Annotated in this window: 45 protein-coding genes and 2 pseudogenes (1 of these 47 running past the window's edge); 15 read left to right on the top strand and 32 right to left on the bottom strand. The window is 71.2% G+C overall.

Annotation, left to right across the window (positions count from 1 at the left end; translation table 11 throughout):
• The 6 genes from OG413_RS37080 to OG413_RS37055 form a co-directional block, all read right to left on the bottom strand.
• Window positions 1-208 carry the 5' portion of an acyl carrier protein gene (locus tag OG413_RS37080; RefSeq protein WP_266813413.1) on the bottom strand. It extends 80 nt beyond the left edge of the window, so only the first 208 of its 288 coding nucleotides appear in the window; its start codon is at window positions 206-208; its stop codon lies off the left edge, out of view.
• 88 nt (window positions 209-296) lie between these two features.
• Window positions 297-2330, bottom strand: coding sequence for an acyl-CoA dehydrogenase (locus tag OG413_RS37075; protein WP_266814248.1), 2034 nt, complete (start codon window positions 2328-2330; stop codon window positions 297-299).
• 73 nt (window positions 2331-2403) lie between these two features.
• A complete protein-coding gene (locus tag OG413_RS37070) occupies window positions 2404-3654 on the bottom strand; it encodes a beta-ketoacyl synthase (RefSeq protein ID WP_266813411.1) in 1251 nt (416 codons plus the stop codon).
• Entirely contained in the window at window positions 3638-4663 is a 1026-nt protein-coding gene (locus OG413_RS37065; protein ID WP_073728793.1) for a beta-ketoacyl-ACP synthase 3, read from the bottom strand. Before OG413_RS37065 ends, OG413_RS37070 begins: the two co-directional genes overlap by 17 nt.
• A 282-nt stretch (window positions 4664-4945) precedes the next feature.
• Window positions 4946-5878, bottom strand: a complete 933-nt coding sequence (locus tag OG413_RS37060) for a carbohydrate kinase (protein ID WP_266814246.1) — start codon at window positions 5876-5878, stop codon at window positions 4946-4948.
• Window positions 5879-6312: 434 nt separating this feature from the next.
• Window positions 6313-7200: an ABC transporter substrate-binding protein gene (locus OG413_RS37055; protein WP_266813407.1), complete on the bottom strand. Its 888-nt coding sequence runs from the start codon at window positions 7198-7200 to the stop codon at window positions 6313-6315.
• Window positions 7201-7731: 531 nt separating this feature from the next.
• On the opposite strand from OG413_RS37055, the gene OG413_RS37050 reads away from it, so the two are divergent.
• On the top strand, window positions 7732-8568 hold the full coding sequence (locus tag OG413_RS37050; RefSeq protein ID WP_266813406.1) for a M12 family metallo-peptidase: 837 nt from the start codon (window positions 7732-7734) through the stop codon (window positions 8566-8568).
• A 129-nt stretch (window positions 8569-8697) separates the two neighbouring features.
• Here the strand turns inward: OG413_RS37050 and OG413_RS37045 are convergent, their stop codons facing one another.
• On the bottom strand, window positions 8698-9600 hold the full coding sequence (locus tag OG413_RS37045; RefSeq protein WP_266813405.1) for a LysR family transcriptional regulator: 903 nt from the start codon (window positions 9598-9600) through the stop codon (window positions 8698-8700).
• An 80-nt stretch (window positions 9601-9680) separates the two neighbouring features.
• Here OG413_RS37045 and OG413_RS37040 point away from each other — a divergent pair, with 80 nt between their 5' ends.
• Entirely contained in the window at window positions 9681-10916 is a 1236-nt protein-coding gene (locus OG413_RS37040) for an MFS transporter (protein WP_266813403.1), read from the top strand.
• Between the two features lie 50 nt (window positions 10917-10966).
• Here the strand turns inward: OG413_RS37040 and OG413_RS37035 are convergent, their stop codons facing one another.
• The 5 genes from OG413_RS37035 to OG413_RS37015 all read right to left on the bottom strand — a co-directional run bounded on the left by OG413_RS37035 (window position 10967) and on the right by OG413_RS37015 (window position 16274).
• Entirely contained in the window at window positions 10967-11857 is an 891-nt protein-coding gene (locus OG413_RS37035; RefSeq protein WP_266814244.1) for a YihY/virulence factor BrkB family protein, read from the bottom strand.
• A gap of 295 nt (window positions 11858-12152) precedes the next feature.
• Window positions 12153-12470, bottom strand: a complete 318-nt coding sequence (locus tag OG413_RS37030) for a cupin (RefSeq protein WP_266813402.1) — start codon at window positions 12468-12470, stop codon at window positions 12153-12155.
• Window positions 12471-12600: 130 nt separating this feature from the next.
• Window positions 12601-13800 (bottom strand): S8 family peptidase, encoded by a 1200-nt coding sequence (locus tag OG413_RS37025; protein WP_266813400.1) that lies wholly within the window; start codon window positions 13798-13800, stop codon window positions 12601-12603.
• A gap of 100 nt (window positions 13801-13900) precedes the next feature.
• The gene (locus tag OG413_RS37020) at window positions 13901-15082 is read right to left on the bottom strand and encodes a type III polyketide synthase (protein WP_266814243.1); all 1182 of its coding nucleotides are present in this window, start codon (window positions 15080-15082) and stop codon (window positions 13901-13903) included.
• On the bottom strand, window positions 15054-16274 hold the full coding sequence (locus OG413_RS37015; RefSeq protein ID WP_266814242.1) for a cytochrome P450: 1221 nt from the start codon (window positions 16272-16274) through the stop codon (window positions 15054-15056). Before OG413_RS37015 ends, OG413_RS37020 begins: the two co-directional genes overlap by 29 nt.
• A gap of 348 nt (window positions 16275-16622) precedes the next feature.
• Between OG413_RS37015 and OG413_RS37010 the strand changes: the two genes are divergently transcribed.
• Window positions 16623-19787, top strand: a complete 3165-nt coding sequence (locus OG413_RS37010) for an alpha-L-rhamnosidase (protein ID WP_266813398.1) — start codon at window positions 16623-16625, stop codon at window positions 19785-19787.
• A 68-nt stretch (window positions 19788-19855) separates the two neighbouring features.
• Here OG413_RS37010 and OG413_RS37005 read toward each other — a convergent pair whose 3' ends face one another.
• The 8 genes from OG413_RS37005 to OG413_RS36970 all read right to left on the bottom strand — a co-directional run bounded on the left by OG413_RS37005 (window position 19856) and on the right by OG413_RS36970 (window position 33071).
• Window positions 19856-21874, bottom strand: coding sequence for a translation factor GTPase family protein (locus OG413_RS37005; RefSeq protein WP_266813396.1), 2019 nt, complete (start codon window positions 21872-21874; stop codon window positions 19856-19858).
• A gap of 130 nt (window positions 21875-22004) precedes the next feature.
• Complete coding sequence (locus OG413_RS37000; RefSeq protein ID WP_266813394.1) at window positions 22005-23153, bottom strand: aldose epimerase family protein; 1149 nt, start codon at window positions 23151-23153, stop codon at window positions 22005-22007.
• Window positions 23154-23192: 39 nt separating this feature from the next.
• Window positions 23193-24227: a LacI family DNA-binding transcriptional regulator gene (locus OG413_RS36995; protein ID WP_266813392.1), complete on the bottom strand. Its 1035-nt coding sequence runs from the start codon at window positions 24225-24227 to the stop codon at window positions 23193-23195.
• A 44-nt stretch (window positions 24228-24271) separates the two neighbouring features.
• Complete coding sequence (locus OG413_RS36990; RefSeq protein ID WP_266813390.1) at window positions 24272-25333, bottom strand: ABC transporter permease; 1062 nt, start codon at window positions 25331-25333, stop codon at window positions 24272-24274.
• Entirely contained in the window at window positions 25330-26316 is a 987-nt protein-coding gene (locus tag OG413_RS36985; protein WP_266813388.1) for an ABC transporter permease, read from the bottom strand. Before OG413_RS36985 ends, OG413_RS36990 begins: the two co-directional genes overlap by 4 nt.
• Window positions 26313-27860 (bottom strand): sugar ABC transporter ATP-binding protein, encoded by a 1548-nt coding sequence (locus tag OG413_RS36980; protein ID WP_266814241.1) that lies wholly within the window; start codon window positions 27858-27860, stop codon window positions 26313-26315. Before OG413_RS36980 ends, OG413_RS36985 begins: the two co-directional genes overlap by 4 nt.
• 296 nt (window positions 27861-28156) lie before the next feature.
• Window positions 28157-29242 (bottom strand): ABC transporter substrate-binding protein, encoded by a 1086-nt coding sequence (locus tag OG413_RS36975; protein ID WP_266813386.1) that lies wholly within the window; start codon window positions 29240-29242, stop codon window positions 28157-28159.
• 460 nt (window positions 29243-29702) lie between these two features.
• Entirely contained in the window at window positions 29703-33071 is a 3369-nt protein-coding gene (locus OG413_RS36970) for a LamG-like jellyroll fold domain-containing protein (RefSeq protein WP_266813384.1), read from the bottom strand.
• Between the two features lie 363 nt (window positions 33072-33434).
• Here OG413_RS36970 and OG413_RS36965 point away from each other — a divergent pair, with 363 nt between their 5' ends.
• The 4 genes and pseudogenes from OG413_RS36965 to OG413_RS36950 all read left to right on the top strand — a co-directional run bounded on the left by OG413_RS36965 (window position 33435) and on the right by OG413_RS36950 (window position 36422).
• Window positions 33435-33563 carry a hypothetical protein gene (locus OG413_RS36965; RefSeq protein ID WP_266813382.1) on the top strand — a complete coding sequence of 43 codons (129 nt, stop codon included), beginning with the start codon at window positions 33435-33437 and terminating at the stop codon, window positions 33561-33563.
• 381 nt (window positions 33564-33944) lie between these two features.
• A complete protein-coding gene (locus tag OG413_RS36960; RefSeq protein WP_266813380.1) occupies window positions 33945-34367 on the top strand; it encodes an ATP-binding protein in 423 nt (140 codons plus the stop codon).
• Between the two features lie 734 nt (window positions 34368-35101).
• A pseudogene (locus tag OG413_RS36955) lies at window positions 35102-35344 on the top strand (IS5/IS1182 family transposase); the annotation flags it as partial.
• 172 nt (window positions 35345-35516) lie between these two features.
• A complete protein-coding gene (locus OG413_RS36950) occupies window positions 35517-36422 on the top strand; it encodes a MerR family transcriptional regulator (RefSeq protein ID WP_266813378.1) in 906 nt (301 codons plus the stop codon).
• A 124-nt stretch (window positions 36423-36546) separates the two neighbouring features.
• Here the strand turns inward: OG413_RS36950 and OG413_RS36945 are convergent, their stop codons facing one another.
• Window positions 36547-36798, bottom strand: a complete 252-nt coding sequence (locus tag OG413_RS36945) for a hypothetical protein (protein ID WP_266813377.1) — start codon at window positions 36796-36798, stop codon at window positions 36547-36549.
• Window positions 36799-36998: 200 nt separating this feature from the next.
• Between OG413_RS36945 and OG413_RS36940 the strand changes: the two genes are divergently transcribed.
• The gene (locus tag OG413_RS36940; RefSeq protein WP_266813375.1) at window positions 36999-37607 is read left to right on the top strand and encodes a hypothetical protein; all 609 of its coding nucleotides are present in this window, start codon (window positions 36999-37001) and stop codon (window positions 37605-37607) included.
• A 442-nt stretch (window positions 37608-38049) separates the two neighbouring features.
• Window positions 38050-38378: pseudogene (locus OG413_RS36935) on the top strand (hypothetical protein); the annotation flags it as partial.
• Window positions 38379-38512: 134 nt separating this feature from the next.
• Here the strand turns inward: OG413_RS36935 and OG413_RS36930 are convergent.
• The 4 genes from OG413_RS36930 to OG413_RS36915 form a co-directional block, all read right to left on the bottom strand.
• Window positions 38513-38833, bottom strand: coding sequence for a YkvA family protein (locus tag OG413_RS36930; protein ID WP_266813373.1), 321 nt, complete (start codon window positions 38831-38833; stop codon window positions 38513-38515).
• A gap of 67 nt (window positions 38834-38900) precedes the next feature.
• Window positions 38901-39155 carry a WhiB family transcriptional regulator gene (locus tag OG413_RS36925; RefSeq protein WP_266813371.1) on the bottom strand — a complete coding sequence of 85 codons (255 nt, stop codon included), beginning with the start codon at window positions 39153-39155 and terminating at the stop codon, window positions 38901-38903.
• Window positions 39156-39305: 150 nt separating this feature from the next.
• Entirely contained in the window at window positions 39306-40397 is a 1092-nt protein-coding gene (locus tag OG413_RS36920) for a PP2C family protein-serine/threonine phosphatase (RefSeq protein ID WP_266814239.1), read from the bottom strand.
• 89 nt (window positions 40398-40486) lie between these two features.
• Window positions 40487-41323 carry a Scr1 family TA system antitoxin-like transcriptional regulator gene (locus OG413_RS36915; RefSeq protein WP_266813369.1) on the bottom strand — a complete coding sequence of 279 codons (837 nt, stop codon included), beginning with the start codon at window positions 41321-41323 and terminating at the stop codon, window positions 40487-40489.
• A gap of 168 nt (window positions 41324-41491) precedes the next feature.
• Here OG413_RS36915 and OG413_RS36910 point away from each other — a divergent pair, with 168 nt between their 5' ends.
• Window positions 41492-41974 carry an ATP-binding protein gene (locus OG413_RS36910; protein WP_266814237.1) on the top strand — a complete coding sequence of 161 codons (483 nt, stop codon included), beginning with the start codon at window positions 41492-41494 and terminating at the stop codon, window positions 41972-41974.
• A 173-nt stretch (window positions 41975-42147) separates the two neighbouring features.
• Here the strand turns inward: OG413_RS36910 and OG413_RS36905 are convergent, their stop codons facing one another.
• On the bottom strand, window positions 42148-42855 hold the full coding sequence (locus OG413_RS36905; protein WP_266813367.1) for an RNase H family protein: 708 nt from the start codon (window positions 42853-42855) through the stop codon (window positions 42148-42150).
• A gap of 73 nt (window positions 42856-42928) precedes the next feature.
• Window positions 42929-43558: a DUF6629 family protein gene (locus OG413_RS36900; protein ID WP_266813365.1), complete on the bottom strand. Its 630-nt coding sequence runs from the start codon at window positions 43556-43558 to the stop codon at window positions 42929-42931.
• A 459-nt stretch (window positions 43559-44017) separates the two neighbouring features.
• On the opposite strand from OG413_RS36900, the gene OG413_RS36895 reads away from it, so the two are divergent.
• On the top strand, window positions 44018-45907 hold the full coding sequence (locus tag OG413_RS36895; RefSeq protein WP_266813363.1) for an ABC transporter ATP-binding protein: 1890 nt from the start codon (window positions 44018-44020) through the stop codon (window positions 45905-45907).
• A gap of 99 nt (window positions 45908-46006) precedes the next feature.
• Here OG413_RS36895 and OG413_RS36890 read toward each other — a convergent pair whose 3' ends face one another.
• Window positions 46007-47230, bottom strand: a complete 1224-nt coding sequence (locus OG413_RS36890; protein WP_266813361.1) for a CdaR family transcriptional regulator — start codon at window positions 47228-47230, stop codon at window positions 46007-46009.
• Window positions 47231-47438: 208 nt separating this feature from the next.
• Between OG413_RS36890 and OG413_RS36885 the strand changes: the two genes are divergently transcribed.
• Window positions 47439-48404: a triacylglycerol lipase gene (locus OG413_RS36885; protein ID WP_266813359.1), complete on the top strand. Its 966-nt coding sequence runs from the start codon at window positions 47439-47441 to the stop codon at window positions 48402-48404.
• Window positions 48405-48454: 50 nt separating this feature from the next.
• A complete protein-coding gene (locus tag OG413_RS36880; RefSeq protein WP_266813357.1) occupies window positions 48455-50092 on the top strand; it encodes a long-chain fatty acid--CoA ligase in 1638 nt (545 codons plus the stop codon).
• Between the two features lie 11 nt (window positions 50093-50103).
• On the opposite strand, the gene OG413_RS36875 is transcribed toward OG413_RS36880, so the two are convergent.
• Together OG413_RS36875 and OG413_RS36870 are read right to left on the bottom strand one after the other, a co-directional pair.
• Window positions 50104-50391: a hypothetical protein gene (locus tag OG413_RS36875; protein WP_266813355.1), complete on the bottom strand. Its 288-nt coding sequence runs from the start codon at window positions 50389-50391 to the stop codon at window positions 50104-50106.
• A 129-nt stretch (window positions 50392-50520) separates the two neighbouring features.
• Window positions 50521-51201 (bottom strand): HNH endonuclease, encoded by a 681-nt coding sequence (locus OG413_RS36870; RefSeq protein ID WP_266813353.1) that lies wholly within the window; start codon window positions 51199-51201, stop codon window positions 50521-50523.
• 205 nt (window positions 51202-51406) lie between these two features.
• Between OG413_RS36870 and OG413_RS36865 the strand changes: the two genes are divergently transcribed.
• Window positions 51407-52066 (top strand): bifunctional 2-polyprenyl-6-hydroxyphenol methylase/3-demethylubiquinol 3-O-methyltransferase UbiG, encoded by a 660-nt coding sequence (locus OG413_RS36865; protein WP_266813351.1) that lies wholly within the window; start codon window positions 51407-51409, stop codon window positions 52064-52066.
• A gap of 57 nt (window positions 52067-52123) precedes the next feature.
• On the opposite strand, the gene OG413_RS36860 is transcribed toward OG413_RS36865, so the two are convergent.
• Window positions 52124-54121 (bottom strand): APC family permease, encoded by a 1998-nt coding sequence (locus OG413_RS36860; RefSeq protein ID WP_266814235.1) that lies wholly within the window; start codon window positions 54119-54121, stop codon window positions 52124-52126.
• A gap of 246 nt (window positions 54122-54367) precedes the next feature.
• Here OG413_RS36860 and OG413_RS36855 point away from each other — a divergent pair, with 246 nt between their 5' ends.
• A complete protein-coding gene (locus tag OG413_RS36855) occupies window positions 54368-54928 on the top strand; it encodes a hypothetical protein (protein WP_266813349.1) in 561 nt (186 codons plus the stop codon).
• A 210-nt stretch (window positions 54929-55138) separates the two neighbouring features.
• Here OG413_RS36855 and OG413_RS36850 read toward each other — a convergent pair.
• Window positions 55139-57671 (bottom strand): sensor histidine kinase KdpD (locus tag OG413_RS36850; protein ID WP_266813348.1); only part of this gene is annotated, 2533 nt, incomplete at its 5' end.

Genomic DNA, 57671 nt, shown 5'->3' with positions numbered 1-57671 from the left:
TGTAGAGCGTGTCCGCGTCGGCGTCGACGCCCAGCGTCTCCTTGATGATGACGGCGAACTCGGCGACGGCCAGGGAGTCCATCTCCAGACTTTCCATCGTCGACTCCGGGAAGATCTCGGAGTCGGGCACCTTGAATGTCCCGGCCAGGACCTCGGTGATCTTCGGGTGAATCGTCCTCGCGGCCGTCACGGTCTTCGCGGTGTTCACTGTCTACCTCTCATCGGCATGTACCTCGAACGGCGGGTAGTTGAACGCATCTACCCACCGCCGAAATAACTGGATGACGACGTTCCGGTTACGCCTTCCGGCGAACCGATTCGTCTACGCTCACCTGCGGCTTCTCCAGCCACCGGGACAACACGGAGGTCGTTCCCCAGTACGCCAGCAGAACGCCGCCGACGCCGGCCGCCCCCACGCTTTCGCGCACCGAACGGCGGCGGATACGGTCCCGGACGCGCATGCGCGCGGACCGTGTCTCCCGCCCGCCCTGGCCGCACTGCGACGCCCGGTCCTCGCCCCGGTGCCAGGCTCCGTCGGGGTCGTCGTAGGCGTCCGCGTAATCGGGCCCCGCGATCGGCCGGTCGGCGAGCAGCGCGTCGGGCAGAGCGAACGAATCGACCAGCGCGGGGGCGTGCTCCGCGACCGCGGCGATCAACCGCTCGATGGCGTCCGGCAGCTCCTTTACCTGATCGGCGGTCACCTGTCCGGCCGCGAGCAGGTCGCCGCTGTTGCGGTCCACCCACTGAAGGGCGAACAGCCGCTCCAGCTCCCCCAGTCGGTCCCTGGCCGGTCCTTCGGGCAGGCCCTCCACGGCGTGTGCGTACGCCTCGGCCGCCTGCCGGTACGCGTACGCCTCGACACCGCGCAGGGCCGGTCCGGAGGCCGCGTTCCAGCGGCCGAGGAAGTCGCCGAACGGTGCCGCGCGCATCCGCTCCCGGGCCCGGGTGAAGCAGATCTCCTCCACCGCCGCGAGAAGCCTGCCGAGGAACCGCGGGTCGGCCAGGTCGCCCGGGGCCGCGGGGGCGGCGGACCCGTCCCGCGGTGCGAAGCCGAACATCATCTCGGCGGCCGCCTTGGCATGGATGGCGAGATTGTCCCCCTCGGCGGTGATCACTCCCTCCACGCCGCTGAACACCTCGGTCATGCCGTTGTTCTCCAGCAGCCCCTGCGCTCCGCACCTCTCCCGGCACTCGACGATGACATCGCGGGCCTGCCAGGTGATCCATCCCTTGGCCACGGCGACCAGGCGCTCCGCGTCGTCCCGGTCGGCGTCGGTGCGCTCCTCCCACCGCTGGAGCGCCCTGCGGTGCAGCAGGCTCATCGCGAAGACCGTGGCCATCGCCCCGGCGAGCGGGCCGTGATGGGTCCGGTGGGCGTACACCGGTACCCGCTGGGAGGCGCGGGAACCGGTGATGAGGCGGTGGCCGCCGTAGCGGACGGCGATGGCCAGGGTCACCCGGGCGGATCCGACCGCGCAGGCACTCATGGAGATCTTGCCGGGGGCGACCCGCTCGATGGAGGCGAGGAACCGGCGCCTGCGGTTGGCCACTTCACTGGTGAACTCCCCGCGGTCGCCGACCGCGCCCTGCTCACCGGCCAGCAGGGCATCGCGCCCCACGAAGTACCGGTCGAAGGAGGTCAGGCAGTGGTCGACCGGGCTGCCCATCCGGGCGGGCAGCCGCCGCACCCGTACGCCGGGCAGGGGGCGCACGTCGTCGGTGAGCGGTGCGAGGAAGAGGAACACGCCGTGGTCGGTGCCGTCGACCCGCAGCCGGGCGGCCACCAGCCCGGCCTTGGGTCCGCCGGCCGGGCCGGTGTTGGGCATGAACTTCTGCGCCCCGCTGTGCGGGGTGTGCAGGACGAAGCCGTCGCGTTCGCGGTCGTACGTCGCCGTGGTCTCGACAGCCGGCGCGTCGTTGCCGTGCGCCACCTCCGTGCACAGGAAGGTTCCGGTGCGCCGCAGTTGGAGGAATTCCGACAGGTCGCGGCGGCAGCCGTTGTCGTGGTCGAGGAGGCTGCCGAGGAAGAGGTTGTAGTGGATGCCCGCGACCGTGGCCAGCGACGGGTCGGCCGGGCTGAGCCATTCGTGCAGGGCGGCGAGGGCACGCGGATCAGCGGCCAGCCGGGCGGCGCTGTCGATCGATTCGTTGAGGATCCGCAGGCGGTCGTAGGAAAGGGCGAGCCGCTCGTCGGGGGTTCCCGAGGCGGGACGGCGGAAAGGTTCCGTGGTGAGCAAACGCCGCCAGAACCCGTGCTCCTGACGGAAGTTCTCACCGTAGAGCACCCGGGTCAGCAGATCTGTGGTCGACGTGGGGGCCGAGCTATTCATCATTACGGTCACGGACGTAGAACGATCAAGGAACGGCGAGGACACCCCTCGCCGTTCCCGGATATAGCGCTGGTCAGACCCTTTGGAATGCGAGTGCGACATTGTGGCCGCCGAAGCCGAAGGAGTGGCTCACCGCGGTCTCGACCCGCTGGTGGCGGGGCTCCTTGGTCACGCAGTCGAGCGGGAAGGCGTCCGGCAGGGAATCCAGGTTGGCGATCGGCGGGATGAGGGACCGCTCCAGGGTCAGCACGGTGGCCACCGCCTCGATCGCGCCCGCCGCCGCCAGGGTGTGTCCGACGACGCCCTTGGGCGCGGTGACCGGGGGCCGGTGCGGGAAGAGCCGGGAGATGAGGATGGTCTCCATGGCGTCGTTGAGCGGGGTGGAGGTGCCGTGGGCGTTGATGTGGTCGACATCTCCCGGCTTCCAGCCCGCCTGCCGCAGGGCCGCCTCGACCGCCCGCTGGGCGCCCCGGCCGCCGGGCTCCGGCGCGGTGGGGTGGTGGGCGTCCGTGCTGGACCCGGCCCCGGTGAGCAGGGCGCGGGGACGTCCGCCCCTGGCCCTGGCCCCGTCCGCGCGTTCCAGGACGAGCATGGCGGCGCCCTCGCCGATCACGAAACCGTCCCGGTCCGCCGCGAACGGCCGGGAGGCGCCCGCCGGATCGTCGGTCCGCGTGGACAGGGCGCCCATCCTGGCGAAGGCGGCGACCACGAGCGGGGTCAGCACGGACTCCGAGCCACCGGCCACCACCACGTCGCACTCGCCGCTGCGCAGCAGATCGCGCGCCACGGCGATGGCGGTGGCCCCCGAGGCGCACGCCGTCACGGGCGCCAGGCTGGGGCCGTGGGCCTTGAGCGCGATGGCGACCTCTCCGGCGGCCGCGTTGGGGATCATCATCGGGACCAGCAGCGGGGACACCGCGTCGGGGCCCCCGGCCGCCAGCCTGGCGGCGTTGTCGACGAGTACGGACACGCCGCCGACCCCGACGCCCAGCACCACGCCCACCCGGCCACCGTCCCAGCGGGCCGGATCGAGCCCGGCGTCCGCGACCGCCTGCCGGGCGGCGACCACGGCAAGCTTCACGAACCGTGCCATCCGCCACACCGAGCGTCCCCCCACCGCCGCGTCCAGGTCCAGGCCGTCGACCGAACAGGCGAAGTCGACGGGCAGGCCCGCGAGTTCGTCGCAGCGCCGGGCCATGGAGTATCCGGAGCACAGCCCTTCCCAGAAGCTGTGCTCGTCCGCACCCGCGGGAGTCACCAGGCCCACTCCCGTCACCGCGACAGCGGTGCCGGTGCCGGTGTCCTTGTCAGCGGACTGCGCCATTCTGTGTTCCTTCCATAGAAATCGTCTGCGGGGCGCCCGGCCAGCGAAGTGCCGCGGAACCCCAGGTCAATCCGCCTCCGAAGGCGGTGATCAGGACCCGGTCGCCGGCCCTGAACCGGCCCCGTCCCTCGGCGTCCGCCAGGGCCAGGGGAATGGAGGCCGCGCCGGTGTTGCCCACCCGTTCCAGATGGGTGACACAGCGCTGCGGCCCGATGCCGACGCGTTCGGCGACCGCGCGCAGGATCCTCGCGTTGGCCTGGTGCGGCACGAAGTGGTCGACCTCCGCGGCGTCCCAGCCCACCCGGGTGAGCAGTTCGCGGCACGATCCGGTCATCCGCTGGACGGCGTGCTGGTACACGGACGGGCCCTGCATACGGAAGAACTCGTCGCCCGCCGCCGCCGGGCGGTCCGTCGACCGGGCCCGCGCACCGCCGCCCGGCACCGTGATCAGGTCGTACCCGGTGCCGTCGCTGCCCAGATCGAACGCGAGCAGCTCGCCGGGCGCTCCGGTGCGCCCGGCCGCCACGAGCGCCGCGCCCGCCCCGTCGCCGAAGACCACGCCCGCCGAGCGGTCCGCCGGGTCCAGCCAGGCCGAGTAGACATCGGCGCCCACGAGCAGCACCCGCTCGTACAGGCCCGAGGCCACCAGCCCGTGGCAGACGGCCAGTCCGTAGACGAAGCCGCTGCACACCGCGGCGATGTCGAGCGCCGGTACGGTACCGAGCCCCAGCCGTGCGGCCAGGGCGGGCGCGGTACCGGGACAGAGGTGGTCGGGGGTGGCGGTGGCGAGGACCAGGGCGTCCACCGGTCCGGGTGCCGGGGACCTGCCGAGCAGCCGGCCGGCCGCCTCGAAGGCGACATCGCCGGTGGCCAGTCCGGGCCCGGCCCGGTGACGGCTGCCGATGCCGGTCCGTGACCGCACCCAGGTGTCGTCCACCCCCCAGGCGGCGGGCAGTTGGTCGTTGCCCACCGGCTCCCCCGGCACCCATCCCGCCACGCTCTCCAGCACCGCCGTGCGTGCGCCGGCCCGTAAGACTCCCCGGCGTGCACCCGGCCCCGTACCGCTGTCGACTGCCTGTCCCCTCGCCACCCACTGCCCCGATTCCGTTGTCGAACGTGCCAACCCGTTGACGAACGGCGGAACGCCGGGCGGGGGTGCGTTCGACTGGGCCGAACGGGTTATAAATGTTTCCCGAAGCCACCGGTGGGCATGGGCCGGCCGGTGAGTCCCGGATCCCGACCTGCCGGTGCCGCCGCTCCCGTACCCGAGGAGCGGCGGCACAGTGGTGTCTCAGATCCGGGCGAGCGCCTCCCGCAGTTCCGCCTCGGCGGGCGGGTTGGCGCCCGCTCGTGCGACGGTCACGGCGGCGGAGGCCACCGCGTGGCGCAGCACGTCCGTGACGGTGTCCCGGTCGAGGGCGTGCAGCCGCTCCCGGGCCTCGGCCCCGAGCAGTCCGTGCCGGGCGAGGGCGTGCAGGGTGCCCGACATGAACGCGTCGCCCGCGCCCACCGTGTCGACGACCTCGCTGGGCGGCGCGGCCATCGTCACCCGGCCTTCGGGGAGTACGGCCAGGGCGCCGTCGCCGCCCCGGGTGACGAGGACGACGGCCGGACCCAGGGCCAGCCAGCGTCTCGCGATCTCCTGCGCGCACTCCCCCGGGTAGAGCCATTCCAGGTCCTCGTCGCTGGCCTTGACGACATCGCTCAGCGCGACGCAGCGTTCGACCCGGCGCACCACACCGTCGTGATCGCCCATCAGCTCCGGCCGCACGTTCGGGTCGTAGCTGACCGTCGCGGTGTTCCGCAGGGCCCCGACGGCGTCCAGCACGGCGGCCGAGCCGGGTTCCATCACGGCGGCGATCGACCCGGTGTGGACATGGTGGGGCGGCCGGTCCTCCACCGCCGGGGCGAGGGTCCAGGTGATCTCGAAGGCGTACGTGGCCCGGCCCTCCGCGTCCAGCGTCACCGAGGCGGACGGGGTGGCTGCGGCCGACCCGTCGGTCCGCACATCCACCCCGGCGGACTCCAGGTGGCGGCGGATCAGCCGGCCGTCGGTGTCCGGGCCGAGCTGGGTGCGCAGGGTGGTGCGGCGGCCGAGCCGGGCCAGGCCGTACGCGACATTCGCCGGGCTGCCGCCCGGGTGCACCTGGTCGGCCGCGCCCGGCAGCCGGACGATGTCGGCCACGCATTCGCCGATGACCAGCAGGTCGGGACTGTCGAGCATGCGAGACATGAGAGGGGCTCCTGGAGTGCCGTGACGAAGGTGTCCTGGCAGGAGGCTCGGCCTCCGGACACATTGAGTCCGATCCTGCCGCGTGTGTGGTGCGTGTCGGCGACATCGATGACCTGCCGGTCGTGGAGGAATACCCCGGCCCGGGTGCCGCGGGCGCGGATCCGCGGCGGCAGTGCCGTCCCGGCACGGTCGAGGTCGACGGCGTGGCCGTCGGCGGTGTCGGCCGAGGCCCGACAGCCGTATGCGCGGGCGGCGTTCACCGTCGACCGTGGTCAGCGGCAGAGTGGAGGTTACGGGGCGGCGGCATGCCGACGCCGAGGAAGCCCCGCACGGCGGGCGCCGGGCACGCACTCGCCCCACCCCGCACGCCTCCTCACCCGCGGCCGGGAACATTCGCGTACCGGGTCAGACGGTACGCAGGTCGTTCACTCTCCGCGCGCGGCCCGGAGCGCGTCCGTCACCAGGTCGAGGAAACGGGCATGGGCAGGAGGGCCGTAGAGCGGCTCCGGGTTCCACGGCACGATGCGCGCGCCCTGCCGCAGCGTGGACCAGTCCGCGTTCTCCCGGAGCTCGTCGAGCGGGGTGGCGTTCGACCGGATGTCGGCGAGGACGACCTGCGGCCGCAGCGACGCCACCGCGTCCCATCCGATGGTGGACCAGTTCGCACCGGGCCCTTCGGCCGGCTCCACCAGGTGTACGCCGAGCTCGGCGAGCACCCGCAGTTCGGGCCACATCCGGGGGCGGGCGACATGAGCCTCCGCCACGCCTGCCGGGGACAGGGCGACCACCCGGACCGCGTCGCCGGACCCCTCGCCCACGACCGCGCGCAGCCGTTCCCGGGCGGCTTCCAGGTCACCGGTCGCCGTCGGCCGGGCCTCGGCACCGAGGGAGCGGGCCAGCTCGGCGAACCGGTCACCGATCTCGGTGAACGTCCGGGCCCGGCCCACATCCAGGACGACGACCGGGACCCGCTCCTCCAGATGCTTGGCGGTGTCCTGGGCCAGCCCGTAGACATGGCCGCCGCCGTAGCTGACGGCCACCACGAGGTCCGGCTCGTCGCGCAGCAGCGTCTCCACGTCCAGCGCGCCGCCCGCGCCGAGGTAGTCGACCTCGTCCAGCGGGAGCGTCCCCGTCTTGGCCCGGTCGGGACCGGCACCATCGTGGTCGGAGCCGAATATCCCCCGCGCCCGTATCCCGTAGTCCCACAGCGTCGCGCCGGCCTGGACGTACGCGAGCACCCGGGAAGGGCGCCGCGCGGCCGTGGACAGCCGGCCCCGGTCGTCGGAGAACCGCCACTCGCTCTGCACTGTCACGCCACACACGCCCCTCTGCCGCCGACCGCCGGCCCACTCGTCCGCACTCGCACAGGTGTACCTGCCCAGCCCGCCGCCACCACACCCCTCGGCCCGCCCTCACGTTCGCGCCCGCCGTCGCACGTCCCCCGGGAATCCGCGACGGTCGCGCGCCACGCGATCGCGCCACTCGACCGCCCCCTCGACCGCCCCCTCGACACACCTTCACAATTCTTTACATTTCATCCGATCCGCGGCCGCGAACGCCCCGTCGGCCGATCTCCGCGCCGCCCCCTTCCACCGCCGGGACAGCTCGTCAACTCGTCGTACATTCAACGCACTTGCGCCCGATCCACCCGGCACCGCGCCACCCCGCTCCCACATCGGGCGCGCACGTGGGAATTCCGTGAAAAAGATGGTGCGCCGAGCGGCCGGACCACCCCCGCGCCGGTCACGCGAGCCGACACAGCAAGCAGGACATGTCACCGGCTGTTAGAAATAAGACACTCCGTGTCATCGCCCGCTCGGCCGCCCGGTTGGAGACAACTCCTCATGAAATCCACCACGTTGAAGGCCACCATGGCCGCCCTCCTCGGTGCGTCGCTCTCCGCGGCCTCCGCCCACGACGCGGTGTCGCAGGGCATCCCGACCCGGCACGCCTCGGCACACTGCCCGGTCGTCGACGTGCTCGCGGTCTACACCCCGAAGGCCGCCGCGCGCGTGGGCGGAGCGCCCCGGGTCCTCGCGTCGGCTCAGCAGATCGCCACCCGGATGAACCGCTCCCTGCACGAGAGCGGCGTCTGCGGAGCCATCAGGATGGTCCGCCCGTACACCGATAGCGCGTACGACGGATCGGAGCAGTTCCACGCCGCCTACCGCGGCCTCAAGGACCACAACGGCTCGCGCCTGGGCCGGGAGGTCCACGAGCGGCGCGCCAGGTACGGGGCCGATCTGGTCACCCTCGTGGTGGACCAGCCGGAGCGCGGCGGTGGCACCGCCGACTACACGCCGACGCTCGACAGCGCCTCGGACGAGTACGCCTATTCGGTCGTCGATGTCGACGGCATCGACCTGGATTCGGTGAGCCACGAGATCGGGCACAATCTGGGCCTGGCCCATGACCGGGGCACCATCGAGGGCAATGCGGACGGCTCGATGGACGTGAGCCCTGTCCGCCCCTACAACACCGGCTGGGTCACCGAGGACCGCAAGTACTACACGATCATGGCGTACCGGTCCTCGTGCGGTGACCACTGCAAACGGATCAGCCGGTTCTCCAGCGCGGACGGCAGCTGGCGGGGCCGCAGCCTGGGCGACGCGTCCAACGACAGCGCCCGCGCCCTGCGCGAGACCCTGCCCGTCGTCGCCGGATACCGCGGCCGGAGCTGATCCGCGGCGCGGACGGGTCGGCACCGAGACGGGGCGACACCGGGATGGTCCGACGCCGCCCGGCACCAGCAACCGTCCAAGGCCCGTGACCGTCGCCGACGGCACCCCGTTCAGCCATCCGCGTCCTGTTCAGCCGCCCGCGTCCGTGGCATCCGCGCTCCACGGCCCGACGCCCAGGCCGGCCAGGAACGCCGAGGCGGCCGGGGTCGGGCGGAACCGGCTCCAGACGAGCCGCTCCACCCGCCCCGGAGCGTTGCGCACCCGCACCACCCGCACCCCCGGCACCTCATCGGCGAACGCGGTGGGCAGGAGCGCCACCCCGAGCCCCTTGCGGACCAGCCGGGCGACGAAGTCGGCACCGGTGACCTCGTAGGCGACGTCACGGACGAGTCCCATCGCGGTGAACGCCTCCTCCGACTGCGCCCGCGCCGCCGTGCCGTCGGGGAAGTCGACGAACGTCTCCCGTGCCAGCCGCTCCAGATCCACCTCCTCCTCGTCCGCCAGCGGGTGATCGACGGCCGTGATCGCGGCCAGTTCGCCCCGGGCCAGCTCGTGGTCGCTGACGCCCTTGGGCCGGTAGTCCGGCAGAACCCCGAGGAAGGCCAGGTCGAGCGCGCCCGTCCGGACCCCCTCCACCAGGTCCTTGCTCGCCCCGTCGCGCAACACGATCCGTACCTTCGGATGGCGGCGGTGGAACTCCCCCAGCGCTCCCGGGACGTCGACCGCGGTGACCGTGGGAATGGCCCCGATCGCGAGACGCCCGCTGACCTCACCGGCCGCGGCGGCCACCTCGGAGCGGGCCCGCTCCGCCGCGTCCAGGGCCTGCCGGGCGGCGGGCAGGAACGCCTCCCCCGCCGCGGTGAGCCGCACATGGCGGCTGGACCGGTCGAAGAGCCGGGCGCCGAGCTCCTTCTCCAGCCGGGCGACCTGGTGGCTGAGCGCGGACTGGACGACCAGGCACTGTTTCGCGGCCCGGGTGAAGTTCCTCGTCTCCGCCACCGCGACGACGTAGCGCATCTGCTGCAGTTCCATCCAGCCATCGTGAATCACGATCGCTGGAATGAAAAACATGTGTTGGACTGATCGATGGGTGCGGCGCGACGCTGATGCGCATGGCTCACTCCTCGCACACCACCCGCGCACCGCACCAGGGCTCGGCGCCCCCCGCCGCCCCGTCGGCCTCCCTGGGACGCGGTCCGATCCTGTTGATGGCGCTGGCGGCCGGGCTGTCGGCCGCGGGCAACTACTTCGCGCAGCCCCTCCTGGACCTGATCACCCAGGACCTGCACATCGGCGTCACCCTGGCCGGACTGATCGTGGCGGCCGCCCAGGCCGGCTACGCGCTGGGCCTGATCCTGCTGGTGCCGCTCGGCGACATCACCGAGCGCAGGCGCCTGGCGGTGGGGCTGTTCGCCGCGACGGCGCTGTTCCTGCTGCTGACGGCCGCCGCCCCCTCCGGTCCGCTCCTCCTCGCGGGGACGGCCCTCGTCGCCCTCACCTCGGTCGGCGCCCAGGTCATCGTCCCCTTCGCGGCCACCCTGGCCGCCCCGGAGGCCCGGGGGCGGGTCGTCGGCGTCGTCATGTCCGGGGTGCTGCTCGGCGGCCTGGTGGGGCGCATGGCCGCGGGTGCCCTGTCCGAACTCGGCGGCTGGCGGACCGTCTACTGGGTGAACGCCCTGCTCATGGCGGTCATGGCCGTTCTGCTCCACCGCAAGCTGCCCCGGCTGCCCGTGGCGAACGGTGCGGCGCCGACCACGTACGGCGCGCTGCTCCGCTCCACGCTCGCCCTGCTGCGCGAGGAACCCCTGCTGCGCTCACGGGCCGCCATCGGCGCCTTCTCCATGGCTTCGTACAGCGTGCAGCTGACCGCGCTGACCTTTCTGCTCACCCGGCAGCCCTACGACTGGACCGCGGCCGCCATCGGGCTCTTCGGGCTGCTGGGCGTCATCGGCGTGGTGGGCATGAACTTCGCGGCCCGGCTGGGCGACCGCGGCCATGTCCAGGCGGTGTCGGGCGCCGCGGGAGTCCTCCTGACACTCGCCTGGCTGCCACTGCTCGCGGGCGAGACCTCTCTGTGGTGGCTGGGGGCCGGGGTGATCCTGCTCAACATCGCCCAGCAGGCGGGCCTGAACAGCAGCCAGAACGTGATCTACGCCCTGCGCCCGGAGGCCCGCAACCGGATCAACTCCGCCTTCATGACGCTGTTCTTCGTCGGCGGCGCGGTGGGCGCGTCCCTGGCCGCGGTGGTGTGGGCCGGTGCGGGCTGGTCGGGCGTGTGCGTCCTGGGCGCCTCGCTGGCCGCCGTGAGCACGGCGCTGTGGGTCCTGGAGCGGGTCCGGACCCGTTGAACGTTCCTGGCCGGGCCTGCTGTCCGGGGGCGGGCCAGGCGCGCGGCGCTTCAGTCCGAGGCGGACGAGCCGGAGGCTTCGCGGGCGGGCCTGGCCAGTTCCACGTTGAACTGTGCCCCGGCCAGCAGGGCGAGATTGGTGAACCAGACCCAGATCAGGAAGACGACCAGGCCCGCGAGCGAACCGTACAGCCGGCTGTAGCTGCCGATGTGGGTCGCGTACAGCGCGAATCCCGCCGAGGCGACGAGCCAGAGGAACGCGGCCAGGATGCCGCCGGGCAGCCCCTGGCTCCTCCCCCGGGCCGATCGCGGACCGGTGCGGAAGAGGACCAGGATCAGGCAGGCGACGAGGCAGAGCAGCACGGGCCATTTGAGGACCGCCCACAGGGTCTCGCTGGCGTGGGCCAGCCCCATCCGGTGTCCGAGCCAGCGGGCCAGCGGCCCGGTGAGGACGAGAGCGAAGGCGCTGGCCATCAGCAGCACCAGAAGCCCGACGGCCGATACGACGATGATGTGGGCCTTGCGCAGCGCCGGCCGGGTGTCCTGGACGTGGTGCATGGCGTGCAGCGCCCTGCGGAAGACGGCCAGGTAGCTGGACGCGGACCATACGGCGCTGACGGTCCCGGTCGCGACGAGCAGCCAGACGGCGGTGCGCTCATGGGTGGCCGCCTCCAGCGGCTGGCGGAGCGCGGCGCCGGATTCCGCGGGCGCGAAGGCGGTGATGTCGGCGATCAGCGCGTTCGTGGCCCCGGGATTCGCCAGACCGATCACGGAGACGGTGACGAGCAGGGCCGGGAGCAGGGCGAGGATGGCGTAGTACGTCAGGGCGGCTGCCCAGTCGGAGATGTCATCGTTCCACAGCGCGACGGGCGTGCGGCGCAGGGCGCTGAACCAGCGGCGCCGCACCCCGGTGTGCCCGGTGTGCCCGGTGGTGCGGGGCATGCGTTCGACGGCGGGTGTGGCGGTCCGGCTGGACAAGCTCGTACTCCGGGGACGTGGGCAGGTGCGGCGGGCCGGGATCCTTCGCCCGTTCCTCGGACGCCCCCGGCTGCACCTTTCTCTCATGCCTCGTCCGGGCCGATGCACACCGGTCCCGCTGTCCGGCCGCAGTCGCTCGGTGAGGTCCGTCTGCCGCGGCCCCCCTTTCGGCCGTCGGCATCGGCCGGTCAGTGACCCCCGCCGCCCGCCGCCGTCCGCCGACGCGGCTCTCGACTGACTCCGCCGCCCGCCGCCGCCGTCAGTCGTTGACCGCTGTCAGCAGGACCACCGCGTCCGTCAGGGCCAGCAGGCCGTGCCGCTCCCGCGGAATCGGGTGCAGCTCCCCGGTGGTCAGTTCCACGTCGCCGGAGCCCGCCGTCAGCCGGACCGAGCCCCGCAGCACCTGGAGGGAGGCGGCGGGGGGCGCGTTGTGCTCGTCCAGCGCCGTCCCGGAGGTCAAGGCGATCACCGTCTGGCGCAGCGGAGGCTGCTGGAGCAGGAGGTGGGCGCTGCGTCCGTGCGCGGCGTCGCGGGCGGCGGCCAGGTGCTCGTCGGCGAGGGCGTTGAGGTCATCCATACGCCCCACTGTGCCGCAGCCCCCGCTGCCCCGCGATCCTGCGGTACGCCGCCCGGGTCGGGCTTCGACCCGGACATCCGCCCGCAGGACCCGTGGCGGATCCGCAGGACCCGCGGCGCGGACCGGACGGTCAGAGTCCGCCGGTGTACAGCAGCCGGTCGGGCGAGCCGGGACTCAGATAGGACAGCGCGTCCGGGGTCGACTCGTCGGCCAGCCGGTTCGCGAGGGTCGTGGGACCCGCCGCCGGGTCCGCCTCCCTGTGCAGGGCGGCAACACCGGCCACGTGCGGGCTGGCCATGGAGGTGCCGTCGAGGGCGACGGAGCCGCCGCCGAGCTTGGCGGAGACGATGCCCTCGCCGGGGGCGTACAGGGAGAGGCATTCGCCCCAGTTACTGAACGAGGTCTCCCGGTCGAGGTTGTCGCTCGCCCCCACGGTGACCACGCGTTCGGCACCGGCCGGGGAGATGCCGCACGCGTCGATGTCGTCGTTGCCGGCCGCGACGACGGGCAGCACGCCCGCGTCCGCGACGGCGTTGATCCCGTCGTCGACGGCCTGCGACTTCGCGCCGCCGAGCGAGGAGTTCAGCACGGCGGGACGGCCGGAGTTCCTGGCGTCTTCGACCACCCAGTCGAATCCGGCGAGGATGCCGGCCCAGGTGCCCCTGCCCTCGCAGTCGAGCACCTTCACGTTGACGAGCGAGACGGACTTGGCCACGCCGTACGTCGCCCCGCCGACCGTGCCCGCCACATGGGTGCCGTGGCCGTTGCAGTCCTGACCGTTGCGGCCGTCCTTGATGGCGTCGAATCCGTTGACCACCCGGCCGCCGAACTCGCTGTGCCCGGCGTCGATCCCGGTGTCGACGACGTACACCGTCACGCCCTTGCCCGTGGCGGTCGTGGTGAAGGTCCTGTCCAGCGGCAACTGTCGCTGGTCGATCCGGTCCTGCCCCCAGGACGCGGCCACGGCCCGGAGCCCGGTCGTTCGCGTCTTCGATGCCGTGGGTACGACGGCGACCTCGCCGTTCTCCTCGACGGACCGGACGCCGGGGAAGGCCCGAACCTGGCTGAGCTGAGTGGGAGTGAGCGTGGCGGCGAAGCCGCGCGCGACGCGTCCGTAGGTGTACATCGCGCGGAGCCCGAACTGCCGCAGGACGGTGTCCGGCGACACTTCGGGCCGAAGGGTGACGATGTACTGGTCGGGGACGGCGCGGGCGGACTGCCGCACCACGACACCGCTCGATCCGGTGTCGGCCGTGGCCTGGGGGCTGCTGCCGATCAGGGGGACGACCAGCAGCAGAGCGGCTGGTGCCCAGCGGGCGCGCAGGCGCATACGTTCTCCTCGGGGTGGGGGGATCGTGCGGGGAAGAGGCAGATCCGCGAAGTGCGAACACCAGTTCCTTCGTCCCCACCCCGGGGATGCCTTAGCGGGATCAGCCGGACAGCGCAACGCTCTCTCTGAGCCCCCGGTCGGTACGGTCGCCGCGCTCCCGGGCCTGTTCCCCGTGGACGGCCCAGCGGCCGACCGCCACCTCTGCCGTGATGCCGGGTCCGAATCCGGCGATCAACCCCTGCGCGGATTCCGCCGGACAACCGTCCTCGAACAGCCGCGCGAGCGCGTCGAAGACGACCGAGCTGGCGATATTGCCTCGTTCGGTGAGCGTGGCCCTGCTGAAGCGGAACATCTCCGGCGGCAGGTTCAGATAGTGGCAGAGGTCATCGAGAATGCGCGGACCGCCCGCGTGCACGATGAAGAAGTCCATGGCCGGAACGGTCCAGCCATGCCGGTCGACCAGATCCTTGAGGACCGGCGCGAGCATCTCCATGGTGCCGGGCACCCGCTTGTCGAGCAGGAAGTGGAATCCCGTGTCGCGTACCGCGTAGGAGATCCAGTCCTCGGTGTCGGGCACCAGATGGGAACCGTTGCGTTCCAGGTACATGCCGGTGCCGCCCTGCCCACGGACCACGGCTGCCGAAACCGCGTCCCCGAACAGTCCGTTGGAGAGCAGTGAGCCGACCCCGATATCGGTCGGCTGGTAGCACAGCGAGCAGAACTCGCAGGACACGATGAGCACATTGGCCCGCGGGTAGGCGAGACAGAAGTCGTGCGCCCGGTTGATGGCCGCACCGCCCGCGGCGCAGCCGAGCTGGGCGATGGGGAGCTGCCGGGTCTCGGAGCGGAAGCCCATCGAGTTGATCAGCCATGCGGTCAGCGAGGGCATCATGAAGCCCGTGCAGGACACATAGACGATCAGGTCGATCTCCGCGGCCTCCAGTTCGGCGTTCGCCAGTGCCTGCCGGACGACTTCGGGGACGCGGGTCTTCGCCTCCGCCTCGTACAGCTTGTTGCGCACCTCGAATCCGGGGTGCCTCAGGGTCTCCTCGATCGGCTGGACGAGGTGCCGGGTCTGCACCCCGGTGTTCTGGATGAGCCGCAGGACGAGGCCGCGCTGGGGGTGGTCGGCGTGTGTCTCCCGGGCCAGGTCCAGGGTCTGCTGCATCGTGATGACGTGTTCGGGCACAGCGATGGCCGGTCGGCACAGAGTCGCCATGGGTTCTCCTCGTTCTCTGGAGCGGAGGCTCTCGTCACCACGTGACGGGCAGGGCGAGCGGATAACGCCAGATGGAGGTCGTGTTCCATTGGACTTCCTCGGGCGGTACGTCGAGGCTCAGGGCCGGGAAACGGGTCAGCAGCGACGAGAAGGCCACTTCCAGTTCCATCGTGGCGAGCGGCGCGCCCAGGCAGTGGTGCGCGCCCCAGCCGAACGTCATGTGCGGGATGGACGGCCGGTCCGGGTCCAGTTCGTCGGGGCGTTCGAACTTCCTGGCGTCCCGGTTGGCCGTCAGATAGGAGACGTGGACCACGTCACCGGCCCGGATGGCGACGCCGCCGAGCTCCACGTCCTCGGTGGCGATCCGAGGAATGCCGACGCCCTTGCGGAACGGGATGTACCGCAGCAGCTCCTCCAGGGTCCGGGGCAGCTGCTCGGGGGCCGCCCGCAGCGATTCCAGGAGCGCGGGCCTGGTGAGCAGCGTGTAGGCGATATTGCCGAGTTGGTACGTCGTGGTGTCCTGGCCCGTGATGAGCAGCACCATGGCCATGACAGCCAGTTCGTTGTCGTCGAGCAGTTCGGCGCCGTCCCTGGCCGTGGCGAGCGTGCTGATGAGGTCCTCGCCGGGCGAGCGGCGCCGGTCGGCCGTCAGTTCGGTGAAGTACGCGCGCAGTTCGGCCTTGGCACGTACCGCGGCTTCCTTGCCCGCGGCGCCGGTGTTCATCATGGTCAGGGCGTGGGCGCGGAGCCAGGGGCGGTCCGCTTCGGGAATGTCGAGCGCCTCGCAGATGGTGATCAGCGGCAGCGGAGCGGACACCCGGGCCACGAAGTCGGCCGGGGATCCGCCGTCCTCCATGTCCTGGAGCAGCTGGTCCACGATGCGCTGGGTCCGGTGGCGCAGGTGCTCCACGCGGCGGGGGGTGAAGCTCTTGGCCACCAGGCTCCGCAGACGGCTGCTGTCGGGCGGGTCCATCAGGTTGATGGACTCCGCCTGGACGATGGGCTCCGGGGTCATCCGCGGAAAGTCGCGGCCCGTGACGGCACTGCGGCTGAAGCGCCGGTCGGTGGTGACCGTCCGGACGTCCTCGTAGCGGGTGACGAGCCAGGCTTCGCCCTCTCCGTACGCCATACGGATGCGGGACACCGGCGCTTCGGTCAGCAACTCCCGAAGCTGGGGGTCGAACTCCAGTTGCTGGGCATAGTCGAACGGACAGCTGCGTACGGATTCCGTGTTCTCCACCGAGGTTCTCCCAATGACCGGTTCGGGGAATTCAGGGCGTGCCGGCTCCGGGCCCGGAAACAGACCTCCCCTATCTCCCCCATAACTCAGCGGAACATGTCACCCACACTCCGTAGTCAACCGATCAGAGGGGGATCTGACGGAGCGACAGGGCTGATGGAGGGAGCTTGCCGCGCACACGGATGAATTTCCGCGCTCCGGCGCCACGGGCCACACGGGGCGACGCCGTTGCGCGCCCGAGCGGCCATGAATGGTCAGCCATGAAAGGTTTCAGTCTCAACGTGCCTATTGACGTAGCACACCCACAACTCTAGCTTCACTGCCGTGAAACGATTCATCATCGAGTCGTAACGGAGCCGCGTTGTGATCAACAGAGGACGACTGCTCAGCAACACCGCCGCCACCGCCCTGGGAGCCGCCCTCTCCGGCGGCGCCGCCGACGCGGTCCGGGTCGCCGGACCGGGCGTCGAATACGTACACCATCCGCTCGGCCTCGACACTCCGCGCCCCAGGCTGAGTTGGCCGCTCACCTCCGACCGGCCCGGCCACCGGCAGAGCGCCTACCGGCTGCGGGTCGCCACGGACCCCGGGCGGCTGGCCGAACCGGACGTCTGGGACAGCGGCAAGGTCGCGTCCGGCCAGTCGGTCCTGGTGCCGTACGCAAGACCGCCCCTGGTGTCCCGCACGCGCTACTTCTGGTCGGTGCGAGTCTGGGACGCCGACGGCACGGCCTCCGGATGGAGCGCGCCGTCCTGGTGGGAGACCGGACTCCTGGAGGCCACCGACTGGTCCGCGCGGTGGATCGGCGCGCCCGTCGCGCTGACCGGCGCACCCGCGCTGGACGACGCCTCATGGATCTGGTTCCCCGAAGGCGATCCGGCCACCAGCGCGCCCGCGGCGACGCGTTGGTTCCGCGGCCGGGCCGACGTCCCGCCGGGCGTCACCCGCGCCCGCCTGGTACTGACCGCCGACGACGGCTTCACCGCCCATGTGAACGGCGCCGAGGTGGCGCACACCGAGGCGGACGGCCCCGCGCGGAACTGGAGCCGCCCGGTCCTCGTGGATGTGACCTCGCGCCTCCGGCCGGGCGCCAACGTGATCGCGGTGTCCGCCACCAACGCCGTGGCCGGACCGGCCGGGCTGCTGGGCGTACTGGAACTCACCACCGCCGACGGGGTGCGCACCCTCCCCACCGGCGCCGACTGGCGCACCGTGGACCGGGAGCCCGAGGGCGACCGGCGGTCCGCCGGTTACGACGACACCGCCTGGTCCGCCGCCGCCGTCCTCGCCCCCTGGGGCTCCGGCCCCTGGGGGAAGGTCCCGGTGGCGCACTCCCCCGCCGGCCGGCTGCGCCAGGAGTTCCGGCTGGGGCGCCGAAACGTGGCACGGGCCCGCCTGTACTCCACGGCGCTCGGCCTGTACGAGGCGTATCTGAACGGCGAGCGGGTCGGCGAGGACCGGCTCGCGCCGGGCTGGACCGACTACCGCAAGCGGGTCCAGTACCAGACGTACGACGTGACGGCCCTGCTCCGGCCCGGCGGCAAAGCGCTCGCGGTGACGCTGGCCGCTGGCTGGTACGCGGGCAGCATCGGTTGGTTCGGCCCGCACCAGTACGGAGAACAGCCCGCCGTGCTGGCTCAGTTGGAGATCACCTACACCGACGGAACGAGCGAGCGGGTGGTCTCGGACACCGGCTGGCGCGCGGCTGCCGGGCCGGTCACCGAGGCCGACCTGATGGCGGGCGAGACGTACGACGGCCGCCTGGAGACGGACGGGTGGACACGCACCGGATTCGACGACAGCGCGTGGACCGGGGCGGACGCCGTCGACGGGGTCACCGCGGTGGTGGTCGCCGGGGTGGACGGGCCCTCCCGGGTGGCACAGGAGCTGACGGCCCGCGCGGTGACCGAGCCCGAGCCCGGCGTGTTCGTCTTCGACCTCGGCCAGAACATGGTGGGGACGGCCCGGCTGACGGTCAGCGGTCCGGCCGGAACCACCGTGCGGATGCGGCACGCCGAGGTGCTCAACCCGGACGGCACGATCTACACCGCCAATCTGCGCACCGCCCGCGCCACGGACACGTACATCCTCAAGGGGCGCGGGACGGAGACGTACGAGCCGCGCTTCACCTTCCACGGCTTCCGCTATGTCGAGGTCACCGGATATCCCGGCCGGCCGTCGCGCGACGCCGTCGTGGGGCGCGTGATCCATACCGCGGCGCCCTTCACGATGGACTTCTCCACGAACGTTCCCCAGCTCGACCAGCTGCACAGCAACATCACTTGGGGCCAGCGCGGGAACTTCGTCTCGATTCCGACCGACACCCCGGCACGGGACGAACGGCTCGGCTGGACCGGTGACATCAACGTGTTCGCCCCCACCGCCGCGTACACGATGGAGTCGGCCCGCTTCCTCACCAAGTGGCTCCAGGATCTGCGTGACGACCAGGCCACCGACGGCGCCTTCCCGGACGTGGCGCCGCTCGTCGGGCCGGTCGGCAAGGGCGTGGCGGGGTGGGGCGACGCCGGGGTCACCGTGCCCTGGGCGCTGTACCGGGCGTACGGGGACGTGAGGGTGCTGGAGCAGTCCTGGGCCTCGATGGTGAAGTGGCTGGACTACCTCACCACCCACAGCACGGGCCTGCTGCGCCCCGACGAGGGGTACGGCGACTGGCTCAACATCCAGGACGAGACGCCCAAGGACGTCATCGGTACGGCGTACTTCGCGCACAGCGCCGATCTCGTGGCCCGGACCGCCGGGGTGCTGGGCAAGGACCCGGAGCCGTACCGGGCGCTGTTCGGCCGGGTCCGGGAGGCGTTCCGGGCCGCCTATGTCTCGGCGGGCGGACGGGTGAAGGGGGACACGCAGACGGCGTACGTGCTGGCTCTGTCCATGGATCCGCTCACCGCGACCGACCGGGGGCCCGCCGCCGACCGGCTGGTCGCGCTGATCGAGGCGAAGGACTGGCATCTGTCGACCGGCTTCCTCGGTACCCCACGACTGCTCCCGGTGCTCACCGCCACCGGCCATACGGACGTCGCCTACCGGCTGCTGACACAGCGGACGTTCCCCAGCTGGGGCTATCAGATCGACCGGGGCGCGACCACGATGTGGGAGCGCTGGGACTCCATCAGGCCGGACGGAAGTTTCCTGGACGCCGGGATGAACTCGTTCAACCACTACGCGTACGGCTCGGTCGGCGAATGGATGTACGCGAACATCGCGGGCATCGCCCCGGGCGCCCCGGGCTTCCGGAAGATCGTGGTCCGGCCGCGCCCCGGCGGCGGGGTGACCAAGGCTCAAGGCCGCTTCGACTCGCTCTACGGACCGGTCACCACCCGCTGGTCGACGGGCCGGAAGGGGTTCTCGCCGCGGGTCTCGTTCCCCGCCAACACCACCGCCGAGGTCTGGGTCCCGGGCGGCAGCAGCGCCTCGGCCGAGGGCGGCTCGGCGCGGTTCCTCCGGCTGGACGAGGGATGCGCCGTGTTCGCGGCGGGTTCGGGAACACATCGCTTCACCGCGGCCTGAGCCCGTCGCGGGCGGGTGGCACTCGGGGTGGTGCGGTCCCGTGGACCGGACCGCACCCCCCTCTGTGCTCAGCTGCCGTCGCCGCCTGTGCCGACCCGGCGCAGGGTGCGCAGCAGATACTCCTTGCGGTGCAGCGGATCGTGGTCGGTGCGCGAGCGCTCCGGGGGCGTTCCGGTGACCGGCAGGTGGTGCGCGAAGGCGGACTCCAGGACGCCCTCCCCCCGCGTCATCTCCGGCAGCAGCTGCTGGAGTTCATGCACACGGGCGGCCGGGACGTCTCCTTCCAGCGTGCATGTCGAGCCCCGGACCACGGGTGTCCCCGGCACGGCGCGCAGCCGGGCGAGCACCGGCACCAGCGGCCCGAAGGTGTCGTACGGCAGCTCGATCCGGAAGCGGTGCATCGGCTCGTACACCCTGGTTCCGGCCTCCCGCAGGGCGCTCATCAGCACCAGGGGCGTCAGGTGGCGGAAGTCACCGGCGGTGCTCGACATCGTCTTGTCGAACGTCGCATGGGAATGGCTCTGCCGGGGCCAGTATCCCGAATGTGTCATCGTGACCACGCAGTCGGTGACCTGCCAGCCGTGAATTCCCTGACGCAGTGTGGTCAGTACGGTTTCCTCCACCGCTCTCATGAAGGAATACGGCATGGAGCCGAGTTCCACTTCCCGCCGGAATTCCACTCCGCTGCCGAGCGGGGCGGGATCGACCCGGAGTCCGACGGTGGCGAGAAAGGGGTTGGGGTCCTTGTCGATGATCTCGAAGGCGGCGCCCGTGCCGACGGGCCGCTCCAGGCAGATGGTCGTGGTCTCGCGGAACGTGACCTCGACGCCGAACTCGTCCGCCAGCGTCGCCTGGATGACCTCCTTCTGCACCTCGCCGTAGAGGGAGACGGACACCTCCTGCCGGATGTCGTCGTGCCGCAGAGCGATCAGCGGGTCCTGTTCGGCGAGCCGTCCGAGGGCGAGGTGCAGGGTGCCCCGGTCCGCCCGGCGGTGGGGGACGACGACCGTTTCCAGGGTCGGCGGGGCGAAGTGGTGCACCACCGGTTCGGCCGCCGCGTCGCCGATCGTGTCGCCGATCCGGATGTCCCCGAACCCCCGGATCCGGGCGATCCGGCCCGCGTCGACGCAATGACGGCGCGCCTCCGTGCCCCTGTCGAAGACGCTGATCGCGGAGACCTTGCCCTCGCCCTGTGTCCCGTCCGCGCTGCGGAACCGGAGCACTTCGCGCGTACGCACCGTCCCGGTGAACATCCGGATGTACGCGATCTTCTCCCCCGTCGGACCGCGGTCGACCTTGAACACCGTGCCGGAGGCCGGGCTGTGGGCGTCGCCCGGTGCGGTGGGCAGCAGTTCGGTGATTCCGGCGACCAGGTCGGCGACACCCGCACCCGTGGCGGCGGAGCCGAAGAAGACCGGATGCACCAGCGCCCGCCCGGTCTGCGCGGCCAGTGCGCCGCGGAGCCGCTCGTACGGGACGGCCGTCGGATCGTCGACGTACGCGGCGAGCAGGTCGTCGTCGTGGGCGGTGAGCAGGTCGGTCAGCGCGGCGGTGAAGGCGGCGTCGGCTGCCGTGAACGGGGTGCCGCGCGCGCCGCGGGTGCCCAGCCCCTGGGCCGAGCCCATCGCGACGATGTCCGGGGAGAGCCGTTCCGCGATGCTCGCGAGGAGCTGTTCGTACTGTGCTCCGGCCCGGTCGGTCTTGTTGACGAAGATCAGGGTCGGGATGCGCAGCCTGCGCAGCGTCCGCATCAGGACGCGGGTCTGCGCCTGGACGCCCTCCACGGCGGAGACGACCAGCACGGCGCCGTCGAGCACGCCGAGGACCCGTTCCACCTCGGCGATGAAGTCCGGGTGGCCCGGGGTGTCGATCAGGTTGACCGCGATGTCGTCGATGACGAAGGAGACGACGGCGGACTTGATCGTGATGCCGCGCTGCCGTTCCAGGTCGAGCGAATCGGTCTGTGTACTGCCGTCGTCGACGCTGCCGATTTCGTCGATGACTCCGGCGGCGTGGAGCAGCCGCTCGGTCAGGCTTGTCTTACCGGCGTCGACGTGCGCCAGAATTCCCAGATTCAACGTGTGCACTGAGCTTCATGCCCTCAAGATAGGTGTGAATTCCTGTCTGGGTGGACACAAAAGCTCCGCGCATAATCATCTCCTGGGTCGAATGCGTGTGCCGGGATTACAGCAGGGCGGCGTCGCACCCCGCAACCGATTAATTGCTTCGGCCGTCCCCCGGAGCACCCGTGAGGTGCGGGAAGCGCCATTCGGTACGGCTGCGCATCGTGTCGCCGGGGCGCAGCACGGTGCTCGGGTGGGCGGGGCGGTTGGGTGAGTCGGGGAGGTGCTGGGTCTCCAGGCAGACCGAGCCGTGGCGCCCGTGGCGGCGGCCCCGGGCATCGGTGAACGTGCCGTCGAGCTGGTTGGCGGTGTAGACCTGGATGCCCGGTTCCGTGGTCCAAATCTCCAGCGTCCGGGCCGCGTCGGGGGCGGTGAGACGTGCGGCGCGGCGCAGGTCGCCGGGGTGCCAGGGGCCGGTGGCCGGGTGCGTGTCCGCGTCCGGATCCATGTCCGTGCCCACGTCCGGGTCGCGGAGGATCCAGCAGTGGTCGAAGCCGCCCGCCAGGCGTAGTTGCTCGTCCGGGAGGGCGATCCGCTCCCCCACCCGGCGCGGTGCCGTGAGGTCGAACGGGGTGCCCCGCACGGGCACCGCGGGTCCCTCGGGGATGCCGTCGGGGCCGACCGGGAGGTAGTGGTCGGCGTCGACCTCCAGCGTGTGGCCGAGGATGTCGCCGCCGCCCAGGTTGAGGTAGGCGTGGTTGGTGAGGTTGACGACCGTGGGGCGGTCGGTGGTCGCGGTGTAGTCGAGGGCGAAGGTGCCGGTGGTGTCGAGGGTGTAGGTCACGGCGGCGTCCAGCGCACCGGGAAAGCCCATGTCGCCGTCGGGGCTGCGCAGGGTGAGCCGGAGGGCCGCGGCGGTGTGGGTGACCCGGGCGGTGGCCCGCCACACCTTGGTGTGGAAGCCGTCGGGGCCGCCGTGCAGCGCGTGGCCCCGGTCATTGGCGGGGATGTGGTGCGTGGTGCCGTCGAGGGGGAAGCGGCCGTGTGCGATGCGGTTGGCGTAGCGTCCGACGACGGCACCGAAGTAGGGGTTCTCGCCGGTGTAGTCGTCGATCCCGGTGAGCGACCGGACGATGTGACCGGGGAACCCGGCGGTGTCCGGCACGGTGAGGCTGTGCAGGACACCGCCGTACGTGAGGACTTCGGCCCGGACTCCCGTACCGGAGTCGAGGGTCCAGAGGTCGGCCTCCGTATGACCGTGGGCGGAGCCGAACGGTGTGCGGTGCGCGGTGGGGCTGGGCATCGGCGTTCCTTGTGGGGAGCGCGCCGCCGGGCGAGGGCCCTACGGGCCGAGGGGGCCGGGGCCGGTTCGGGGCGCGGTGGATTCGCGGACGATGAGGCGGTATCCGGGGCGTGGCCGCCGGGGCTCGGACACCGGCTTTCCCGTGAGGCGCTCCACGAGGCTGTCCACGGCGAGCCGGGCGATGGCTTCCTTGTCGGGGGCGATGGTGGTGAGGGTGGTCGTGCCGTACCGGCTCTCCTCGATGTCGTCGAAGCCGACGACGGCGATGTCGGCCGGGACGGCGAGCCGGCGCTCCGTGATCGTGCGCATGGCCCCGACCGCGATGAGGTCGTTGTAGGCGAACACCGCGTCGGGCCGCTCCCCCCGGTCGAGGAGGGAGGCCATGGCCGCGGCCCCGTCCTCGCGGCCGTAGCCGTCGGTGACCACCACCAGGGACTCGTCCGGCTCGATGCCCGCCGCCACCAGTTCCTCGCGCCAGCCCCGCAGCCGCAGGTGGGCGGGCTGGCGTTCGCGGCCGGTGCGGGAGCCGAGGAACGCGATCCGGCGGTGCCCGTTGTCGATCAGGTGGCGTACGGCCTCGCGGGACGCGGCCACGTTGTCGATGGCGATGTGGTCGTACGGGGCCTCGTACTCGCGCTCCCCCAGCAGGACGAGCGGCGCCGTCTCGGTGCGTGCCATCAGGTCCTCCGTCTCCAGATGGATGGGGCTGAGGATGAGGCCGTCGATCACATGGGACCGGAATCCCTGACTGACCAGCAGTTCCTTCTCGCGGAGGCCCGCGGTGTGGTCGACCAGCACGGTGTAGTCGTGCCGGGCGGCCGCGTCGACGACGGCTCCGGCCAGTTCCGCGAAGTACGGGTTGCCGAACTCGGGCACCGCGAGGGCGATGATGCCGGTGCGGCCCTTGCGCAGGTGCCGGGCGGTGAGGTTCGGCCGGTAGCCGAGCTCGTCGATCGCCTGCTGCACCTTGGCCCGCATCTTGGGTGTGACGTGCTGATAGTTGTTCACCACGTTCGACACGGTCTTGATGGACACGCCCGCCCGTTGCGCAACGTCCTTGAGGCTGACGCCCACGGCACTCCTTGACTTGGATTCGGCTCTGCCCGGCCCCGACGGGTTCAGGTGGTTCTGCGACTGCGCGCCAGATAGCGCTGGGCCACGACGACAACGATAAGGAAGCCCCCGCTGACCACCGACTGGTACGAGGAGTTGAGCGAGCCGATCTGGTTGATGAGGTTCTGGATGACGGCGAGCAGCAGAACGCCCCAGAGCGTGCCGCTGATCGAACCGGCACCGCCGACGAGCAGCGTTCCGCCGATGACGACGGCGGAGATCGCGTCCAGCTCCATGCCCACGCCGACGATGGTGACGCCGGAGGACAGCCTGGCCGCGTTGAGCGCCCCGGCAAGTCCGGCCAGCAGCCCGCTGAGCGTGTAGACGAGGATCTTCGTACGGGCGACGGGGAGGCCCATCAGGGTGGCGGCGTCACCACTGCCTCCGACGGCGAACAGGGTCTGCCCGAACGAGGTGCGCTGGAGCAGCAGGCCACCCGCCCCGAACAGCACCAGGGCGATCAGGATCGGGTACCCGAAGCCCTGGACGCTGCCCTGTCCCAGCTCGGCGAAGGCGGACCCTTTGGGCACCAGATACGTGGTGGCGCCCTCGTCGGTGAGGGCGAGGAGGATACCCCGGGCCGCGAGCAGGGTGGCGAGGGTGACGATGAAGGGCGCCATTCCCGCCCGCGCGATCAGGAAGCCGTTGAGCAGTCCGATCGCGCCGCACGCCACGAGGGGCACCAGCAGTGCGGGCAGGAGGCCCCATTGCGAGGCCCAGGCGGCCAGGACCCCGCCGAGGGCGAAGACGGAGCCGACCGACAGGTCGATGCCGCCGGTGATGATGACCAGCGTCATGCCGAGGGCGACGACGGCGAGGAACGACGCCTGCACGGTCACCCCGCGGGCGTTGTCCAGGGAGGCGAACGTCGGGTAGACGAACGAGGCGATGACCACGACGGTCAGCAGGACCGCGAGGACGCCCTGGCGCTGGACGAGTTCGGCGATGCGCTGCCGGGGTGCCGGTTCGGGGCCGGCGAGGGGGCGGGGCGCGCCGCCGGGTCCGGCCGCGGGTGTCTTCCGCGGTGCCGGGGCCCGGGGCGCGGGGGCGGGGGTGGTTTCGTTCATCGGGACCGACGCTCCCGGGCGACGTAGACGGCGGCGATGATGATGGCCGCCTGGGCGATCTGTGCGGTGGAGTCGGGCAGGTCGTGCTTGACGAGCGTGGCGCGCAGCAGCTGCATCAGCAGGGCGCCCGCCACGGTGCCGAGCACCCGGATGGAGCCTCCGCCCAGCGGCGTGCCGCCGACCACGACCGCCGTGATGGCGGACAGTTCCATGAGGGTGCCCATCGAGGACGGGTCGCTGGCGGTGAGTCTCGCGGTCGCGAGGATGCCGGCCAGGGCGGCCAGCACTCCGCAGAGCACGTACACGCCGATGAGTACGCGGGTGACGGGCAGTCCGGCCAGGGTGGCCGCCGAGCGGTTGCCGCCGATGGCGACGAGCCGGCGGCCGAAGGTGGTGCGGTGGACCAGGAACGCGACGGCCACGGCGAGCGCGCCCGCGATCAGCACGACCAGGGGGATTCCGAGGAACGAACCGGTTCCCAGGGCGAGCAGATCCGGGTTGACGATCTGCTTGAGCCGCCCGTCGGCCAGGACCAGGGCCAGGCCCCGGCCCCCGACGAACAGCGCGAGGGTGGCGACGATGGGCTGGAGCCCGACGAGGGAGACCAGGGTCCCGTTGACCGCGCCGACGACCGCGCCCGCCAGCATCGCGACGACGAGCGCGGGCACGAGCCCGTATCCGAGGTAGAGCGGCAGGAGCGCCGTGGCCAGGGCCATGGTGGAGCCGACGGACAGGTCGATGCCCTCGGTGCCGATGACCAGGGCCATGCCCAGGGCGACGATCACGATGGGAGCGACCTGGACGAGCTGGGTACGCAGGTTGTCGGCGGTCATGAAGTGTTCGGTGAACAGGGCGTTGAAGAGCAGCACCACGACGACGGCGGCGTACACGCCGTACTCCTGGTACCAGGCGGGGTCGCGCAGCCGCGCGAGGGGGTTCGCGGCGGGTTTCGTGGGCGGGGAGAGCGTGGCGGGGGTGGTCATCGGGGGTCCTCCTGAGCGGCCGGGGCCTTCCCAATGGGCTCCGGCGTGTGGTCGGCGAGCACGGCGAGCAGGCGGCTCTCCGCCACGTCGTCGCCCGCCAGTTCGCCCGCGACGGAGCCCCCGCGCAGGACGACGACGCGGTCGGCGCCCTCGATGAGTTCCTCGATGTCGGAGGAGATGAGCAGGACCGCCAGGCCCTCGCGGGCCAGGTCGTCGATGAGGCTCTGGACCTCGGCCTTGGCGCCGACATCGATGCCCCGGGTGGGTTCGTCCAGCAGCAGGACCTTGGGTTCCAGGCAGAGCCAGCGGGCCAGCAGCACCTTCTGCTGGTTGCCGCCGGACAGCTCACCGACCTTCTGCTCGGGGCTGGACGCCTTGATCCGCAGGCGCTTCATGAAGATGTCGACGATGCGGTCCTGCCTGGCCCGGGAGATGACTCCGGCGCGGGAGAGGCGGGGCATGGCCGCCAGCACGATGTTCTCGCGGACGGAGAGACCGGGGACGATCCCGTCGGCCTTGCGGTCCTCGGGCAGCCGGCTGATGCCCGCCCGGATCGCGGCCGCCGGGGTGAGGCGGCTCAGCCGGTGGCCGTCGACGCTCACGTCTCCGGCGTCCAGGCCGAGCGCGCCGGACAGGGCCTTGGCCGTCTCGCTTCGACCGGAGCCGAGGAGTCCGCCGAGTCCGAGCACCTCGCCCGCGTACAACGACAGGGATATGTCGTGGAGTTGGTGGCGGCTGGAGAGTCCCGTGGCGGTGAGCACGGGGGTACGGGCCGCGTCGTGTCCCCCGGCGGCGAAGCCGGTGACCCCGGAGCGGCGCACCTCGGCCATGTCGCGGCCGAGCATCATCGACACCAGTTGCATCCGGTCCAGGTCCGCGAGGTCGCCGGTATGGATGTGGCGGCCGTCGCGCAGCACGGTGACGCGGTCGCAGACGCGGTACAGCTCGTCCATGCGGTGGCTGACGTAGAGAACCGCGATGCCCTGGCCGCGCAGGTTCGCGATGACCCGGAAGAGCGTCTCCACCTCGCGCGGTTCGAGGGAGGAGGTGGGTTCGTCCATGATGACGACCTGGGCGCGGACGGAGACGGCACGTGCCAGCGCGACCATCTGCTGGGTGCCGATTCCCAGGGTGTGCAGGGGCCTTCGGGGGTCGAGGCGGACGCCGAAACCGTCGAGGAGGTCGGTCGTCTCGCGGTGCATCCGGGCGAAGTCGATGAGCCCGAGGCGGTTCTTGGGCTCGCGGCCGAGGAAGACGTTGCGCGCCACGCTCATCAGCGGGACGAGGTTCACCTCCTGATAGATGGTGGAGATCCCGGCCTGCTGGGCCTCGGACGGCCGGGCGAAGCGGACCGGCGATCCGGCCATCCGCAGTTCGCCCCCGTCGGGCCGGTAGACCCCGGTCAGCACCTTGATGAGGGTGGATTTCCCGGCGCCGTTCTCACCGACCAGCGCATGGGTCTCCCCGGCGCGCAGGGCGAAGGAGACGTCGTCGAGGGCGACGACCCCCGGGAACCGCTTGCTCACCGAGCGGGCCTCCAGCACGGCGCCGGCGGGAAGCGCCAGGGCTCCGGCGGCTGTTGGGGCGTGGGGGGCCGCCGCGGTGTTGGGGGTTGCTCGGGTTCCGGAAGCTTCGGGAGTTCCGGGGGCTCCTGAGGCTGCCGGGACTGCGGTCGAGGCGGCCGCCACGGGCCCGGCGGGGGCCTGCGACGGCTCGGGTACTGCTTCGGGTGGTGCCATCGAACCTGACCTTCCGGTGTTACGGGAGTGTGGGCCCGGCGGCCGTCGTGGCGCCGGGCAGCGCCGCGACGGCCATGAGCCGGAGGGAGGGGTCAGTACGGTCAGTACGCGCCGCCGAGGGATGCCTCGGCGTTGGACTCGTCGTACGCGCGGTCGGTGATGATCACGTTCTCCGGGATCTCCTCACCGCCGTAGAACTTCCGCGCGGTCGCGAAGGCCAGCGGTCCGAAGCGCGGATTGGACTCGATGACTGCGTTGTATTCGCCGTTGACCAGTGCCTGCACCGCGTTGCGGGTGCCGTCGACCGAGACGATCTTGACGTCCTTGCCGGGCTTCTTCCCGGCGGCCTTGAGCGCGGTGACCGCACCGAGGCCCATCTCGTCGTTCTCCGCGTAGACGGCGGTGATGTCGGGCTTGGACTGGATGAGCTGTTCCATGACCTGCTGGCCCTTGTCCCGGGCGAACTCGCCGGTCTGCTGGGCGACGATCTCGATGCCCGGCGCCTCGGCCTTGATCCGGTCGACGAAGCCCTTGGTCCGGTCGGTGGTGACGTTGTTGCCGGAGGCACCGAGGAGGATGGCGACCTTGCCCTTGCCGCCGGTCGCCTTGATCATCGCGTCGGCGGCGCGCTTGCCCTGCTCGACGAAGTCGGAGCCGAGGAAGGCCACATAGTCCTTGCAGGCCGTGGAGTTGACCTTGCGGTCGATGGTGAGGACGGGCACCTTCTTGGCGGCGGCGGCCTTCAGGGCGGGTTCCAGACCGTCCGAGTTCAGCGGGGCGACGATGAGGAACTGGGCGCCCTGCGACAGCATGTCCTGGATGTCACTGATCTGCTTGGAGAGCTGCGACTGCGCGTTGGTGGTGAGCAGTTTCTTGACGCCGACCTTCTTGGCCTCGTCCTTGATGGACTGGGTCTCGGCGATACGGAACGGGTTGGCCTCCTTCTCCGACTGGGAGAAGCCGACCACCGCGTCCTTGAGGTCCAGCTTCGGCGCGCCGTAGGTCTGCAGCGAACAGCCCGAACCGGAGCTGCTCTGGGGGGACTCGGCCGCCTGGGCGCCCTGGCCGCTGCCGGAACCCGCGCTGTTCGTGGTCTCCGACTTGGCGCAGCCGGCGGCGGCCAGCGTGGCGGTGGCCGCGAGCAGGCAGGCCGCGGCGAGGGTACGGGATCGGCGCTGGATCATCATGCGCGGGACGCTCCTTGGCGGATTGACCGCACGCCGATCGGCGTGCGGTCGGGACAGAAACGATGACTGGATGACGTGACGGCCGCTCGGCGGCCGAGGGGACCGCATGACTCACGCCCCTTCGCCGTCCTGCGCGAACGGCGGGCGAGGGGGCTTGCGCGGCCTGTCGGCGGCTCGGTTTACAACGTTATATAGGCGGTGCGGCACAGGCGGCAAGAGCGTGGTCGGTGCGTTTCCAAAATGTGCCGCCGTCCTGCGGCGGCGGTGCGAGAGGGTGGTCAACTCCTCGGATGCGTAAGGGATTTGCGCACGCCGATTCCGCGCCGAAGCTTCGGCGGGCGCGATGAGGAGGGCCGCGACGCAGAGGTCCACGCGGAGGGCCGCGACGCGGGCGACCTGCCGGACCGGCCGGGCGGCGATGAGCGTCGTGTCGCCGCTCGGCCGGCCCCTCCGCGGACGCCTACGGCCGTTCGCCGCTGTGGAGCGCGCTCACCTCGTCGTCGGTGAGCGCCCTGTCGTACACCTTCACCTGGTCGATGGATCCGTCGAAGAAGTCAACGTTGCCACCACCCCACTTGGCGCGGCCCACGGAGAGCGGCCCGGTGCTGACGTCGGCGGGACCCGCCGCGGCGGTCGCCACCGGCTTCCCGTCGACGTACAGCTTCAGCTCGTCCCCGTCGCGTACACCGACGAGGTGGTACCACGCGCCCATCCGCGGCTTCATCTCCAGCCGCGCGCGGTGGCCGCCCGGGGTGCTGAAGGCGAACGCGCCCTGTCCGTACTGGAGATAGAACGGATTCTCCTGACGCCGGCCGTCCTGGCTGACCACCGTGGTGTAGTTGCCCGGGAGCGAGTCCAGTGACGCCCAGGCCGACACCGAGTAGGTCCCGGTGGTGTCGACCACCGGGCCGCGGGTCTCGGCGTACTGTCCGGCGCCGTCGAACCTGAGGGCGGAGCCCTTCACGCCCGGTGTCCAGGAGGCGCCCGCGACGAGTGCCAGGGGCGCCCGGTTGGGGCCGCTGTCGGCGGCGGTCGTGCCCCTGCCCTCGTCCAGCGACCATGCGGCGCCGCCCTTCAGCCCGTCGCGGTCACCGGCCGCCGCGCCCGCCGCGATGACCTCCTGATTGATCCGGCGGACCTTGACGGGGTCGACCTTGACCTCCCTGCGGTCGTATGTCCAGAGGCCGTTGAGTTCATTCTCCAGGTCGCTGACCTGGGTGTACACAGAGCCGGACAGCTCGGCGCCGGCGGCCGCGAGGTAGTACGTACGGGTGTTGTCGACGTACTTCGCGGTGAGCGCGGCCTTGTCCGCGACCCCGCTGTAGATGGCGGCGGGAGCGCCAGGCCACATGTGCCCGGGGGTACGGAGCGTGAATCCGCCGTGCTCGCCGTCCATCGCGGCCCGGTGGTCGGGGAACGGTGCGTCGTTGTTCACGTAGTCGTGGTGGTCGAGGATGTCGCCCTTGCCGGAATCACCCTTCGAGGAGCAGCAGTTGACCCCGCTGTGGGCGTTGACGACACGGGACGGGTCATCGGCCTTCACCGCTTCGGCGATCTTTCCGGTCTCGGTGCGGTCCCACTCGCCCCAGCCCTCGTTGAAGACGATCCAGCCGCCGATCGAGGGCGAGTTGTGCAGTTGCCTCATCATCTCCGCGCCCTGGGAGAGAAAGGCCCGCTTGCCCTGGTCGCCGTTGATGTCGCTGGAGACGAAGTCCTGCCACACCAGCAGACCGAGCCGGTCGGCGTGGTAGTACCACCGGGGCGACTCCACCTTGATGTGCTTGCGCACCGCGTTGAAACCGAGGTCCTTCTGTGCCTTGAGGTCGAAGGTGAGCGCCGCGTCGCTGGGCTGGGTGTAGAGGCCGTCGGGCCAGAATCCCTGGTCCAGCATGGCGAGGGAGAAGAAGGGCTTTCCGTTGAGCACGAGCTTCTGGTAGCCGCCCACCTTGTCGATCTTCAGGGAGCGCATCCCGAAGTAGCTCTCGACGGTGTCCGTGGACCGGCCGTCGGTCAGGGTCACATCGAGTTCGTACAGGTACGGGTCGTCCGGCGACCAGAGGTGCGGGTTCCGCACCGGCACGGTCAGCGCGCGGTTGGCCGGTCCGGAGACCGTGCCGACGACCTTGCCCCTGCGGTCGCGGGCGACGGCCTTGACGCGGGCTCCGGCCGAGGCGTCGGCGGAGTTGACGGTCAGCGCGAGCGTGCCGCTGCCGATGTCCGGGGTGGTCGTCAGCGTGTCCACGGAGGCGGGGGCGACCGGTTCCATCCACACGGTCTGCCAGATGCCGGAGGAGGGGGTGTAGACGATGCCGCCTGGGTTCGTGGACTGCTTGCCCTTGGGCTGGTCGGGTCCGGTCACGTCGGTGACGGCCACGACGATCTCCTGCGGGCCGCGGCCCTTCAGCGCGTCGGTGATGTCGGCGCTGAATGCGGTGTAGCCGCCGGTGTGTTCGGTGACCTTCGTGCCGTTGACCCAGACCGTGGCCCGGTAGTCGACGGCGTCGAAGTTGAGCTTCAGCCGCTGGGCCCCGCTGCCGTTGCCGCCGACGGACCAGTTCTTCGGCACCGTGACGAGCCTGCGGTAGAACATGTGGTCCTCATGGCGTTCCAGGCCCGACAGCTGGGACTCCACGGGGAACGGCACGGTGATGCGCTCGCCGAGCCTCTTGCCGAAGACGGGCCGCTCGCCCTCAGTGGCCCCGGCGAACTCCCAGGGGCCGTTGAGGTTCTGCCACTTGGCCCGCACCTGCTGCGGCCGGGGGTACTCGGGCAACGGGTGGTCGCGGTCGAGCTTGTCGCCCCACGAGGTGGTCAGCCGGTGCGTGGAGAGATTCCTGGCCGTGCGGCTGATCTCCGGGACGATCTCGCCGCCCGACCGGAGACCGCCCTCACCGTCGTACGCGAACCGCACCTGCTGGCCCTTCTGCACGGGCCCGGCGAGCGTGACAATGAGCGCCTCGGGGTTGTCCGAGGCCCTGACGACCGACTTCACCGGCATCGGGGAAGTGTCGGTCTCGATCCGGAGGTGGTCCTTGACGCCCGCGATGTCGCTGACCCGGTCCTCGAAGGTGGCCTGGATCCGGGTGCCGTCCTCGGCGACACTCAGGCCCACCGGGTAGACCTCGAAGCCCGCGGGCGGGGTGAAGGCGGACTCGGGCACGATCTGCTTCTTGAGCTTCTCGCTCGACCAGCGCAGGAACATGTTGGCGCCGCCGGTGTCCTGGAACATCTCCAGCCGGAACTCGTGCGGCTCTCCGGCGGTCAACGCGACGGGTTCGCTGGTCTGTTCGTTGTCCCAGTCCGGCTGCCAGTGGTCGATGACAACGTTGCCGTCGAGGAAGAGTCGGAATCCGTTGTCGCCGCTGGCGGCGAAGGTGTAGTCGCCTGTCTCGGGCGCCTCCAGAAGGCCGGTCCAGCGGGCCGTCGTGTGTTCGGTTCTGCCGGTCGCGGACTCGAACGCACCGGTGAGTGCGGGGAAGTTGATCTCCGGATCCAGGGCTGTCGCACCGAGCTCGGCGAAGTCGCGGGCACCGGGGGCGGACATGCTGAAGTACTCACCCTTCAGCCCGTTCACCTCGATGGCCGGGTCGTCGTCGGCGAAGGCGGTCGCCGCGGCTCCGGCGGGCGCGGCAAGCGCTCCGGCGGGCTTGGCGGGCGCGGCGGCAGCCGCCGGGACCAGGGTGGCACCGAGGGGCATCAGTAGAGCCGCGGCACAGGCCAGCGCCCTGAACAGGGCTCGGGGGCGGGGGTGTTGTCGTCTCAAGGCGTCGTCCTCGTCGAAGGAGCCGAAGTGCCTCGGACCTGTGAGGCACAGCACATGGTCGAACATTGAGCCACACCGCCAAACGCACCACAACGGTCGTGCACGCAAAATTTCCAACGATAGAAATTTGGCGTGGACGCACCCCCCGACCACCCGGCCGGGGGACACGGCCCGGAGCAGGCAGAACTCGTCCGCCCGCCCGCTCGTCCACCCGCCCGCCCTTCGCCGGTGCGGTCTCACCACGAGGCCGCGGAAGCTGACACCGGTTCCTACGCCTACACCTACGCGCGCGACCGAGCGGCCCGGCAGCCGGGCGACCGAGCGACCGGCCCGATCCGGGGCGGACGCGAGCGGCCCGGAGCTACGGCCCGTCGCGCGCCGCACGCCCCGACAGCCCGGCCCTTGCGTTACCCGCAGTGGGATTACCCATTGTCTTCCTCATACGAAACGACCGTCGGTGCGCGGCCGGGCGGCTCCCATCCCGACTTCGCGGTGGACGACGTACCGGCGTTCACCTCGTACGCGACAGGACTCGGCGCCCTGATCGAGGCGCGGTAAACGGAGTTGACCGTGCTGCGCTCCCCCGGCGGGCAGCCGTCCCGCGTCGTCCCATGGCGCGGGCGGAAGAACCGGCCGCCGGTCGTCACCGACCCTCTGGGCGTCAGCCGGTCCTGGCACGAGGAGTGCGGGGCCGTGTTCGTGAGCAGGGGCGCGCACTGGATCGTGATGCGAAATCCGGCGGGATCCGGCGGGATCCGGCGGGATCCGGCGGGATCCGGCGGGATCCGCCTGCTGCCTCACGGGCCGTGCCCCCTGGACGGGCGGGGCGGCCGACGGCTCGATCACGACCGCCGGAATTCTCCGGACACGGTCCATGCAATCCGTGAGCGGGGGTAGGCGAACCACTGTCAAGGTGCCGACTCGACGGAGTGAGTGTGAATGAGTACCGAAGACCACATTCCGATGGCGCCTTCACCCGTTGGGGAGACGCGTACCGAGTTCGTCTGCCGGCCTCAGCGGGCCGCCGAAGCGCGCGAGGCGGTCGCCTCGTTCCTGCTGCGGCTGAATCCCGCTCCGGCCGCGCACACGGTCCAGAATCTGCTGCTGCTCGTGTCGGAGCTGGTCACCAACGCGCTCCGGCACGCCGGAGGTGTCACCGCGCTGTGGCTGAAGGTCGACCGCAGCGGCGTCCATATCAGCGTCACCGATCCGAGCTCCGTCCATCCCCAGCCCCGCGCGCCCGACCTGACGGGGCGGACCGGCGGCTTCGGATGGCTGATGGTGCGGCGGCTGGCCCCCGGGGTCAGCGTGCGTGACCGGGCCGGTGGCGGCAAGGTCATCACGGCCAGCGTTCCGCACTGACCGCCGACGGACACCGACGTACGCCGATGGCCGCCGCGCCCACGAGCCGCCCGGCGGCCGATGACCGGGTCGGCCGACGCCCCGGTGCGAGCGTCCGCCGACCGGGAACGTACGACGGCCGGGTACGAGTGTCCGACGACCGGGGAGGTGCGTCGGTACGCGGGTCGCCCGGCGCTCCGGAGCCGATCGCGAGACTCGGGTGCGGTGGCTGGTTGTACGCGGTGTTCTGCCCGGCCAGAGCGGCGCCGCCAGCGGAAATCTCCGCTCGAAGATCACGGGAGGCGTTGACCTGGACTTTTCCCGTGCCCTTGAATTCCCGCGATATCCCTTGAGGACCGAAGTGGGGACTCCCCGAATGTCCCCCACAGGCGTTCGCTCCCCCGATTCCCCCCGGATTCCGCCTTCATGGGCCACACGCTCGACCCGCCTCACCTGCGGTACGAAAGCGGCGTGACCTGGGGCCATGGGAACCAGGGGGAGCGATCGGAAACCCGTGCCACCGTGAATCCATGGACAGACCGAAGCGGCGGTACCCCCGATCAGTGGCGCACAGAATGCGCCCCCACCCCGTGCTTCAGCATTCTGACGCGGTGATGCCACCGACCACATTCACCGAGGCCGGCGGCATCGTGCCGTCTGGGCCACTGGTCAGCGGTGCGGTCGACTTGCTCGGGCCGGGCCGGCTTTGAGGCACTGGATGTCGCCGCGCTTCGCCCCACGGTCGAGGTACTCCGCTGCGCAGACGCGGCATCAGGTGCACGATTCCCGAGCGGGCCGATCAGGTCCGCAATCGCAGGCGCCGGGGCCGTAACGGTGGCCGTCCACCCGCTTTCGACCGTCAGGACTACAAGGCGCGGCACGCTGTCGAATGTGTGATCAGCCGTCTCAAGCAGCATCGGGCCGTGGCGACCCGGTTCGACGAACCCGCGGTGCGGCCTGAGGCGACGGTCCAGGTCGCAGCGATACACCAGTGGCTGTGCCCCCGCCTGCCTTCCCGCGGTTGTCCTGGCAGAGGGCGGGCCGATCGTTACGGAGAAGGGGTGCTTGTCCTGGCACGGGTACCGGGCGAAGAGACTCGGGTTGCACCTTCCGTAGCGGTATGTGGTCCGGTGGACTCACGTCCCGCCCCACTGAGGAAGGCCCCTGCTCATGTACTCGTCCTTCATCCCGCCGCGCCAGGTCAAGATCGGTGACGCGGCGGCCTTCGTCGGCACCACACCGCGGGCGATCCGTCACTACCACGAGATCGGCCTGCTCCCCGAGCCCGTGCGGGGCGGCGACGACCGCCGCCGCTACGGCTACGACGACATGATCCGGCTGCTGTGGATCCGCAAGATGGCCGACGCCGGGGTCGCCCTGGACGACATCCGTGACGCCTCCGCCGACACGGCTTCCGCCGGTGCCGACAGCGACGACGGCATCGCGAGCATCCTGGAACGGCTGGAGGAAACCCTCGTCGCCCAGGAAGCGGAACTGCGGCGGCAACGGACTGCCGTGCAGCGCATGCGTACCGAGGGCAGCAGGATGGGTCTGCTCTCCGACTTCGTCACCAGCCGCCTCAAGAGCCTGCCCGAGGGCTCCCTGCGCCAGGCGGACCTGGACAGCCTGCTGGTCACCGAGCGGATCTTCGGCCCGCTCGGTGCGGCCGTCCAGGCCACCCGTTTCATCGCCCTGGCCACTCACCCGGATCTGCGGGAGGACTCCGACCGTATGGATGCAGCCGAGGAGGCACTCGACGACGCGATCGCCGTCGATGACCCCCGCGTGGCCCGGGTGGCTGCCGAACGGCACGCCTTCGAAAAGGCGTTGCACGCCGTTATCGAGGATTCCGGCCTGCCGGAGAGCGACGACGCGCTCTTCGACTCCTGGGACACTTTGCACCCCGCTACCGCTGATGAGGGTGAGGACGAGGCCGGCCGAAGCTCCGGCGGGGGGCAAGAGTCCATGAGCGCATTCGAAGCCATAGGAAAGATGCCCTACGACTTCTCCCCGGCCCGCCTGCGCTGCATGGTATTGGCCGAAGAACTCGCCGCCCACGAGTCACCCGCTTCCTGAAACACGGCCCGGAATCGCGTGCTGGTCAACGAGCGGCCGGGAGGACCTCCCCTCGGGCAGTAGGGCGGGGAGGCGGGCGTCGTCGATGAGTTCGGCGTCGACCCTCTCCACATCGTCGTCCACGTCAGTCACCCGCGAGCTGCCGACGGATCTCCGCGCGCTGGATGTTCTCCCAGCGGTGGAGGTGGTCAGGGTGTTCCCTCCACTCCTCGCCAGCGGCGGTCAAGTAGTGCCAGGTGAGGGCGGCCTGCTCGGCATCGCCTTGCTTGAGGAGGTCCAAGATGTACGCGGAGGCACTCGTCACGGCAAGCTTGTTGCAGTTCGAGATGCTGCAGAAGCGGGTCAGGGCGTCGGGGTCCAAGATCTCATGACCCATGATTGCCTCCCACTCCTCATTGGCGCGCTCAAGGACGAACTCGTACAGCCCCGCGACGTCTTCGGTGGTAGCGCTTCGGCATCCCGGCAAAACCTCAGCGGGTAGTTCGGCATCCTGCAGGGCTCTTCAGCACTCAACCGGGGCAGTAGCGGTTGTCTGCCGTGGTAGCTTCCGGCCTTCGTAAACAGGCGGGGGCGTACGTGGACGGCGAAGTTCTGGTCGGGGTGATCGCTGCGGGAGCGGCTCTCGGTGGCGCGTTCCTGGGCGCCGCCGGCGCCGTTGCTGCCGGTCGGAACCAGGCACGAGCAATGCGCTACCAGGCGGACGCTCAGTGGATTCGTGAGCTTCTGCCCTCGCTCTATGCCGAGTTCATCACCCAAGCCGAGCAGGTGTACCAAGAGTTCCAAACCCTGTACGAGAACGCGTTCCAGGGGCAGTGGGACGCGATGGAGAGCCGGGCGCGGGATCTGGACCCGCAGCCGCTGAAACGTGCGTTCACGGCACTGGAACTCCGGGCGCCGCAGAGTGTCGTCGACGAGGCATATCAGCTTCGCCGGACGCTGCTGTTTGACGACGCTCCTGAACTCATCCGGTTTGGCACTTTGCAGCAGGACCGGGCGGCTTTGATGACGGCGAGGGCTGGACTGGCGGCGTCCTACGCAAGTGGGTACGACTCGTTCCTGAACGCTGCGAGGACCTCCCTCGGAGTCCGGGCCGAGGAGGCGGACTCTCTGCAATCCGGCCGTCTGCTTCGCCGGTTCCGCCCGAGGCATCGCAGGCAGCGGACTCAGAATAATCTCGGTCCTTGAGACGGCGCAGGTCAGCGGCGGTCCGCTTCCATTCCCTGCCAAGTCCAGCGTGCTGAAGCCGGACCTGCTCGCGGGCAGTCGCGCCCAGAGATCACCTTCACGGGAGCGAAGAGGTCCGGGATCCGGCCCGACGTTTCCAGGCGCTCAACGAACGGCTCGTCCAGTGGGACATCACGCAGCACGGAGAGCCGACGGAGAGCGAAAGATGGCAGTCAGGGCCGGGCGTCCGTGAAGCACCTCCGACCGGCCACAATATGGATGCTATCGAGAGCGGTCGCCCCAAGAGGCCACGCTTCAGGGAACGTTATGCGCTGCCTCCTCGATGAGGAAGCAGCCAAGAGGACGGCCCTCTCGGCCCGGGTGGAGATACCTCGCACGCCCAGCACAGCCCGCGATTTCTTCACTTTATGATCACAACTGGGTCACCAACGGAACCTTTGGCTCCCAGAACGTCAAGGCGGGCAAGACGGTGTCCACCGACACAGAGTTGGATTTCGGTGCGGTGAAGCTTGAGGAGACGTGCCCCTCCAGCGACGCCAAGGCCCCCAAGGCGGCAGGCGACAAGATGCCGAACCAGGTCGGGAAGTCGGTCAAGGCGGCCCGCGGCGCCCTGGACTCGGGTACGTCGATCACGACAACGGACGCGGCGCAGGGCCGCATGGTCCTACTGGAAAGCAACTGGAAGGTGTGCACCCAGTATCGCCCGCCCCGGGTGCCGCCCTCAACGGGCAGCCCGTCGAGTTCACCGCGGTGAAGTACGAGGAGAGCTGCCGTTGGGCTTGCGCCGTCACAGCGAGGATACCCCCGCCGCCCATCAGGGCAGCGGGGGCTTCGTCACTCGGGAACCTCGGCAGGCGGGATGCCGCCCTTGCCGCGCCGTCGGGTGTGGTGCCGCCCGGGGCGGGTTACGTAGCGTCAGTCGCTCCCGGCCGCCGAAGGGTTGCCGCCCGCAGGCGCGCCCCGCCCGCGGCGGCTGCCGCGTGGAGCGAGCGCAGGGCCAGCATCAGGAAACCGATGTCGTCGAGGTAGACGGGGTCCGGCAGCAGGTCCACCGGCGACACGGTGTAGATCACCGCCGCCCACACCAGTGCCTTGTCACGCAGCGGGATTCCCGCGTCCAGCAGGAGCTTCCTGGCCTTGATCACGCGGACGAGGAGAATCGCCGCCACGCCCAGGGTGAGCAGCGCGGCGGCCGCGCCGAAGAGGAGCCAAGCGGTGGTGTCCATGACTCATCGTGCACCGGAACGGTCCGGGACGCGGTGCCGCGGGTGGCGAGCACCGGCGCGTCGGCGGTCAGCGGGTCTCCTTGACGCGCCTGCGGGTGCGGCGCTTCAGGGCGCGCCGCTCGTCCTCGCCCAGGCCGCCCCAGACGCCGGAGTCCTGTCCGTTCTCCAGAGCCCACCGCAGGCACTGCGCCCGCACCGGGCAGGTCGCGCAGACCGCCTTGGCGTCCTCGGTCTGGACGAGTGCCGGACCTGTGCTCCCGATGGGGAAGAACAGGTCGGGGTCCACCTCGCGGCAGGCCGCGCGCATGCGCCAGTTCTCCATGTGACTCACTCCCGAAGTTCGGGGTCGGTTGGTTCGGTCCGTACCGGTGCGAATGACCGACGACAGGCACCTCAAACCACAAACAGCGCGGCAGTACGTATCGGGGAGGGCGGAGCCGGTCGGCCCGGCGGGCAGTCCGGGTGCACAGGATCAGTGCCGGGGGCGGTGCAGCGCGAGGAGCGCCTGGTCGTCCTGGGCCCTGCCACCGGTGTGGCGTCCCACGTCCTCGATCAGGGCGTGGAGGATCTGCGCCGGAGTGGCGGGTTCGCCGACGAGCGCGCGGTGCCGGAGCAGCTCCGGCAGGCGCACGGCGGGGTCGTAGAACGTTCCGTTGACGTCGCGGGCCTCGGTGATGCCGTCCGTGAAACACACCAGCGTCGCGCCGGGCGGAAAGGGAAAGGTGTCGACGGGGGACCGCCAGGTTCCCAGCGCGCTCATCCCCAGCGGAGGCGCCTCCTCCGACGGTTCGAGCGCGGTGGCCACCCCCTGTTCGTCCAGCAGCAGGGGCGGCGGGTGGCCGCGGTTGACGATGCGTACGGCGGTGAGGTCTGCGGCGAACTCCGCGATCAGGGCGGTGGTGAACCCCTCCTCCTGCTCCTGGCCGCCCCGCCGCCCGCCCTCACGCAGGAGCGCGTGCTCCAGTGAGAGCACCAGGCCGGGCAGGTCCTCGGCCTGGTCCGCGGCGTACCGGAAGGCCCCCAGGTCCGCGGAGACCGCGCTCACGGCACCGAGCCCCTTGCCCCGTACGTCCCCGACCATCACGCGCGTACCGAACGGAGTTTCCTGTACGACGTAGAGGTCGCCGCCGATCATGGCCTCGTCCTCGGCGGGCACGTAGAGCGCCGCGATGCGCAGGTCGCCCAGGCGCGACGGGGGCCTGGGCAGCACGGCGCGCTGGGCCACCGCGGCGACCTGTCGGGCGCGCCGGGTCGTGGCGTGCTGGCCCTCCAGCGTGCGGTTGATGAAGACGGCGAGCACGGTTACGGCCAGCAGGGTGATCTGGTTGGCCGCGCCCCGCTCCCAGCCGAAAGTGCCGTCCAAGTGGGCGAGCACCGCGTGGACGGCCATGGAGAGGAGGCCGACCGCGATGATGCCCCGAAGCCCCAGCAGCGGTGCGGCGGCGACGGGTGCCACCGTGAGCAGCGGGGCGGAGGTCACATCGGTCGGGGTCACCAGGTCGAACACGACGGCCAGGACGATGACCCCGACGGGGATCCACTGGGCTCTGCGCGGCTGCACCACTCCCCCACCCTGTCCGGCACCGGCGCCCGCCGCCATCCCGGTCACCGTCGCCCGCCGCCATCCCAGTCACCGCCGGTGCGCGGCCCCGCTCACCAGCCGGGCAGCGGCGTGCCGGGGTGCGGGGCGGCCGCGCACGCCGCGTCGAGCCGGATGCGGTGGTCCATCACGATGTCCGGGTCGTCGATGATGTCCACCCGGACCCCCGGGGTCTCCAGGATGGCCTGGTCACCGATCTCGGGTGCGGGCACCCGCAGCAGGTGCAGCGGCGGTACGCCGGTCATGGCGTGCGGCGGATGATCGAGCGGAACCACCTGCACGGTGAGGTGCTTCCGGTGCGTGGCGTCGGCCAGTGTTCCGCGCTGTTCGTCCATGACGTCGTGGCCGCCGACCAGGGTGTGCAGGGCGGCGGCGGGCAGCAGCGCCCACAGCGCGGCGCCGCGGTCGCGCAGACGGCGCTGGCGCTCCCGCAGCAGCTCGACGCGCCGCTCCAGCTGGGCGGGGGTGTCTTCGGGGTACTGCACCCGGTACAGCGCATCGGCGTACGCGGGGGTGCGCAGCAGTTCCGGTACGAGCGCGGGGTGCCAGGTCCGCACGAGGCTGGCCGAGGATTCCATGCCGATGACGTCCTGCTGCCAGCTCTCCATCGCGTCCCGCCACCGGTGCCACCATCCGGGCAGGTTCGCGGCGCCGAGTCCGGCCATGATCGGTTCGGCCACCGCGGCCGGGACCTCGTAGCAGTCGAGCAGTTCCCCGACCTGCCGGGCGTCCAGTCCGGTCTCGGCCCGTTCGATGCGCCGCACGGTGGCCGGGTGGGCGTCCAGCGCCTCGGCCGCCGCCTGCAGACTGACGCCTGCCCGCTCCCGCAGCAGCCGGAGTCGTGCCGCCAGGACGCGGTGCTCCACGGTGGGGCCGGATCGGGGTCTCATGCACGTGCCTTCCTCGGTGGGGCCTCAATGGGGAGCAATGGGCACACTCTGTCGCTTGCAAAGTATGCGCTTTGCACCGAGAGTACATACATGTCGGAAATAGTCAGTTGCGCGAAACGCGCTCCCGATGCTGGCAGCACACGGGCACACAGCTGGTGGGTTCCCCGCATCGCCAAAGGCGTTCCGGAAGCCCGTCACCGTGTGCAGGAGGCGATGCGGGCGTGGGGCGAACCGGCGGACCGCGTCGAAACCGCGGCCCTGATAGTGACCGAACTGGTCACGAACGCCGTGCAGCACACCAGCACCCGACGGATCCGGTGCCGATTGCTCCGCTCCGCCGACGGGGTACGCATCTGCGTATGGAACCGCGGCCTGGCCCGTATTCCGTCCCCGGCCCCACCCGGAGACCTGGCTGGGTCCGCGCCCCGTACCGCGGAAACGTCGGACGGTTCCGGCAGTCCCGGCAGTCCCGACGGCCCCCACAGTCCCAGCAGTCCCGACGGTCCTGGCAGTCCCGACGGTCTCGATGTCCGGGACGCGGACATGTCACTGCCGGAGGACGGCAGGGGCCTGCTGCTCGTGGACGCGCTGGCGACGCGGTGGGGGACGCGCGTCGCCCTGGCGGGCCGGCTGGTCTGGGCCGACATCTGATCCGCGCGCCGGGACCGGGCCGAGCGGGGCGGTCACGCCGCCGGACGGCGCCACGGACCGCCAGGTACCGCCTCCGGGCGCCCGGCACCGCTTCAGAGCTCAGCGCCCCCTGTCCGCGCCGCCGAGCACCACGTCAGTGCCGAGCACCCCTGCCCGCGCCGCCCGGTACCGCGTCAGGCCGAGACTGCCCGGCACTCCGGGTGGCCCCAGCCGTTCGGGTTCTTCGCGATCATGTCCTTGGCCGCGTACGGCTTTCCGCAGTGGCACCGGCCCGCGAATCTGGCCCGGATCGTGCTGGTGGTGGAGCGCCCCGAGCGCGAGGCACCCGCCGCATTACCGGCCGGTTCACCCGTACCTTCCGACCGGCCGCCCTTGGTGGACCGGGCAGGAGCGGGCGTCGGCAGTTCCGTGGAACCGTGTGCCGTGCCCGCCGCCCGCTGCGCGACCGCGGCCTCGCTGGCGGCCTGATCGGCCAGCGCGTTCAGCGGGTCCCCGTTCACCTGGTGGGCGGGCACGTAGCGAAAGGTCACGTTCCGGCCGCTCAGCCGGTCGTCGATCCGCATGACCAGCTCCCGGTTGGCGACCGGCTTGCCGCCCGAGGTCTTCCAGCCGTTGCGCTTCCAGCCCGGCAGCCACTTCGTCACCGCGTTCATCGCGTACTGCGAGTCCATCCGCACCTCGGTGGGCACGGCGGGATCGGTGGATTCCAGCAGTTCCAGCAGAGCCGTCAGCTCCGCGACGTTATTGGTGGCGGTGCCCAGCGGGCCCGCCTCCCAGCGCTCCGGGCGCCCCTGCGCGTCGGCCACGACCCACGCCCAGGCAGCCGGCCCGGGATTACCCTTCGACGCCCCGTCACACGCGGCGATGATGCACTCGTCCATGCCCCTGATCATGCCAGCACCGCATGACCGATCGGTTCCGTCTGTCCGGCGTCCGGTCGGATTCATCCCTCGCTCACGGCGCCGCCACGGCCACCGGGGGCCTTCGGCCCGCCCAGCCGAGCAGGACGACGGAGCACACCGCCGCGAACGCGCACCAGGTGGAGATGAACTCCAACCGCCACAGCGCCGCACAGACTGCGGCACCGACCGCGACGAGCACCCCGAGGAACACCAGGCGCCGGTCGCCCGACAGGAGCAGCGAGCCGACGGTGGCGAGGAGATAGCCCGCGACGAGCAACAGCGGATGCGGCAGGTTCAGTACGTACCCGAGGGTGTGTCCCCTGACCTCGGCCGTCACCGGGCGGGCGAAGAGGGCGTACCCGAGGAACGCGGCGGTGACCGCTCCGGCGGCGAGGGGCACCAGCAGCCGGGCGCGAGCACGGGCAGGAGCCGCGCAGAAGACGCCCAGCGGCACCCACAGGGCCAGCAGCGGAAGCGCGATGACCGCCCAGGCGACGGTGGCCGGGCCGGTGCCGCCGTCGGAGCGCCAGACCACCGACTCGATGATCTGGTGCGCCCCGAGCAGCAGGGGCAGCGCGGCCAGGGGAAGATCGCGGGCCCTGCGGGTGCGCGCGACGGCGGCCACGCCGATCGCGACGATGACGGTGCCCGCCGCCAGATCGGCGGTCGCACTCCAGCACATGGCGTCACCCCCGGGCCCGGACTCGCGCGCAACGGTCGTTTCCGGGGCAACGCTACGGCTCCGCGGTTCCGGACGCCGCCCCACGCGGCACCCGCCGCACGCCCCGTCCGCCCCATGCGACACCCGTCGCACGCCCCGTCCGCCCCGCGCCCCGTCCGCCCCGCGCGTCGCCCGCCCCATGCGGCACCCGCCCCACGCGGCGTCCGTCGCCCCGGCAGCCACCGGGCACCTCAGCGCATCGGTGGTCGTGTTCCACCGGCCCGGCCAGCCGTCGAGGGCGACACCCAACTCTCTTACACGCATGCGGTGTTCCCCCGTCGTACGCCCATAAGGTACGGGAGTTCCCGCCCGCACGCGCCCGCTTGACCTCAAGCTTGCCTGAGGTCCTAGCGTGCTGTGTACCGGCGGCCGCACGGCCGACGGGATCCGCACGTCGGCCATCAGATTCCGGAGCATCCCATGGACATGGAAGTCACGGCGTGGTCATCGCTGCACAGCGCGATGAACGCCCAGCAGGACCGGCGGCCCTTCTCCCGGGCCACCCTGGGCCGCATCGTGGCCTTCGCCCGGCCGCACCGCCGCCGGATGAACCGCTTTCTGCTGCTCAGCGTGGTCACCGCACTGCTCGCGGTCGCCACGCCGGTACTCGCGGGGCGCGTCATCGACGCGATCGTGCAGGGCCGGGACACCGGCACGGTCACCCGGCTCGCACTGCTGATCGCCCTCATCGCGGTCGCCGAGGCGGGTCTCGGTCTGCTCACCCGATGGCTGTCCTCCACCCTCGGCGAGGGGCTGATCCTCGATCTGCGTACCGCGGTCTTCGACCACGTGCAGCGGATGCCGGTCGCCTTCTTCACCAGGACCCGCACCGGTGCGCTCGTCAGCCGGCTGAACAACGACGTGATCGGCGCCCAGCGCGCCTTCAGCAATACGCTGTCCGGCGTCGTGTCCAACCTGGTGACCCTGTTGCTGACCCTCGCCGTGATGCTCACCATCTCCTGGCAGATCACCCTGCTCGCCCTGGTCCTGCTGCCGGTGTTCGTCGTGCCCGCCCGCCGGATGGGCACGAAGATGGCGGGCCTCCAGCGCGAGGCCGCCAATCACAACGCCACCATGGGCACCCAGATGACCGAGCGGTTCTCCGCCCCCGGCGCGACCCTGGTCAAGCTCTTCGGGCGCCCCGCCGACGAGTCCGCCGAATTCGCCGCCAGGGCCGGCCGGGTACGCGACATCGGCATCCGTACGGCCATGGCGCAGGCCACGTTCATCACCGCCCTCACCCTGGTCTCCGCCCTGGCGCTCGCCCTGGTCTACGGGCTCGGCGGCTACTACGCCCTGCGCGGCAGCCTGGAACCGGGCGCCGTCGTGGCCCTCGCCCTGCTGCTGACCCGGCTGTACGCCCCGCTGACCGCGCTGGCCGGTGCCCGGGTCGAGGTGATGAGCGCCCTGGTCAGCTTCGAGCGGGTCTTCGAGATCCTCGACCTGAAGCCCCTGATCGCCGAGAAGCCGGACGCCCGCCAGGTACCCGAAGGCCCGGTGTCCGTGGAGTTCGACGGGGTCTCCTTCGGCTACCCGTCCGCCGACAAGGTCTCCCTCGCCTCCCTCGAAGAGGTCGCGACGCTCGACAGCCGGGGTGGCACCGAGGTCCTGCACGACGTCTCCTTCCGGGCCGAACCCGGCCGGATGATCGCCCTGGTCGGCTCCTCGGGTGCGGGCAAGTCGACGATCGCGCAGCTGCTGCCCCGGCTGTACGACGCGGATTCCGGTTCGGTACGGCTGAACGGCGTCGACGTACGCGATCTGAGCGCCGACTCGATCCGGGACACGCTCGGCATGGTCACCCAGGACGGGCACCTCTTCCACGAGTCCGTACGCGCCAACCTGCTCCTCGCCCGGCCCGGGGCCAGCGAGGACGACATCTGGGACGCCCTGCGCCGGTCGCGGCTCGACGGACTGATCGCATCCCTGCCCGACGGTCTGGACACGGTGGTGGGCGAGCGCGGCTACCGGCTCTCCGGGGGCGAGCGGCAACGGCTGACCATCGCCCGGCTGCTGCTGGCCCGTCAGCGGGTCGTCATCCTCGACGAGGCGACCGCCCACCTCGACTCCACCTCGGAGGCGGCCGTTCAGGAGGCCCTGGCCGAAGCGCTGGAGGGCCGGACGGCCGTGGTGATCGCCCACCGGCTCTCGACCGTACGCGCCGCCGATCTGATCCTGGTCATCGAGGAGGGCCGGGTCGTGGAACGCGGCACGCACACCGAGCTGTTGGCCGCCCGAGGACGGTACGAGGAGCTGCACCGCACCCAGTTCGAGCGGCCGTCGGCCCCCGAGGCGCAGCCCGTCCACTGAACCACCGGCCGCCGGGAACGCCCCGCACTCCACTCCACCGCCCCGGCGGCCGCATCGTCCGCCGGGGTCATCGAATCGCGGGACGGCGCGACGTGGATGTCACTGCGCTCCGAGCTGCTCCACGGCGGCCAGGGCGAGGGACAGTTCGACCGCGCCGGCCGGGTCGGTGAGTGTCCGTCCGGTGAGCTGCTCCAGGCGACGCAGCCGGTTGGAGACCGTGTTGCGGTGGCAGTACAGGCGCTCGGCCGCGACGACCGAGGAGCCGCCCGCCCGCAGCCAGACGCCGAGCGTGGTCAGGAGCGTGCCGCACTCCTCCGCGGGGAGCGCGAGGACCCGCCCCAGAACCACCGTACGCAGCCGTCTGGCCAGGTCCGACTGGGCGGCGACCAGGGCGTCGGGCAGCCGCTCGTCGAGCAGCACGGTCGGCGCCCCGCCGGGCCGCCAGGTCCGCAGGGCCAGTTCGGCCAGCCAGCGCGCCCGCCCGAGGTCGGCCAGGGAGCCCACCACCGGGCTGACCCCGGCCCGTACGTCGTAACCCGCCAGGAGCTTGCGGAGGTCCTCGGGGCCGCCGCTGCCCAGGGGCACCAGCCCGGTCTCGCCGTCCGCCCTGATCCGCCAGAGGATGCGCAGGCCCGAGTGCAGCTCGGCGCCGGGGTCGGACGACGGCGGCAGGGCACCGGGGACCGGGCGCAGGACGATGACGGCGTAGCGTCCGCGTTCGGGGAGGCCCAGGCGGGCGGCGGCCTCGGACGCGAGCCCGGCGGCCACTCCCGATCCGTCGAGCAGGGCGTCGAGCAGCGAGTGGCGGCGCTCCTGGTCACGGGCCGCGCGGGCGGCCTCGGCCTGCCGGTAGGACTCGGCGACGGCGTCGGTGATCTGTTCCAGGACGTCCCAGACGACGGCAGCAGCGGGGAGCAGCACGGGCAGGGCGGTGGGGCGACGCTCGGCGATCACCTCGTACATCATTTCCCACAGCAGCCTGCCGCCCCGCCGGTAGCTGTGCAGCAGGGAGGCCAGCGGCAGTCCCTGTTCGACGCGGCGGCTCCCGGTGCTCATGGCGTCCTGAAGGTCCACGGGCAGGTTCTGAGCGGCCTGGGCGATACCGGTGAGGGCCTGGCAGAGGTTGCGATGGATGCGGTCGCCCAGCTCCTTGCGGCCGATCAGCCGGGCGTACGCGGGATCCTCGACGAGGATCTGCGCGGCCATCCGGTCGGCCGCCGGGGCGAACCGGCTCCGCAGCTCGTCCCGTACCTCCCCGATGAGCAGGGGCACGCTGACGGGCGGCGCACCGTCTGTGCGGGGTGACAGCGTCGTCGGCTCCATGGCCGGTGAGGGTGGCACGCCCCGGCCGGAAACGGGAGACCCCTGACCGGAATTCCTTGCCGCCACTGTGCACGGCGCACAACACGGCACCTTCGGGTTTGGCACCCGGCAACCAATCCCGCGTCTACTCTCGCGGGCCGGGGCCCGGCGGTGCTGCCATGTGCGCCGACCCGGAGCCGCCGGGTCGACCGACATCCGGGAGGGCATCATGTCCATCCGCATCCGGCTTCGGCGCACGGGACGCGCCGCAGCTCTGTGCGCGGCCGGGATCCTCATCACCGCCGGCCTCGGCGCCACCCACGCCGCGGCAGCCACCCCCACCGCTTCCCCCACCCCCACGACCCCCACCTCCGCCACCGCTTCCACCGCCGACGCCGGAGGTGCGATCGACGCGGCCAAGGCGCTTCAGGCGGTCGCGCTGCCCGGCGCGAACGACTGGAACTGCAGGCCGAGCGCCGCACACCCGCGCCCGGTCGTCCTGGTGCACGGCACCTTCGTGACCGGCACCCTGAACTGGATCGAGCTGGCCCCGCTGCTCAAGGCCAAGGGCTATTGCGTGTTCGCGCCGACGTACGGCCGGATGCCCAGCATCCCGGTGCTGGCCGCGATCGCCCCGATGGAGCGGTCGGCCGCCGAGCTGAAGACCTTCGTCGACGGTGTGCTCGCCGCGACCGGCGCGTCGAAGATCGACATGGTCGGGCACTCCCAGGGCGGGCTGCTGCCGCGCTACTACCAGAAGTTCCTGGGCGGGGCGGAGAAGACCGAAAGGTACATCGCGCTCGCTCCGACCAGCCACGGCACCACCCTGTCCGGCCTCGCCACCCTGCTCCAGAGCATCAAGGGCGCACCGGAGGCGCTGCTGGAGAGCTGGTGCCCCGGCTGCCTGGACCAGACCCCTGGTTCGGCGTTCCTGCAGAAGGTCAACGCGGGCGGGGACACCGCGCCCGGCGTCGAGTACACCGTGATCTCCACGAAGCTCGACTACATCGTGACACCGGTCGCCTCGCAGTTCCTCCAGGGCCCGAACGTCCGCAACCTCTACACCCAGGACATGTGCTGGTACGACCTGGCCCAGCACGCCACGATGCAGGTCGACTCCGAGGTGCTGCACGAGGTGATGAACGTCCTCGATCCGGCCAACGCCACCAGGACGGGCTGCCGCGTCCTCCCGTAACACCGTTCCACCCGCCCGTAGCCGCCCCTCCCGTTCACCAGGAGACCTCTGTGCTCAGCACCATGCAGCGTCATCCCCTGACCGTGACCACCCTGCTGCGTCACGGCGCCACCGTGCACGGCCGCAGCGAGGCGGTCACCTGGACGGGCGGGGCGGCCAGGCGCGCCACCTACGCGGAGGTCGCTCTCAGGGCGACCAGGCTGGCGGCCGCACTGCGCGGCCTCGGCGTCACCGGCGACCAGCGGGTGGCCACCCTGATGTGGAACGACCAGGAACACCTGGAGGCGTATCTCGCCATCCCGTCCATGGGCGCCGTGCTCCACACGCTCAATCTGCGGCTGCCCGCCGATCAGTTGCGGCACATCGCCCGTCATGCCGAGGACCGCGTCGTCCTGGCGGACGCGAGCCTGGTGCCGCTGATCGCCCCGCTGCTGCCCGGACTGCCCGATGTCGAGCACCTCGTCGTCGTGGGCGAGGGACCGCTGCCGCACCTTCCCGGAGTGCGGGTCCACCGCTACGAGGAACTGCTCGCCTGCGCACCGAGAGACTTCGACTGGCCGGAGATCGACGAGGACGCGGCTGCCGCGATGTGCTACACCTCCGGAACCACCGGTGATCCCAAGGGAGTTGTCTACTCCCACCGTTCGATCTATCTGCACTCCATGCAGGTGTGCATGCCGGAAGCCCTCTGCCTGGACGACTCGAAGCGCGCCCTCGCCGTCGTGCCGATGTTCCACGCCATGGCCTGGGGAATGCCGTACGCCGCCTTCATGGCCGGTGCCTCCCTGCTCCTCCCCGGCCCGCATCTCCAGGCCGAACCGCTGGCCGGGTTCATCGCCGCCGAGAAGCCGCACACCGCGGCCGCCGTCCCCACCGTCTGGGCGGCGCTGCTGGCCCATCTCGACACCCACGGCGGCGACATGTCCTCGCTGCGCGAGGTCCTGGTCGGCGGCGCGGCCTGCCCGCCGTCGCTGATGACCGGCTTCGAGGAGCGGCACGGCGTACGGGTCGTCGCCGCCTGGGGCATGACCGAGACCTCACCGCTCGGCACGGTCGCCAGGGCGCCGCATCATGTGCGCTCCCCGGAAGCGGCCATGCGCTACCGCTCCGCGGCCGGCCGGCCCCCGGCGGGGGTCGAGCTCCGGCTCACCGGTGAGGACGGCACGGTTCTCGCGAACGACGGTGCGACGGTGGGAGAGGTCGAGGTCCGGGGCCCGTGGGTGACCGGCTCGTACCACCTCGTCGGGGCGCCGTCCGACAAGTTCAACGGTGGCTGGCTGCGTACCGGCGACCTCGGCACCCTCACTTCCGACGGCTGTCTGCGCCTGACGGACCGGGCGAAGGACGTCATCAAGTCGGGCGGGGAGTGGATCTCGTCGGTCGAGCTGGAGAACCATCTGATGGCCCACCCCGCGGTCCGGGAGGCGGCGGTGATCGGTGTCCCGGACGACCGCTGGGACGAACGCCCGCTCGCCGTGGTGGTCTGGGCCGGGGAGGCGGGCGACTACGCCGGACTGCGTGCCCACCTCGGTGACCGGGTCGCCCGCTGGCAACTCCCGGAGCGCTGGTCGGTCCTGCCTGAGATCCCGAGGACGAGCGTCGGCAAGTTCGACAAGAAGGAGCTGCGCCGCCGGTACGCGCAGGACGAGCTCCGCGTCGAACGGCTGCCGCGGTCGGCGGCGGTGTAGCCGGGCCGCGCCTACGGCCGGGTCCGCGGCCCGCGAGGGGGTGTTCCGTCAGACGCGCTCGGCGGTCTCCACCGCCGCAGCGCGTGCCTGCCGCAGCGGCGCCACTCCTTCGGCGACACACGGGCCCGATGGCCGCCGTTGGTGACCAGCGCGTTCACCGACGTCATGGGGTCCGCCGCCATCGTCCTGGCCAGCAGGACTCCGACCACGAGCGGGAGCAGCGTCACGGCCAGGGCGGATCCGGCGGTGGTGACGTGCTGGATACGCGGGTGCCGCGGCGCTTCGGAGTCGTTGTTCATACCGTCCATCCCACCAGCTGACGGCCCGCGATGAATCGGACAAGGTACTCAGCCGCCGCGCTGTCACATACTCAGAACTCGGACAGAACTCGGACGGGGCAGCCGTAGCCCGGCTGCCCCCGGCGGCGGCTACGGCGCCGTGACGTGCTGAACGATGGTGTCCTCGCAGGGGCCCTCGGCGAAGACCTTGAGCGCTTCGTGCTCGTCGGTGTCGGCGTCGAGCCGCCACCGCAGCTTGGTCGCCACCCACTCGGCGATGTAGCGGCAGTGCTCCGCCGGTACCGGCGGCAGCCAGTCGGCCGGGTCACGGTCGCCACGCTGCTTGGCGGTACGGGCCGTGATCGCGGTCAACGAGGTGCTCGCGCCCTGGTCGTTGGCGTACGCCTCACGCCGGGCCGCGGTCCACTTCGACGCCCCCGATTCCCATGCCTCGGCGAGCTGCACGGTGTGGACGACTTCCAGGGAACCGGGCTCGGTGGTCTCCTGGCCGTCGTAGTTCGACCGCCATCTGCCGCCCGACAGCACGCATCCGGCGCCGGTACTCGGCGCCTCGATCGCCTCGTCGAGCAACACCTCGCCCCGGGTGTCGCAGCCGTCCTTGAGGTCCTGGCCCGCGTTCCAGTGAGGGAACGCACCGGGCGTGAAGCCGCCGCCGTGTTCCGGGACGACGGGGACCCGGCCCACGGCGTCCGCCAGCGTGGTGACCTCCGCGGCACGGGCGGGCGAGGGCGGGCCGAAGGCGGGGAGGGCGAGAGCCAGGGCGCCGACGAGGGTGAGGGCGCCGGCACCGCGGCACCAGTTCGTGGTCATGTCTCTCTGAATAGCGGGTGCCGGACCGCGGACGGGCCCGAAAGCCGCTGACTCACCCGCGCGGGGGCGGAAGTTCACCGCAGAGGGTCCTTCGCCGCCCCCCGGTGCCCGGTGGGCACGGCGGGTTTCCGGTGGGCGTTGATGGCCACCGGGAATGATGCGACCATCCCGGGGAACCGCCGGGCGAGGGAAGGATCGTCTCCTAATGACCGACTCCATGGGTGAGGGCCACCACCTCTCGGCCGCAGCGGCGTTCGACTCGCTGGGGGCCGACTACGAACGGGCCTTCGCCCACTCGGCCGCCCACCATGCCTCGCTCCAGCGGCTGCTGGCCGACCTCGCGCCCGGCAGCCGGGTCCTGGACGTGGGCAGCGGTACGGGGCGGCCGACCGCGCAGACCCTCGCCGACGCGGGCCATGAGGTGCTCGGCGTCGATGTGTCGCCCGTCATGACGGAGATCGCGGCCCGGCAGGTGCCCGGCGCGGTCTTCCGGTGCGCCGACATCCGTACGATGCCGCCGGCCGGGGCGGACGCGGAGGAAGAGGGTTTCGATGCCGTCTGCGCGTACTTCTCGCTGCTGCAGATGTCCCGCGAGGACCAGTCCCGGCTGCTGCGCGGGCTCGGCCGGTCGCTGAGGCCCGGAGGCCATCTGGTCGTGGCGACGGTGCCGCTGGATGTGGAGGATGTCGGCGTCGTCTTCATGGGCCGGCCTGTGCGGGTGACGAGTTTCGGCGCGGAGGAGTTCACCGCGCTGGTGGTGGAGGCCGGGTTCTCGGTCCAGTGGGAGCAGAACAGCCTGTTCACCCCCGCCCACCCGGCGGGAGAGCCCGAGCCGCAGCTCTTCCTGCACTGCCGTCGCCTCTGACCTACCGGCACCGCCCCGCCCTGCCCCGTCTCCGTCCCCGAGGCGGGGCAGGGCGGGTCACGTCGGCCGGTCGTGGCCCACCGGCTTTCCGGCCGACTGGCCGGGCGGCGCGGGTTCGCCGCGGCGTACGGCGCCCGGCGCACGTACCGCCGGATGGTTGGCGTGGCGGGAGGAGTGCAGCTGCCACGGCACGCTGATCACCATCACGCCCGGTGTGAAGAGCAGACGGCTCTTCAGCCACAGCGCCGACTGGTTGTGCAGCGCGTTCTCCCACCAGTGGCCGACGACGTACTCGGGGATGAACACCGCCACGACGTCGCGCGGCCCGGCGCGCCGGATCGAGCGGACGTACAGCACGACCGGCCTGGTGATCTCGCGGTACGGAGAACTGATGACCTTCAGCGGCACCTGGATGTCGTACTCCTGCCACTTCCGCTGGAGGTCCGCCAGCGCCTCGGGGTCGACCGCGACGGTCAGGGCCTCCAGCTGGTACGGCCGGAAGGCGCGGGCATAGGCCAGGGCACGCAGGGTCGGCTTGTGCGGCGTGGAGACCAGCACGATCGCGAACACCCTGGAGGGAGGGGCCAGTTCGCTGTGTGCGTCGGTGACTTCGAGCTCGGCGGCGACACTGTCGTAGTGGCGGCGGACGGCCCGCATCAGCAGCCACAGCACCCCGGCGGCCAGGACGGCGAGCCAGGCGCCCTGGGTGAACTTGGTGGCCAGCACGATGACCAGGACCAGCCCCGTGACGACCGCTCCGGTGGCGTTGATGGTGCGGGCCAGGTGGTGCCGCCGTCGTACGACGGGGTCGGTCTCGGTGCGCAGTTCACGGTTCCAGTGCCGGACCATGCCGGACTGGGAGAGCGTGAAGGAGGTGAACACACCGAGGATGTAGAGGTGGATCAGGCTCGTCACGTCCGCCTTGAAGCCCCACAGCAGCAGCCCGGCGACAACGGCCAGCGCCAGGATGCCGTTGGAGAAGGCGAGCCGGTCGCCCCGGTTGTGCAGCTGGTGCGGCAGGTAGCGGTGCTGGGCGAGGATCGAGGTGAGCAGCGGGAAGCCGTTGTACGCGGTGTTCGCTGCCAGGATCAGGACCAGGGCGGTGGCCGCCTGGATGAAGTAGAAGCCGACGCTGTCGCCGCCGAAGACGGCGGCGGCGACCTGAGCGATGACGGTGCGCTGGGTGTGGCCCGCGCAGTCGCCGCCGAGGCCGGTCAGCCGGCAGGCGTTGTCGGTGATGTGCACCTTGGCGATCAGCGCGAGCGTGGTGACGCCGACGAACATGGTGATCGCGATGAGGCCCATCGCGGCCAGGGTGGTCGCGGCGTTCTTCGACTTGGGGCGGCGAAAGGCGGGGACGCCGTTGGAGATCGCCTCCACACCCGTCAGGGCCGTACAGCCGCTGGAGAACGCGCGCAGGACCAGCATCACCAGGGCCAGCCCCATGAGGTTGGATTCCCCGGCCTCCGGCCTGATGCCGTACGCCGCGCTCTCCGACACCGGCGCGTCGCCGAGCACGTAGCGGAGCAGGCCGGTGGCGACCATGATCAGCACTCCGCCGATGAACAGGTACGTGGGAGCGGCGAACATGCGGCCCGACTCGCGCACACCGCGCAGGTTCATCGCGGTCAGCAGGGCGACGAAGATCAGCGCCATCAGCACCCGGTGGTCGACCAGCGCGGGCAGCGCCGAGATGATGTTGTCCACCCCGGACGCCACGGACACGGCCACGGTCATGACGTAGTCGACCATCAACGAGGCGGCGACCACCAGTCCGGCCGACGGTCCCAGGTTCGTCGAGGCCACCTCGTACGAACCACCACCGCTCGGGTAGGCGTGCACGACCTGACGGTAGGAGAGCACCACCACCGTCATCAGCGCCACGACCGAGGCAGCGATCCACGGGGTGAAGTGGAGATACGCCAGGCCCCCGAGCGTGAGCACGAGCAGGATCTCCTGGGTGGCGTAGGCCACCGAGGACAGCGGGTCGGACGCGAAGATCGGCAGGGCGAGCCGCTTGCTGAGCAGCGTCTCGCCCAGGTCCTCGCTGCGCATGGCCCGGCCGATCACCAGGCGCTTGAGGAGTTCCGGCACGTTGAACACAGGGCGAGCGTAAGTCGCCGCGCGTGGGGACCCCGGAAGCAGTGGAGCATTCGGCGTAGCGCCCGCGCACGCTCGGAAGCGTGTTTCCGCACCCCGTGGGAACCCGCCGTGTCAGACCTCCGTCAAGACGGGCGGCCACCGCGTCAAAGACGCGTCAGACCGTTCCGGATCGACGGGTGGTGTTCCTAATGTCGCCTCATGCATCGACGCATCACACCGGGGTCCACCCGGCCGCCCGCCGGAGATCCCTCGACACCCGGCGCGGTCCACGACAGCTACTGGCCGGCGGAATTCCGGGCGGCGTGCGGTTGCGCGGCGCTGTTCCTCGGGATGCTGGTCACCGTCGACGCGGGCGACGGCACACTGACGACACCCCGCACGGTTCTGTGGTCCGGGCTGGCGCTGCTGCTGTTCGTGATCCTGCTGCCCCCTCGGGTGGCCGCGGGCGAGAACTGGCTGGAGTCGCGCGGACCGCTGCGCAGGCAGCGGGTACGGACCGACCGGCTGGTCTCGGCGCGCTGGTCCGGCGAGGTGGTGCGGCGGCTCGTCATCTGCGACGAGGACGGCGGCCGGGCCGAACTGGATCCGCGGGTGCTGGCCTCGAATCCCGCGCTGTGGCATCAGGTGGACGCGGCGGCCCGTGTCTCGCAGGCGCGCGGGCAACTGCGGTACGGGGAGTCGGCGCTGCTGGAGTTGTCGCGGGAGACCGACGGGGCGACCGCCCGGACGATCTTCAAGATCTCGCGGTTCGACGAGTAGGGGGTGTTCCTCGTCCCCGGCTGCTGTCCCGTCGTCCCGGGTGGGTATCCGTCGTCCCCGGCTGCTGTCCCGTCGTCCCGGTGGGTGGGCGCGCGGCTCGCCCGGTCGGCTGTTCCGTTGCCCCCGCCGGATTGGCGCGCGGCTCGCCCGAGGGCCGGGGCTGCCCGCTCCGAGCGGTTGGCCGCGCGGCGTCCCGTGATCAGCCCTTCGTCACGAGGTGGCCTGGGCCGGGAGGTCGGGCCGCGTGGGCGGGCGCCCGTCCGCGACCCGGAGGGTGAGCACCATGGTCAGGCCGCCGCCGGGGGTGTCCTCGGCGTCGAGTGTGCCGCCCATGGCTTCCACGAAGCCGCGGGCGACGGCGAGGCCGAGGCCGACTCCGGCGCCGCGCGGGGCGTCGCCGTACCGCTGGAAGGGCTCGAAGATCCGTTCCTTGCCCTCGTCCGCGACCCCGCGGCCCCGGTCCACGACGCGCAGCTCGACCCGGGTGCCGAGCGCGCTGGCCGACACCAGGACCGTTTCGCCGTCGGGGCTGTACTTGACGGCGTTCTCCACGACGTTGGCCGCGGCCCGCTCCAGCAGCCCGCGATCGACGGCGACCATCGGCAGCGACTCCGGGATGTCCAGTTCGACACTGTCGTCCGGCACCCCGGCCAGTGCCATCGGGATGACTTCGTCGAGATCCGTCTCGCGGATCAGCGGGGTGACGGTGCCGGTCTGGAGGCGGGACATGTCCAGGAGGTTGCCGACCAGGTGGTCGAGGCGGTCGGCGCCGTCCTCGATGCCTTCGAGGAGTTCGGCCTCGTCCTCCTCCGACCAGGCGACATCGTCGGAGCGAAGCGAGCTGACGGCGGCCTTGATGGCGGCCAGCGGGGTACGCAGATCATGGCTGACGGCGGCGAGCAGGGCGGTACGTATGCGGTTGCTCTCGGCAAGGGTGCGGGCTGCCTCGGCCTCGCTGACCAGGCGCCGACGGTCCAGGACGACGACGGCCTGCGCGGCGAACGCGGCCAGTACCCTGCGGTCCTCGGCGGGCAGGACGCGGCCGGACAGGGCGAGCGCCATGTGGTCGCCGACCGGTACGTCCACGTCGGCGTCCTCGGGCTGTTCGACCCTGCGGGCGTTACCCACGCTGCCCGCGCAGGTCCACGGGTCGACGTCACTGCCCCGCTCCAGCAGCACCGCGGAATCCATGGCGAAGGTCTCCCGGACTCGCTCCAGCAACGCCTCCAGACTGGTCTCGCCGCGCAGGACGCTGCCCGCGAGGAAGGAGAGGATCTCCGACTCGGCACGCAGCCGGGCCGCCTGATGGGTGCGGCGGGCCGCCAGATCCACCACGGAGGCGACCGCCACCGCGACCGCGAAGAAGATCACGATCGCGACGATGTTCTTCGGGTCGGAGACGGTCAGCGTATGGATGGGCGGAGTGAAGTAGTAGTTCAGCAGCAGCGAGCCCACCGCCGCGGAGGCGAGGGCGGGCCGCACACCGCCGAGGAGCGCCGCGGCCACCGTGAGCGACAGGAACAGCAGCACATCGTTGGCGAGTCCGGGGCCCGGCTGAAAGCTGGTGAGCAGGGTGGTCAGCAGTGCGGGTCCGGCGACGCCGACGAGCCAGCCCCAGATGATGCGGGCGCGGCCCAGACGGGCGCCGCGCGCGATGGGCAGACCACGGCCCTTGGCGACCTCTTCATGGGTGACGATGTGGACATCGAGGTCAGGACCGGAATCACGCGCGACGGTCGAACCGACACCGGGACCGTAGATGTACTGCCACGTCTTGCGCCGGCTGGAACCCAGAACGATCTGCGTCGCATTCACACCCCGCGCGAACTCCAGAAGAGCCGCGGGTATGTCATCACCGATCACATGATGGAACGTCCCCCCCAGATCCTCCACCAGCGTCCGCTGGACCGTGAGCTCCTTCGGCGACGCCGCCGTCAGACCATCACTCCGCGCGATATACACCGCCAGAATCTCACTGCCCGACCCCTTCGCCGCCATCCGCGACGCACGACGGATCAGCGTACGGCCCTCCGGACCACCCGTCAGCCCCACCACGATCCGCTCACGCGCCTGCCACGTCGAACGGATGTTGTGCTCACCCCGGTACTGCTGCAAATACTCATCGACCCGGTCCGCGACCCACAACAACGCCAGCTCACGCAGAGCCGTCAGATTCCCCGGACGGAAATAATTCGACAACGCCGCATCCAGCTTGTCCGGCTGATAAATATTCCCGTGCGCCATCCGCCGCCGCAACGCCTGCGGCGACATGTCCACCAGCTCGATCTGATCCGCCCGCCGCACCACCTCGTCCGGCACCGTCTCCCGCTGCCGCACCCCCGTGATCGACTCCACCACATCACCCAGCGACTCCAGATGCTGGATATTCACCGTCGATATCACATCGATACCCGCCCGCAGCAGCTCCTCCACGTCCTGCCACCGCTTCGCATGACGCGAACCCGGCACATTCGTATGAGCCAGCTCATCCACCAACGCCACCACCGGAGCCCGCTCCAGAACAGCATCCACATCCATCTCCGTGAAAACCGCCGAACGGTACTCGATCTCCCTGCGCCGCACCTGCTCCAGACCGTGCAGCATCACCTCCGTACGCGGCCGCCCATGATGCTCCACGAACGCCACCACACAGTCCGTACCCCGCTCCACCCGACGATGAGCCTCCGACAACATCGCGTACGTCTTACCGACACCGGGTGCCGCACCCAAATAGATCCGAAGC

The organism is Streptomyces sp. NBC_01433, assembly GCF_026340105.1.
Classification (GTDB): Bacteria; Actinomycetota; Actinomycetes; order Streptomycetales; family Streptomycetaceae; genus Streptomyces.
Note: the sequence above shows the minus strand (reverse complement) of the source record. Positions and strands in the feature narration are given on the sequence as shown.

What these genes read in the sequence shown, in the direction of transcription:
- OG413_RS37075 (WP_266814248.1), bottom strand. Translation starts at nt 2,330, where the DNA reads ATGAATAGCTCGGCCCCCACGTCGACCACAGATCTGCTGACCCGGGTG.
- OG413_RS37070 (WP_266813411.1), bottom strand. Translation starts at nt 3,654, where the DNA reads ATGGCGCAGTCCGCTGACAAGGACACCGGCACCGGCACCGCTGTCGCG.
- OG413_RS37060 (WP_266814246.1), bottom strand. Translation starts at nt 5,878, where the DNA reads ATGCTCGACAGTCCCGACCTGCTGGTCATCGGCGAATGCGTGGCCGAC.
- OG413_RS37050 (WP_266813406.1), top strand. Translation starts at nt 7,732, where the DNA reads ATGAAATCCACCACGTTGAAGGCCACCATGGCCGCCCTCCTCGGTGCG.
- OG413_RS37045 (WP_266813405.1), bottom strand. Translation starts at nt 9,600, where the DNA reads ATGGAACTGCAGCAGATGCGCTACGTCGTCGCGGTGGCGGAGACGAGG.
- OG413_RS37040 (WP_266813403.1), top strand. Translation starts at nt 9,681, where the DNA reads ATGGCTCACTCCTCGCACACCACCCGCGCACCGCACCAGGGCTCGGCG.
- OG413_RS37035 (WP_266814244.1), bottom strand. Translation starts at nt 11,857, where the DNA reads ATGCCCCGCACCACCGGGCACACCGGGCACACCGGGGTGCGGCGCCGC.
- OG413_RS37030 (WP_266813402.1), bottom strand. Translation starts at nt 12,470, where the DNA reads ATGGATGACCTCAACGCCCTCGCCGACGAGCACCTGGCCGCCGCCCGC.
- OG413_RS37025 (WP_266813400.1), bottom strand. Translation starts at nt 13,800, where the DNA reads ATGCGCCTGCGCGCCCGCTGGGCACCAGCCGCTCTGCTGCTGGTCGTC.
- OG413_RS37000 (WP_266813394.1), bottom strand. Translation starts at nt 23,153, where the DNA reads ATGCCCAGCCCCACCGCGCACCGCACACCGTTCGGCTCCGCCCACGGT.
- OG413_RS36990 (WP_266813390.1), bottom strand. Translation starts at nt 25,333, where the DNA reads ATGAACGAAACCACCCCCGCCCCCGCGCCCCGGGCCCCGGCACCGCGG.
- OG413_RS36985 (WP_266813388.1), bottom strand. Translation starts at nt 26,316, where the DNA reads ATGACCACCCCCGCCACGCTCTCCCCGCCCACGAAACCCGCCGCGAAC.
- OG413_RS36975 (WP_266813386.1), bottom strand. Translation starts at nt 29,242, where the DNA reads ATGATGATCCAGCGCCGATCCCGTACCCTCGCCGCGGCCTGCCTGCTC.
- OG413_RS36970 (WP_266813384.1), bottom strand. Translation starts at nt 33,071, where the DNA reads ATGTTCGACCATGTGCTGTGCCTCACAGGTCCGAGGCACTTCGGCTCC.
- OG413_RS36960 (WP_266813380.1), top strand. Translation starts at nt 33,945, where the DNA reads ATGAGTACCGAAGACCACATTCCGATGGCGCCTTCACCCGTTGGGGAG.
- OG413_RS36950 (WP_266813378.1), top strand. Translation starts at nt 35,517, where the DNA reads ATGTACTCGTCCTTCATCCCGCCGCGCCAGGTCAAGATCGGTGACGCG.
- OG413_RS36945 (WP_266813377.1), bottom strand. Translation starts at nt 36,798, where the DNA reads ATGGGTCATGAGATCTTGGACCCCGACGCCCTGACCCGCTTCTGCAGC.
- OG413_RS36930 (WP_266813373.1), bottom strand. Translation starts at nt 38,833, where the DNA reads ATGGACACCACCGCTTGGCTCCTCTTCGGCGCGGCCGCCGCGCTGCTC.
- OG413_RS36925 (WP_266813371.1), bottom strand. Translation starts at nt 39,155, where the DNA reads ATGGAGAACTGGCGCATGCGCGCGGCCTGCCGCGAGGTGGACCCCGAC.
- OG413_RS36915 (WP_266813369.1), bottom strand. Translation starts at nt 41,323, where the DNA reads ATGAGACCCCGATCCGGCCCCACCGTGGAGCACCGCGTCCTGGCGGCA.
- OG413_RS36905 (WP_266813367.1), bottom strand. Translation starts at nt 42,855, where the DNA reads ATGGACGAGTGCATCATCGCCGCGTGTGACGGGGCGTCGAAGGGTAAT.
- OG413_RS36900 (WP_266813365.1), bottom strand. Translation starts at nt 43,558, where the DNA reads ATGTGCTGGAGTGCGACCGCCGATCTGGCGGCGGGCACCGTCATCGTC.
- OG413_RS36895 (WP_266813363.1), top strand. Translation starts at nt 44,018, where the DNA reads ATGGACATGGAAGTCACGGCGTGGTCATCGCTGCACAGCGCGATGAAC.
- OG413_RS36890 (WP_266813361.1), bottom strand. Translation starts at nt 47,230, where the DNA reads ATGGAGCCGACGACGCTGTCACCCCGCACAGACGGTGCGCCGCCCGTC.
- OG413_RS36885 (WP_266813359.1), top strand. Translation starts at nt 47,439, where the DNA reads ATGTCCATCCGCATCCGGCTTCGGCGCACGGGACGCGCCGCAGCTCTG.
- OG413_RS36875 (WP_266813355.1), bottom strand. Translation starts at nt 50,391, where the DNA reads ATGAACAACGACTCCGAAGCGCCGCGGCACCCGCGTATCCAGCACGTC.
- OG413_RS36870 (WP_266813353.1), bottom strand. Translation starts at nt 51,201, where the DNA reads ATGACCACGAACTGGTGCCGCGGTGCCGGCGCCCTCACCCTCGTCGGC.
- OG413_RS36865 (WP_266813351.1), top strand. Translation starts at nt 51,407, where the DNA reads ATGACCGACTCCATGGGTGAGGGCCACCACCTCTCGGCCGCAGCGGCG.
- OG413_RS36860 (WP_266814235.1), bottom strand. Translation starts at nt 54,121, where the DNA reads ATGCGCAGCGAGGACCTGGGCGAGACGCTGCTCAGCAAGCGGCTCGCC.
- OG413_RS36855 (WP_266813349.1), top strand. Translation starts at nt 54,368, where the DNA reads ATGCATCGACGCATCACACCGGGGTCCACCCGGCCGCCCGCCGGAGAT.